Genomic DNA, 57,671 nt, shown 5'->3' on the forward strand with positions numbered 1-57,671 from the left:
TAATTAATATTTTTTTTGTAAAAAACTTCGTCAATAACTAATTTATTCAACAAACTGTTGTATATTGTAATTACTGACAATAAAATTGATATGGCATAAATTGTCACTATATTTTTCTTATATTTTCTTGCTTCTTCATTTATTTCCGATAATAATTTTTTTAATTCTTTCACCCAAATTTTCACCTCTTCAAAATATTACTGTAACCCATAATTCCATTTTCAGTAGCATAATACATCCTAGGCTTGATGGATAACCAAGACTCCCACACCTTATTGCTACACAATTACATATTGTCACCTAGCAAAATTGTGATTCCTAAAGTTTAAAATCACAATTTACAAGAAAAACTATTTGTTTACTTGGTTTATTATCTACTAAATTTTGTGGTATTATTATATATTAGGCCACATCACAATATAATAACAGAATTAACATTCTTGCGTTATTTAATATAGCTTCATAGTTTTCCAAATATTCTGAACATAGTTTCTGAAATTAGTTTGCCGGATTATTATGACTTTGTGACGAATTAATCGTACAAATCCATAACGAAGAATTTGTTGCATAGAGCAATCTACATCTTAAAAATCTCTTTATTTAAAGACACCACATCTATCTCCTATCCGCAAACTAATATTACCGATATTCTTAAGGTAATGAATTCATCGTACTCATTTCTTCTTTCAATTAATAATAGCGAATTATATTATAGAATGTTTCGAGATATATCAAGTGTATGTGAATATGGCTTAACTCTTTTTATACAAGTGCCTAGTGCAATTATTTATTTTGTATTACTAGGAAGTATTTTGATTTATTGGTCGAGAACATTGGCATTAGGGTTGTTTTTGATTGTATGTATTCAAATTGTAATTATAGTATTAGTAAAAGAACCGACACAACGGATTATAAAGAAACAGACAAAGATAGAACAGGAATTAGTCAAGCAAGTAAATACTGATTATAGAGATATAATAGATGTGAAATTATTAAATTTACAAAATTATAAAATGAAATGCATGGAAAAATGCATGGAAAAATTTAAAAATAGTACAATATCAAGTAAATTTTTATTACAATTCTTTGGGACGATAGGTTCTTTTATTAATAATTTATGGGGATTAATGATTTTGATATTCGGAGCAATTATGGTTTATCGGGGCACGATTACAGTTGGGGAATATATGGTGTTCTCTGGTTTGTCTATTAAAGCTATTGAACCGATGGTTACTATAGTACGTATATTCCTGAATTTTCAGGAGATTCGTATTAACTTAAGTAGATACCAAGAGTATTTGGGAAATGAAGATTTATATACCGGAAAGAAGGAATTAGCTTTTCGGGAGAAAATCACCATAAATAAATTACAATTTAAATATTCAAGTGGAAATAGAATTATTTTGAATATAACGTCCTTGGAACTTAGTTCTAGTACAATAGTAGGTTTGGTCGGAATAAATGGGTCGGGTAAAACAACATTGATGTATATTTTAGGAAGAGTTATAAATGAAGGCTATATAGGAGATATTGAAATTGATGGAAATAGTATAGAAGAATATAGCATTGAATCATATCGAAAAAAAATATATGTGTTGACACAAAAACCATTTATATTTGAGGGCTCTTTGAAAGACAACGTTTTATTATTCCATGATAGTAAAGATGAAAATGAAATTATGAGATCGAAATATTTTACATTGATTCATTCGCTGGTTGAAAGATTGCCTAATGGTATAGAAACGGAAATTAATGATACGGGAAATAATTTATCTGTTGGAGAGAAGCAAAAAATTGCTTTAGTAAGAATGTTTTTGCAAAAGCCTAAAATACTATTATTGGATGAACCGTTTACAGGATTGGATATGGATTCGCAGAGGGATTTAGTTGAACTGCTAGAAAATTATAGAGATGAAAATAACGCTCTAATTATTATTGCATCTCATCAAGGAGTGGATTTAGATATATTTGACAAAAAAATTGTTTTATCACCAGGTGGAGGTTATAAAGTATTCTAAGAAATAAGAAAATGCTACATTCTTGTTTTAACGTATATAGTTTTGCTATTTGGCATACTATAACATAAATTCCTAGAATAGATATGTTACTGAGCGTAGATAAGCGTAAATAGATGAAGTTATTTTTGGCGAACTAAAATATCGTTGGTCACTTGTATATTGCGAAGCTCAATGACCGGTTTTGGTGAATAAAACGTACGTATTTCAAATGTAAACTGATAGAAAGCTTTGGCTATGATTGTTCTCTCCCATAACGGTAGAGATGCAGTTTCGGTAATGAGGATAATGTATGTTGGATTACAAGGATATCATTATCAAGTATTGTGCAAAGAAGATGTTTGGGAGCATAATAACAAACTAGTGTACTGTATCACTGACATTTCGCCAAATAACTTGTATAAGTTTTCATCTGCTGCGTTGTCGTCAATCGACGTAGCCACCGCTACGCCTCATTCCTCCGCCTTGCAGACTGAAAATTTATCCTGCGTTATTTAGCTGAAAGTCAATGATACAGTACACTAGATTGGGGTGAGTAAACCAGAGAGTCAATGAATTCGCATGAGTTTTTGAAAAACTACAATAGTCACTTTCAATAGGTATCAAAAACGATGGTATTGTAATGCTTGGTTGTGGGAATGTTTAGGAGGGACAGGAAGAAACGAGAATATCGGTTTCTGATTAGACTGAAATAACAAAAGTTTATATTGCTCAGTAAAACGGTGTTGAAAAACAGGATTGTGGATGTTGGGGATGAAAAATATAACTATAATATTAAAGCTTGACGGAAGGTGATATAGAGGTGTTATTTTTAGTAAATTTAGCAGAACGTAAAACATATTTTGCAGCATGCAAAGATAATATGCTTGAATTAAAGCAATCGCATTGATAAGATGAAATTGAAAAATAAAGATAATTCCTTTCTTATTTTGTAGAGTAAGTGCTTGCAATTAATTTGGTATTACAGAGTATAGAATAGGAAACTTTTTTACTATTTGTGTCACTAATTAAGAGGTGCTGAAAGGAGTTAAAATGGAGAAAATCTGTATCGGTAAAAACATAAAAGAACTAAGAATGAAATTAGGGTACACACAGGAACAATTGGCAAACGAATTAGGAGTAACAAGGCAGACTCTTTCTAATTGGGAATGTGAAAAAACGATACCAGATTCTATGCAATTGAATGAAATATCAAAAAGATTAAATATCAGCATAGAGTGTATTATGGGCGAAGAACAAAAAGGAAAGATAATAAAAATGAAAGGTAAGACGAATAAAATATGGATTATATTATTGAGTATAAATATTATATTAACTGTTATAACGATAATTGTAGCAGCTAATCAAAATGACAATATCTTACAAAAAATTTTAATTCCTGTGGGACCACCGGTAATATGTTCAGTTATTATATGGTTTGTACTACAAAATGCGTTGAATAGTGAAGATTACAGCTTGATAGGTGGTTATAATGAGAAATATAATTATAATATAAAAGAACTTAGAAATATCATTAGTTTTATACAGGGATATACTGTAGTTGTTTCGCTTATTGCAAATTTTGTGTTATTTATTTTTTCTTTTTTTCCGGAATATAAAAGTGACTATATTTATATTTTATATATCTACCTTGTGAATCTATTTGTGGGGATTATATATATTAATATAAAAAAGAAAAATGTATTATATGTTTCAAAAAATTAAAGGAATAAGATAAAAAGTAGCTGTTTGATTTTGGAGTATAACGAAATTAAACACTTATGGATTATGATTTAGGGAAAATTTAAAATTGGGTATATATGATATGTGAATAGTTGTGCAAGGGCAGAGCCGTTTGGATGGTTCTGCCCTTGTTTACATTTGTGTACCTTGCGACATGTATTCTTTGTGAAGGAGCCTTAGTGGCTTTGGACGGATATAAGCAAGATAAAAGGCATACGCGTCAGGTGGTGATTTGAGGAATGGTTGCGGTAAATCTTATTATTATTCTTTCACTATGCCAATTTCAAAAAATAAATTTGCTGTATAAGATTCAAAAAAACCACGGAATACAGCGTAATTTGTTTACATTGTATAGTTGTGTTCGTATTCCGCTTGAACGGAACAGCCTGCACGCTTTAGCGGGAAGGCTGTCCGCTCCAAACGGGAAGTTTTAATTGCTAAATCGGACTACGCATGTTCTTTCCATTCAATTCAAGGCGGAATGCCTTATGAATGATACGGTCAAGACATGCATCCGCATAGGTATTATCCGCAAACAGGTCATGCCAGGATTTCACCGGTAACTGTGAAACGATAACGGTGGATTTCTGATTATCCCTGCTGTCGATGACTTCGAAGAAGTCGCGGCATTTATCGAGATCCAAATCCATGAGCCCGAAATCATCAATGACCAGCGTATCAAGTCTGGCCATGTGATTTACGTAATCAAGATAGGTGCCCTTGATTCTGGACTGATCCATTTCGCTCATCATAGTATTAGCCCTGATGTATTTGACGGTTTTGAACTGCCTGATTGCGGCAATACACAATGCATTTGATATATATGATTTACCTGCTCCTGTAGCGCCGGTGATAAGAAGGTTCCTTCCTTCATCCAACCATTTACAGGTAGAAAGCAGTTCAATCGTTTCGGTGTCAAGCATTCTATCAGGTTCATAGATGGTTTCATCAAAGGATGCATGAGGATAACGGAGTGTTGCTTTCTTCAAAAATCGATTGAACTTCTTGTTAAATCGAAGTTCCCATTCGAAGTTTATAATGGCAGAAAATCTGTCTTGAAAGCTTACCAGATCTGAGTTTGGATTGAGCAGTTGTTCCTCATAAGCTTCGGCCATACCTGACATTTTCATCTGCTTGAGACGGTCTGCAATGACCATTTCTTCAGCGGTTAATTTATTAGTTTTCATTCGTATTCACCTTTACTTGTAGAAGTCCTTTCCTCTGATGTTTTCGTGGTTAGGAAGCGATTTCCCTCCACCACTGGGATTGATGTTGTTTACAACGTTTCCTAGGACTCTTTTAAAGTATGAATACTTACAAGCATGCATTTACGAGCTGCTTCCTCAACAATTCCATGAGGAATAGCCTTGCAGGAATGAAGAATGCCAGCACAACTGTTATAAGCCTGCTCCTCGTGCTTTGCGGAACGCAGAACCTGATCAATCAGTTCGGCTGTACACTCGCCGTAAGCGGATGCCCATCTTCGGTAGTAGTCTCCGTCACGGGCATTAACCTCTTTATAGTATAGATGCTCAGGCTTCATATGACTGTCATCTGTAATGTATTTCGGAAAGCCTTTGTATGATCGTTTATGCTTACATATAAAGCGATTGTTACGGTCACAAATCATTATCTCTGTAGGTGTGGCCTTTAAGATTGCAGGCTGGCCACGATATGTGTACAATACAGAGTAATAGTGGCCATCATACTCAAGATGATAATTATCAGGAATCTTAAGAATGTATTTGTAGTCGCAGGTTGAATACTTATCGCCTGGCAGCGTTTTCATTTGCGGCTTGTCGTACCTTAGGTATGCATCCATTCTTGAACCCATCTTTTTCTGAAACTCACGTCTGTTGATGTCCGCTATTATTTTTTGCGTCGCATCATTAAGAGATTCCAAGGAAGTATAAATACCTTCTTTCAGTCTCTCAATCAGATGAGTTCCAAGATACCGTACATGGCTCTCGACAGATGGTTTGCCTTTTGGTTTACGCGCCGGAGGCGGTAGTATTATTACGTTATAGAATTCTTCAAGATCCTGATAGGCGGTGTTTAATACAAACTCATCCTTGGTATGCTTAGTAACCGCCGTTTTGCAGTTGTCGGGTACAAGATACCGAGGGACTGCATCATAAAAAGTAATGGCATTAATGGTTCCCTGAATGAAGCTTGGCAGCTTCTCATCGAGGAAACATTCGGCATAAACAAGACTGCTTACACCAAGTGTGGTAGTGAATACATGAATCTTTCTTATTTCACCTGTGTGAGGGTCCACAAGAAGTTCCGGTTGGTCACCAACCCAGTCGATATACAGCTTCTCACCGGGGATACGTTCCACGGCCATGGCAACTTTGTCACCACCATAATTCTTTTCTATGAATCGATTAAAGTATTCATAGAACTGTGAACTTTGGTATCCATTTGGATGTTCGCTTTTGTAATCAAGCCAGCAGTAAAACATATTTACACGGCTGCCTTTGGTCATCATCCTCTCATAGTAGAGTTCAAAATCCGGCATAGGAATATCATTTTTCCTAATGTTTTTAGGAGGATAGATAAGTTCCTCTATCTGTGAAGGTTCCAGTTTCAGAAAATCCTTCCAGGGCAAACCGGATTCTTTGTACCGGTTCATGATTAGGTCTATGCCACTGTTACCAATACCATAGCGTTGACGTATTACCGGATATGAAACCTTATCGTTTCGAAGGCTGATAACGCCAACAATTGTGTTGTAGTCATGCATAGTCATAGTTCCCTTCGTAATGAATTTTTTAACTACGAAAAAAACTATAACATATATTAAAACCTTTCCTGTTTGGAGCGGAATGACTTCCCGAACGGGCGGAAAAGACCATCCCGTTTCAAGCGGAATTAGATTCCCGATGGAGCGGAATATGCATTCTGATGAAGATTCACTTTTAAATATCATAAGAAGATTGCTGAGAAAAGTGTGAAGAATATTATGTATTGTCTGTGATTATAGGAGATGGAAATAAGGGAAGAATATACGGGAATGGGTAAACTATTTACATTATACAGTTGTGAGCAAATCACCAATAATTATGTAAAATAGTTATTAGAAAGGATGTCACAATTATGACTGAGAACCGTATCCGTGAGCTCCGCAGGAGCCACAGCATGTCACAGGAAGCCCTTGGGACTATAATCAACACCACCCAGCAGGCGGTAAGCAAGATGGAAAAAGACACATGTGCCATCTCCACAGACCTGCTTATCAGCATGGCAAGGTATTTTAATGTTACCACTGACTATATCCTCGGGCTGTCCGATATAAAACGGGATTTGAGCGGGCAGATCCGCATGAATCAGGAGATGGATCAGTGCTATGACATTGTACTCCGCTACAACAACCTGACGGACACGAACAAAAAGACACTCCAGTGTCTTCTCAAACGTTTGGAACAGGCACAGTTGGAAGAAGGGGAATCAGATATAGCAGAAGAGGTACTTAAAAATGCTGAAGATAGCCATATGTGATGATGACCTTGGCTTTACGGGAAGTCTTGAGAATCTTGTATTAGAGGAAAGCCGTAGTATGGGATTGCGGGTTGATACGGATGTGTTTTTCGATGGGAATATACTTTTGAAGAGTATACAGTCAGGAGAGCGCTACGGACTTATTTTTATAGATATTGAAATGGAACAGGTTGATGGCATCTCCGCCGCAAGAAAAATCCGTGAAACAGACCGTTCGGTGTTGCTCATATATATATCAGGATATGATAAATATTTAAAGGAACTATTTGAGGTAGAGCCTTTCCGTTTTCTTTCTAAACCGCTGGATAAGGAGAAATTCCGCCGGTATTTTAAGGAAGCCTGTCATCGGATAGGTGAAACGGAGGTATTTTACCAGTTTAAGTTCAACAAGGAAATTCAGAAGGTATCTTTAAAAGATGTTGTGTACTTTGAAAGCCGTAACCGAGTAGTACATATTTTCTTTCAAGATAGAAGCACTGCATATTTTTATGGAAAACTGAATAACGTAGAGAAGGAACTGGCAAATAGTCGGAAATATTTTCTGCGTATCCATCAGTCTTTCCTTGTGAATTATGATTATATAACGAAGATGAATTTTTTTAACATAACAATCCGTATTAATGAAAAAGAGATTGAACTGAAAATCAGTGAGGATAGACAGAAGGAAGTACGCCGCCAGCTCTGCACAATGGCAGCTGGAAAGGTGGTCATTGAATGAGGGGATATCTTTCAATTATATCGGCTTTTCTGCTTCCGGCATTGCAGCTTCTGATTATACAGAGATGTATAACGATTCTTTTCGGACCGGGAAACAGGAAGCCCGCAGGCATGATAGGCTGGCTTTTATACTATGCCTTCCTTGTTATGGCAGGGTTTGGTATCCTGTTTCCTCCGCAGTTTCTGTTGGTCGGGAATATCCTGATGGTATTTATGATCAATACCGTTACAAGAAAAGAGAGTCTGAAAAGACGTTGTATCAGCACCCTTCTTATCTGTACGGTATGGATGCTGGTAGAAGTCATTGTGTTGCTGGCCTTAGAGGCAGTTGGCACAGACAAATGCGTCATTGATGTTGCTGGAAGCTTCATATCCAAGATGTGTATGCTTCTGTTTTCAGTACTACTTGGCCGTTATGCAAAGAAAAAACAGTATACGGAAATCCCGCTGCGTTATTTCATCATAACCCTTTTGGTACCGGCAAGTAGCATTTACATGATGCACCATATCTTTCTTATGACGGCGCTATATGCGGAATATTCTTTTTTCTCGGTGGCTGCTGGCATACTTCTCCTGCTTGTCAATTACGTGATTTTTATGGTGTATGACCGGATGGGACAGGCAGCGGAACTTCAGTCCCGGAACAGGCTGTATGAACAACAGTTAGATTTATGCAGCCGTCAGGCAGAGGAACGGGAAGGTTATTATCTGGAACTGCGGCGGATGCGGCATGATATGAAGAATCACTTATCGGGAATTCTTGGCATGGTAAATGCCGGACAGACAAAAGAAGCCGGTGATTACATACAGAAGATGCTGGATGACGGTATCGGAACCGATGCAGACGAAATCTCCCACACTGGAAACATCGTGGTGGATTCCCTTGTGAACCATAAGTATGCTCTTGCACAAAAGGACGGCATCCAGTTTGAGGCAAGGGTATTTATTCCGTCTGTACTACCGTTCCAGAGCGGACACCTTGCCATTATCTTTGGAAACCTGCTGGAAAATGCACTTGAGGCCTGTAGGAAGCTGCCGCAGGAGCAGCGATATATCATACTGGAAGCTACTTATATAAAAGAAATGCTCCAGATTTGTATAAAAAATGGTAGTCCAGGGAAATTAAAAAAAGACAGCAGCGGACGATACCTTACCACAAAGAAGGATACCGGCTGTCACGGAATTGGTCTGGCCTCGGTAGAACAGGCACTGGCTGATTATGATGGAGAACTGTTCACCCAGTATGAAAATGGAGAATTTCAGGCATCTGCGGTGTTGTATAGTAATTCCATAGAGGAAAAATGACGTATTATGTCGGAAATTCAACTTATAAGGTACAGAATTAGGTAAGAAATGCTATACTCCTGTTTAATAAAAATAGGAGGTGTTCATTATGTCAAAGAAACAGGCTAATATCACAGCAACAATTTTAGAGAAGGTAGCTCGTAATTCTGTGAAAATGGCGGCAGACAGCAGATGTATGTATGTTCTTCATCAGCCGAAGCAGCCGGCAGGAATGAAAGAATTTCGTAAATAAATCGTTGCTGCAAGAGGTAAATACTGCAATATCTGTCGAGTAGAGATTACTCATGGATATGGCAGTATTTTTTTGTGAAAAATACCGTTAGCTGGAAGAAGTAGTACTTCTAGTATAGCGTAAATTAATTGACTAGACCAACCATATTGGGGAGAAGGCAATGCTTTTGTGACTTATCTGAGACACATTGGAACCATTAATTACTTTAAATCCTACTAGACAAGCGAATTAGGTTAATTATAAAACATAGGAATAAAAAGCCAAGAAGAACTTTTATATACTGTTTACAAAGAAATACAATAATTAATTGGGTGCAGTTTTGCATGCTTTATTTTGCATGGGAACAGCACCTTTTTTTATTGTCTTTTTCCAGTAAAGCAGAACCCAGAGGTCCGCCAGATGTCCTTCATTTCAAAAAAATTACGAAATGGAGGACATTTGAATGTCAGAATGGATCAGGATCAGAGTAAAGGATTTTTATAAAGATGCAGTTGGAGAGCTGGAATACACCTATGTGACCAGAGAAGTCTACGAGGCACTTGCCGATACGTTCCGCAAAGAAGCCCACGCACAGGAAATGCGGGATATCAGACATACGACCAAGGACGGATATACAGAAGGAGAAACGGAAGATCTGGTGGAGCTGACCGGGGAATCGGTAGAGGATACGGTCATCCGGCAGATGGAAATAGAAACCCTGCAGAAAGCAATGCAGTCACTCACCCCAGTGCAGAGAGAGCGGCTGCATTTTTATTTTTTTGAGGGCATGACATACCGGCAGATCGCAGCGAAAGAAGGGGTTGGAGAGAAGAACATCCGGGAGAGCATAAACGGTGCGGTAAAGAAAATAAAAAAATATTTTGACTAATACCCCCTCAAAACGTGTTTTTCTGTGAGTACCTTATGAGAGGAACTTTTTCTGGACAGATGGTCTCTTCCGGGAATCCTCTCATGTCTCGTGTGTGGATACGACACAGGCAGACAAAACGTACATTGAAAAATGCCGGAGAGGAATGCAGGGCTCCGAGCGCAGGATGGAATCACGCCATATCCTGCCAGCCATATCCAGCAGTTCAGATACGTTAGCCGTTTCATGAGCCGTAACCGGGGCGCAGTGACACTCCTGCAGCAATCGGGCAGATGTTCTTTCTGCCAGCCATGCTGTGAAAAAGACCGCATCTAAGGAGCCGAGCGGGAAAGCCGGGGTACAGCCTGTCTGTGGTGGACAGGCGCGAAGAGGGGAATGGCCTATAATGATACACCTTGAGATTAGCCAGCACGCAGTGGTGGAGGTGAGATACCTGTGATGTCTGCCTGTCCGAGTGGCAGGGACCAAAGACAGTCTGGACTGACTGCCCATGAAATGCCGGCTTTGGGATTTTTTCTTCTCTGTTTTGGCGGCGTTTCGGTTCCGGGGAGTAGTGACGAATAGGAACAGACACTTTTTATTTATGAAGTGAAGGATTATGGCAGTAAGACTTAATTACAGAAACCATGCGGCGGAGGGTGACTTCCGCCGTATTCTTGTGGAGTTAAGAAAAGCTGAAAAATGCAGAATGGAGGAAAACAGGAGATGAAGAAAGAAGATACGGAAATGATGTTAAAAATTTTTGAAACGGAGAGGGCAGGATATGCCTATCTTTATCCGAGTGATGGAGGGGAGCGGAAAGAGGACTATATCTCGACCACGGCAGAAAATATCGCAAATTATATCGGCAGCCACATGTTTGAGGCTGAAAGGATCGTCATCACAGATATGTGTGACAGGCTGATATTAGATACCTGCGGCTATTTTATCAATAGCTGTCCAAATCAGGAATTCTGCAAGGAAATCCATCCGTTCTTAATCCCGATCCAGATGGGAGAAAAGGACGCAGGAGAGGTGCTTTCAGTCAGCAGGGATGTAGCGGAACAGTATTTCCGGGAAGAGGATGAGGCAGCAACCATGGCTGAAATCGGGATGATGTAAAGGTGTTTCTTCTGGGCGGAAGTGTTTTTCTTGGGAGAATGAATTTAACTTACTTAAATTGCGGGAGGAAAAAGGGGGAGAGATGATGGAAGGCGGAGCGAATGAGGTGCGGTATAAGATTGCCGAAATTCTCTTGAAAAGGATGCATGAAGATAAGCTGTTAACCGAGGAAGAATGGGAAAAAATCCGGGTTTTGAATGTCAAGACCTTTTCCCCAGAACTGGCAAAAGTATATCTGTAATAACACTGGATATATCAAGGACTATGTGGTAGTGTATGTTGCTGACAGGGAGTGCAAACCCTTGAAAATACTGGGAAAGGAGAAAATAGCATGGCAAAAAAAGTGACTGTCATAAAGGCAGCAAAAGAGCAGAAACATACACAGGAAGAACGCAGACTGAAAGTGTGCGGGTATGCCAGAGTCAGTACCGGCAGTCAGGCACAGGCAACTTCCTATACTGCACAGGTCGAGTACTATACGGAAAAGATCGAGAGCAACCCTCTGTGGGAGTTTGCCGGGGTGTATGCGGATGAAGGAATCAGCGGAACAAACGTAAAACACAGGGATGAGTTCCAGATGATGATTTCAGACTGTGAGGATGGGAACATCGACCTGATTCTTACGAAATCCATCACAAGATTTGCAAGAAATACGGTGGAATGCATCCAGACCATCCGAAAACTGAAGGAGATAGGTGTTGGAATCTACTTTGAGAAAGAGAACATCAACACACTGTCAGAAAAAAGCGAACTGTTCATTACCATTCTGGCATCGGTGGCGCAGGGGGAATCAGAAAACATCTCAAGCAACAACCGCTGGGCGATACAGAAACGCTTTCAGGATGGAACCTATATCATATCCACACCAGCGTATGGCTATGAAAAAGATGAGGATGGAAATTTAGTCATCATAGAATCCGAAGCAGAAACCGTAAGGTGGATTTATGAGTCTTACTTAAACGGCATGGGAGTGTATGTGATAGCAAAAGCACTGAACCAGAAAGGCATTCCGACAATCCGGGGTGCAGAAAAGTGGCAGGACGGGGTGATACAGGACATTCTGAAAAATCCGATTTATGAGGGAGATATGCTACAGCAGAGAACCTATACAGAAACAAGGTTCCCATTTGTCCGCAGGGTAAACAACGGACAGAGAAACCAGTATCTCATCAAAGACAGCCATCCGCCAATCGTCACACATGAGGAGGCAGAAGCGGTGCGGAACCTGATGGCATACCGGGTGGATGTACTGCACATGAACAAGAGTGACTACACCAAAAGATACCTGTTTTCCGGCAGAATCATCTGCGGGGAGTGCGGAAAAACCTTCCGGCGGCAGAAAATCTACATCGGGAAACCATATGAAAAAATCATCTGGACGTGCAGCGGACATGTGGAGGATAAAGAGACTTGCTGCATGAAAGCCATCCGGGAGGATGTACTGCACCGGGCTTTTACAGACATGTGGAACAAGCTGTACACCAATCAGGGAACGATATTAGAGCCGCTGTTAAAAGAGCTGACAGAACTTGTGGCAGCAAGGCAGGACAGTGAGGAAATCAGACAACTGGATAGGGAAATCAAAGATATAAGCGAGCAGAGCCAAATCCTAAACCAAGTCATGAGGAAAGGATATATGGACTCTGCTCTTTTTATGGAGAGCAGTAACAAACTTGGCTGGCAACTGACGGAATGCAGGAGAAAAAAGACACTTTTGACCAGAAAGCTGCGGAGGACAAAAGAAATCGTGTGGACCGAACAGCTTATCCAACTGATCGCAGAACAGGACGGATTAAGGGAGGAGTTTGACGAGCAACTGTTTAAAATGACAGCGGAGAAGATTGTGGTCTCCAAGGAACACGATATCACCTTCTGCCTGCACAACGGACTGAAACTGACGGAGAGGGGAGGCGGACAGGATGCAGTGGCACATGCCAATCGGCTATAAGGTTGTGGATGGAAAAATCACCATCTGTGAAGAGCAGAGAAAGATTGTGGAACAGATATTTACAGATTATGACAGCGGAGTGGCGGCAGGCAGGATCGCCCAGAACCTGAAAGGGAGAAACATATGCAATGCAAAAGGGAAAGTGTCCTGGACCCATGCATCCATCGGCAGGATACTGGAAAACCCAAGCTACCTTGGCACAGAATACTATCCGCAGCTCATAGGAGAAGAACTGTTTGAGAGAGTCCAGCGCAGGCGGGAAAAGGTGAGGGCAGAGCTTGGAAGGGCAGACCACAGGCCCGGCAGGGATGAGAGAATCCTCTTCGGAGGAGTCATCTGGTGTGCAGAATGCGGGGCAGTATGCAGCCATATCCAGCCGAGTCACAAAAAAGAGCGTGGCGGCACTGCCAAGTGGAAGTGCAGGAACTATGTGACTGGCAGAGCAAAAAACTGCAGGAACAGTTTTATTACAGACGGGCAGGCAAAGCAGGTGTGTGTGGAAGCCATCAATGCAGTGATACGGAACAAAGGCCTGCTCCGGGTACAAAGGCAGGAGGAAAAGGTCAGCCCGCAGTACCGGATTCTGGAGCGGAACCTGCAGCACATGAAAGAAGAGCAGGAAAGCACAGAAGCAGACCGGATGAAACTGCTCTATGAAAGGGCAGAGGAACGCTACCTGACACTGGAGGTCAGGGATGGGGAGTTCCGGACAGGGGAGATCAAAAGCATCCTTGCAGGAAAAAAGGAACTGGAAACATTTGATAAAAACTTATATAGAAAAATAATCGCACGCATCTGGGTGCATGGTGGAAACATGGCAGAAGTAGAGTTTATCAATGGGAGCCGTGTCACAGCCGGATACAAGGATTAGGAGGGAGAGCAGATGGCAGAAACAGCAAAAAAGATCAGCATGATACCTGCCAAGGTGCAGTATGACCGGAATGTGAAACTGTCAGAGAAGAAAATGAAGGTCGCTGCCTACTGCCGTGTCAGTACGGAACTGGAAGAGCAGGACAGCAGCTACGAGGCACAGGTGGAGTATTATACCAGCAAGATATCCGAAAACGAAAACTGGAAAAATGCAGGCATCTATGCGGATGATGGAAAGAGTGGAACAAACACCAAAAAGAGGGCAGATTTTAATGCCATGATACAGGATGCCCTTGCCGGGAGAATCGATATGATCCTTACAAAGTCGGTCAGTAGGTTTGCAAGGAACACGGTAGACTCACTGGTGACCATCCGAAAGCTGAAGGAAAAGAACGTGGCGGTGGTGTTCGAGAAAGAGGGGATCAATACACTGGAGGGAACCGGTGAAATCCTTATCACCATCTTGAGCAGTCTGGCGCAGGAGGAGAGCCGCAACATCAGTGAGAACATCCGCTGGGGAGTCGTGAGGAAATTTGAAAAAGGCAAGGTCATCGTGAACTGCACAAAGTTCATGGGATACACCAAAAACGAGGACGGGGACCTGGTCATCGTACCCGAAGAGGCAGAGGTCGTAAAGCTGATCTTCCGCCTTTATCTGGAAGGCTACAGTACCGGAAAGATTGCAAAGCATTTGGAAGAGCAGGGAATCAAGACCGCCACAGGGCAGGGCAAATGGCATTCCACGGTAATAGACAAAATGCTCCGCAATGAAAAATACATGGGAGATGCATTACTGCAGAAAACCTATACGGTGGATTTCATGACAAAAAAGAAAGTCAAGAACACTGGAATCGTACCGCAGTATTATGTGGAAGATGACCATGAGGCAATCATCCCGAAAGAGCTGTTCTACAGGGTACAGGAAGAGATGATGCGGAGGGCATCCTTATGCAAGGCGGCTGTCACCCGGAAAAAGAACCAGAGGAGCAGGTATTCCTCCACCTATGCACTGACCGGCATGCTGATCTGCGGGAAATGCGGGCAGGAGTACCGGAGAGTCACCTGGGCGAGAAACGGGAAAAAGAAAGTGGTCTGGAGATGCAGCAACCGGCTGACCAACGGAGTGAAGAAATGCGGGGAATCCGAAACACTCGAAGAGAACGCATTAAACAGGGCGGTGATGGAAGCCATCCACAGGATCACCAGTGATGATATGGAATTTATGGAACACTTCCGGCAGAACATCATCCATGTCATCGGGAACTACAACACCGCAAAAGAGTCCGGGGAATATGAAGAAAAGATAAAAGAAAAGCAGGAAGAGATGGTGGCACTGATTGCGGAGAATGCAAAGACCGGCTCCTACACACCGGAGTTTGATGAACGCTACCGCACCATAGCAGAGGAAATCAATGCCCTAAAAGAGGCACAGAAAACAGCCAGAAACGAGAAACGGATGGCTGACAGCTATGAACAGAGAATCCAAGATATCGACCATTACTTAAGCACAAGCACCTGCCAGATACCGGAGTTCGACAATGACCTTGTCAGACGGCTGATCTCGACCATCAAGGTGGAATCCAGCGAGAAACTGCTGATACAGTTCCAGTCAGGCATTGTCATGGAACAGGAGATTCGATATGAGTAAGGCTGCGGCAGGAATGGCAGCAAGTAAATAGGAAACGTTGTTCCTGCCAGTTTATGGTAAGAATAAAATGCCCGATAATCCGGGCGTTTTATTGTTGGCATAAAAAATAGGAAACAAGTGCAGAACAATAGGAACAGAAAAGTGTGTAATAGGGAAATAAGCGGAAGAAAGATTATATAGAAGAAAGAAACACAAGATTGTGTGACGGGAGGAGAAAAGCGTATGAATTATGAGCAACTGATAGAAGAACTGAGGGAGGAAATGTTACAGCTTGTAAACACGAAATGTGATGCACTGCTCCAGATGTACCGGAGTGGAGAAATGTGGACAGACATGAAAGATACAATCCGGGAAAGCAGCCTTATTACGGTGTCCCCGGCGGAACTGAAAGGAAAAAGACCGCTGGCAGTCCAGTTCGCACCGGGAGAATGGATAGAGACACCTACATGGAGAAAGGTGGCACAAAGGATTTTGCAGACCTGTAATGAACAGCCGGATATCCATGAGCGGTTTATGGAAATGTGTGGAAAAGTAGCCGGACGCTGGAGGACGATCCTTGGCAGTTCACCGGAAGAAATGGATGTACCGATAAAGGTGGATGAGGAACTTTATTTTGAGGGAAAATTTGACACCGAGGCGATGTTAAACATGTTAGAGAAAAAAGTGCTGGAACCGGCAGGGGTTGATTACAGCAGCATTAAAATCCGGTATATGGCAAAAGTGCAGGAAGCAGCGAAAAATATAGAGCATGTATCAGAGCAGGATGCTTTGGAGCATGAGGAGCAGGAACAACATGCACCGGTGCAGACAATGTAAAAAATGGATGGAATCAAGACTCCGAGTCTATGACAGGTTTGGAGTTTTTCTTATGTTCCTTTTTCAAATGTAAAAATTGATTGTATAAAAGAAATGGGTAAGTTATAATATAGGTGTGGTCAGATGCCTTTTTGGGGATGACTATATCTGTTACAAAAAGGAGGAAGACCAGTGAATACAGAATTAAAAAATGCAGTGAAAGCAACAGACAAGGATGCACAGTATGATACGAGTGCAAAGCGTCTGTTAGGGCAGAAGAGCATACTGGCACATATACTGGTAAAAACAGTTGATGAGTTTAAGGGCATGAATCCCAAGGATGTGGTCAACTGCATCGAGGGAACACCACATATCAGTACGGTACCGGTAGAGCCTGGACTCACAAATGCAGCCGGCGAAAAAAATGGTGAAAGACTGGTCGGTTTCAACACAGAAAATGAAGAGATCAATGAAGGTCTGGTAAGATTTGATATCGTTTTTTATGTGCGCATGAAAGACGGATTGTCACAGATTATCATCAATGTAGAAGCACAGAAAGACGAGCCGACGGGATATGAAATCTTAAACCGGGCAATCTTTTATGTGAGCAGACTGATTTCATCACAAAAAGAACGTGATTTTGAGAACTCCAGCTACGATGACATTAAGCGTGTATATTCCATCTGGGTATGTATGAACATGGACGAGAGCAGCATGAGCCATGTGCATCTCACAAAGGAAGATTTGATTGGTTCCTATGAATGGAAGGGAAATCTTGACCTGCTGAATATCATCATGCTTGGACTGGCAAAGAATCTGCCGGAACATGATGAGACGTATGAACTGCACCGTCTGCTGGGAGCATTGTTATCCAAGGAACTTACAATAGATGAAAAACTAAACATAATTGGAAATGAATACGATATTCCTATTGAGGAGAACTTCAGGAAGGATGTGAGCGTTATGTGTAACTTGAGTCAGGGAATAAAAGAAGATGGTATTGCGATTGGAGCAGCAAGGGAAAAAGCCAAAATTATTCTTAATATGTACAAGAATGGTTTTACAGCAGAGCAGATAGCCTCAGCTACAGATAAGGATATAGAAGAAGTGAAAGCGATTATTGCAGGGAAAGAACCTGCACTTGCATAGTTCTTTTACAGTAGCAGGAAAACAGTTTTCTGTGAATAAAATGGTTGGAATCAAGCCTCCAAGTCTATAATAGATTTGGAGGTTTTCTTCTGCCCATTTGAGAGGAAAGTAATCTCCAAAACAAAATGATCTGTGATACAATATATGAAAGAAATTTTTGAAGTATTGGATTATAGAGAAAAAGCAGAGTCAATTGTAAGTTAATTTGGCTTACATCTAAAATACAATGAAATTCCATGATATTGGTTCAATTAACATATATACTTTAGAACAAAAAATAGAAGTGGTACATTTAAATCAGGCAATTAAATTTTGGAACTTGTAGTTGACATAGTTGAGAAAAAATGATAAATGGCATTAACGAAAGAAAGTTGCAATAAAGAATTGGAAAGATAAGTAGAAAGAATTCAGATAGTATTCTTGAAGTAATTTTATAGAAACTACGCAGAAAAAAAGAATGTGAGGTATAAAAGAGAAGATATGTCAGTTGAAATAGTTGGAGCGCAGGGATTTGATTATCAGTATACTGTAACATTATATATGATTTTGAAATATTTAGAAATGGATCATTTTGAAGTTTTGGTAGAAAATGAGAGTTTTGAGGATGCAAAATTATCGTATCAATTGGAAGATAAAACTTACCATATAGAATTGCAGGTAAAAAAGAAGGCATCCGAAATAGCGTATGACGAATTTGCCACATGGTTAGCGCATTTTCAAAAAAGCAAATCAGATTGTTTTATTTTGGATAGAATACAACAATCTGATACAAATTACTTAGTATTTGTGACAAATAATCGATGCACAGATAATGTTAGTAAGTTTGTAGGTAAAGAAAATGAAATAAAAGAAAATAAAATATGTTTTTCGGCAGAAATGTTAAAAGATTTAAAACTGCGGATGCTAAAGGGAATTGATAACAAAAATGAATTGGGAAGGAAAAGAAAAGAACATATTGAACAGTATTTTAATCAGAAAAAAAATGAGCTGAACAAGGTATTGGGTCGTGTGTATATAATTGAAAGAAAAGATCAGATAGAAAGAGAAATTTACATCATCCTTAAAGAACAGTATCAAATCCCAAAAATGATATGCAGAGATGTAATGAACCAAATGCTTGATGTTGTTCGTCAGGGGAGGGACAGTGGAGAAGATATTACTGCTTTGATCAGAGAAATTTTAAAAAATAAAAGGTTTAGTCGTGTTTTACCAGAAGATAAGAGTTTTTATAAAAGAGATAGCATAGATATACTAAAGAGTGAGTTGTTACAAAAAAATTTATTACTTTTAACAGGAGTACCATTTTCCGGAAAGACATATATTGCAAAGACGATTGCTCAGGAGTTGCAAGATAATGGATATTATGTGAAACTGACTGACAATATAATAGAGGATCAAGAGGCATATTATTTTTTAATGTCTCCAGAAAATGATTCAAGATTGTTACTGATTGAAGATCCGTTTGGGCATATTGGGAAAAGTGAGAATTATATACAAATAAGGGATAAAATTGAAGGTTTAATACGCGATAGGCTATCCATTAATAGAAAAGTAATCATAACCAGCCGGTTAGATATACTACTTGACGTTTTTCAGAAAAAGCAGATTGAAGAGTGCAAAATTCAGGGTAATGGGTGGATTAATACATCAATTTCAAGTAAGGAAGAGGCTGAGAAAATATGGTTACGATTCTATGGAGAATCAGATGAGAGTCTGCAAGTTTTTGAAAGATTAAAAAGATCTTTTGACCACCATGATGAAACTGTTTTTTTGGAAATTGGCGAGATGCGGCATCTCTTATTAAGTGTGCAGAATATAAATGTATTAACACATATGTCAACGGATGAAATTATTAAACAGGCTAGAATTAGTTCAGAAGAAGTTTGTAGGAAAATAAAGTCATATGGAGAAACATATAAAGATATTTTTATTTTGCTAGGATGCTTTTGCAATACAGTTAGGTCGGTTAGTGTAAAGGATTTGGCGTATATTCTTTGCAGCAATGAAGAATCAGTTTCTATACGCCAAAAAATGGAAGAAGAAGTAACTGTATCTATAGGAGATAGACAAAAAAACTCACATATACATCAAGAATTTCCGGTATATGCTCAAATGCCAAAACTGGATGAAGATATAATAAGTATTCTGCGGGTATTATGTGAAAAAGGATATATTTACAAAGAGCGCATTACGAATGAGATTTACTTTCTTCATCCAATTTACACATATGCAAGTAAATTACTGCTACAAGAAGAGATTGAAGATGATTGGGATATAGAAAAATATATTAAATATATGCGCAGGGCAATCGGTTCGCTTTCATCAAATGCGGCTTTTTGCAGTTTGTGCCAGTTAGGTCAGGAATTTGATAGAGAACAAATGATAATAGATTGTATTGTAGAAGGTAGCAGATCTATATTTCCAGCAATCAGAGATGTTTCTATTTTGTATTTGGATCAAAATTTTGATAACTTGAATGAACAGGTGCAGAAAGATTTTATGAAAAATATTAGAAACGGTCGCACAGCAGACAAGTATATGCAATGGAATGGTAATGAATGCTGGTATCAAATGGATGGAAAGCACTATTTTGATTTCTTTAATATGGATGATTTCTGGGGTAAAGACATTAATTTTACATTAGAAGAGATTGAAGAACGAGTACGAAAGAAAGAAAATTTTAGCAAAAAAGAAATTTATGATATTTTATCCAGCAGTTTAGCTGACAATTTGTCCCGAGAATTTTTAGAGTATACACTGTTAAGTGATGAAGCAGTCATTCGGAGTAGGGCAATATTTTATTTGTTTAAAAATTATGCAGCTAAATTAGACTTTGAAAAAACAGAGTATTTACAACGTTTTGAAAATTACAATGTTGTTTACGGAATGTTGAAAGGCATGTTTAGTAGCGTAAACGATTTCAGTGAAGAGAATGTAAAGAAATTGATAATATACTTTCAAAAGCAATTTGAAAGAAAGTCAGTATCCATGTATGTCGAAGATTTATTTGATAAATTTGGAGACGAATATGATAGCAAAGCAATTGACTGGGGCAAATACGCTGAAGCGGAAAGATTGAGGATATGGAAAATATGGGCAGCTTTATTTTCTAAGTGGTTAGTGTGTTTCCCTGCAAAATTTATGGGAATGAATGAACCACATATGAGTCTTAATATAGATCGGTCCTTGAAGTATTTAAATAATCAAAAGGAGGTAGTTGATGTAGCAAATGCTTGGATACAATGGATTCATAATTACTCAAAATATCATTCTGTTAATGATTATGGAATGAGTGTTTTAGATTATCTTATTACAGGAACTAAAAATTCTGCTTGCTTACGAAAAGGTATGATAAAAAAAGAATTAAAAGTAAACAGTACAAGTTTGGTAACGGCACACATTTCACATATAGTAGACCTTTGGGACATGTTAACGGATGAAGAAAGGAAAACTTCTAACTTTTAACGAAAGGAGAGTGAGAGCCATGAGCGTATTTGGATGTAATCAAGAAGGTTATCCTGATCCGACTGCAGCTGAAGCAATCGCGAAGGCAAGTAAGAAGAAGTATCTGCCGCTTGTCTACATCTGCTCTAAGTATTCCGGTGATGTTGTTACCAATACAGAAGCAGCAAAACGGTACAGCCGATTCGCAGTGGGCCAGGATGCCATACCACTCGCGCCGCATTTACTGCTTCCTCTTTATATGAAAGAAGAGTCAGAACGAGAGTTGGCCATGTTTATGGATATGGTGCTGCTTGGAAAGTGTGACGAGCTGTGGGTATTTGGTGGAGAAGCTAGTGCAGGCATGTGCGCTGAGATAGCAAAAGCCAAGAGATACGGGAAGAAAATCAGATATTTCGATAGTTTGTGTAACGAAACAAACAGAGCTCTGGAGATTGGGCCAGAGAGATTGCAGGAGGAACGTTAAATATGAATTTTGTTATTTACACAGCCGACTGCACCGGGAATAAAGCTAACTGCGACTACCCACACAGGGTGGAAGTAGATAGTGCTGATGTTCTCCAGGAAGCAGTCAAAAAAGATCATGTTTGCGCTGAGTATAAAGGTAACTACAGAAGCAAGGACAATTTCGTGACTTCGAATGCCATCGTCATGGATGTGGATAACGATCACACGGATGAACTATTGGAGTTCATTATAGAAGCCAAGATGGATGAGATGTTTCCAGACATCGATTATTGTCTGGTACCGAGTCGACATCACATGTTGCCAAAGGGATCACATCCAGCAGCACCTAGATTCCATGTGATTTTTCCAGTGGAAGCAATTAATAACGCAGATGAGTATGCAAAGGTAAAGGAAGTTCTTTATAAGAAGTACCCGTTCTTCGATGGAAATGCACTGGACGCTGCAAAATTCTTATTTGGTTGCGATGTATCGGAAGTTACGTGGCATGAAGGTTGGATGAGCATTATGGACGATTTGTCTGACGGAGACTTGGTAATGGGTGCTCCGGAGGAGGACGAGGAGTTTGATGCTCCGGCACATTCGGGTCCAATTTTAGAAGGAAGTCGTAATAAGACACTGAGCCATTACGCATATAGAAACTTGAGTTTTATTGTCCAAACTAGGATAAAAGCTGGCAGATTGGTAAATGGTATTCGTAATATTGCAGAAGAGATTGTGTTAAAAGAATTGGTGTATATCTAAAGCGTGGAAAGCTCCTTCAGGAGTTTTTGGCTGTTTATAAGATAAATTCTGTCGGAGATTTATTATAAAACATTACTTTACAAGAAGAATAAAAAAGCATATAATTCTTTTATAATATATTTAATAAAAGAGGGTAAGAAAACGGAAAATAAAGATAAAAAAAATATAACAAGAAAAAAAATAATTAATTATGTGCTAAACAATCATGTTACATCCAAGGCGGGAATCGCAAAAGAGTTAAACTTGAGTATGCCGACTGTATTAGCAAATGTGAATGACTTGTTAGAAAAAAGGGTGTTGGAAGAAACCGGGGAATATGCTTCAACCGGTGGAAGGAAGGCAAAAAGTATAGGGATTAATAAGTCATACTGTCATGCAATGGGAATTTTGATTACAGCGAATCATATAGAAATGGTATTAGTAAATCTTGGAGATGAGATTATAAAAAAAGATCGCATCCGTTTAAAATTTACGGCTGAATTATCTTATTGTACAGAGGTGGCGCAAAAGGTCAAAACTTTTCTTGAAGGCGAAGTAGCGAAGGACACGCTACTTGGGATTGGAGTGGCGATTCCAGGAATTATTGATCAGAAAGAACGGATTGTTTTAAAATCCCATGCTTTAGGTATAGAGAATTATAGTCTGCGCTTTTTAGAGCAGGCGCTGGAAATTCCAGTATATTTTGAAAACGATGCTAATGCTGCAATGCTTGCAGAAAAAAAGCAAAAGTATCCAAATGCGATATATCTGTCTTTGAACCACACCTTAGGAGGTGCATTCTGCATAGATGGAAAGCTGTTTCGAGGGCAAAACCAGAAAGCAGGGGAGTTTGGTCACATGATACTCGTTCCCGGTGGAAGAAAGTGTTATTGTGGTAAATCAGGATGTGCAGATGCATATTGTGCTGCAAGTGTACTGACACAAGATAACAGGCAGTCACTGGATGCATTTATGGAAAAAATTGAAAGTGGTGATGAAAAAAATTTGCAGACATGGAATGAGTATCTGGATCATCTTGCTGTTTTGATATCAAATCTGCGGATGGCATATGATATGGATATCATACTAGGAGGTGATGTGGGAGGTGTATTGTCAGATTATATGATACCACTGGGAGAAAAAGTGATGGCATATAATGGCTTTGAGCATGATGTTTCATACTTGAAAAATTGTTCGTATAAGAAAGAAGCGTCGGCTGTTGGAGCCGCGAAATACTTTTTTACAAAACATATGGTAGAATTGTAAATTTTTTGAACGAAGATAAGCAGTACACCGCATCTGGTGTGTAGGGTAAGGGGATGTTTAGTCTGTTGGAGTTAAAAGCTCCCACTGACAGGTTGCAAAGCGAATCCGGATGTCCGCTTTATATGTGTGAAAAACGAGAAGTTGTGTAAAATTAAAAAAAGATATTATAGTAAAAAACGGAAAGAAAACAGTAACTACGGTTTCCTTTCCGTTTTTTTGCGTGTTAATTGTGAAAAATATACAAAAAATATATTTTGAAATTATGAAATATATAAAAATATGAAAAAACATATTGACAAATTGTGTTTACATGGTGATAATATAATTACTTTGATAAAACATTTTATAAAACAAAAAATAAAACAACATAAAAAGGAGGAAACAATTATGTTACAGCAGGTAATGACAAATCCAGGAGAAATTATTTTCAGAGAGGTTCCGGTTCCGGAGGTAAAGGAAAATCAGGTGTTGGTAAAGATTATGAATATTGGTGTTTGTGGATCAGATATTCATGTTTATCATGGAAAACATCCATTTACAAAATATCCGGTAACACAGGGACATGAGGTTTCCGGTGAGATTACAGAACTTGGAAAAAATGTCACAGAGTTTCATGTTGGACAGAAGGTAACGATAGAGCCTCAGGTATATTGTGGACATTGCTATCCATGTCGTCATGGAAAGTATAATCTCTGTGAGGAATTAAAAGTAATGGGATTTCAGACGACAGGAACAGCATCTGAGTATTTTGCAGTGGATGCATCTAAAGTAACACCTATTCCAGAAGATATGTCCTATGAAGAAGGCGCTATGATCGAACCTCTTGCAGTGGCAGTTCATGGTGTAAAACAGATGGGAGATGTGGCTGGCATGAATATTGCAGTCCTTGGAGCAGGACCGATTGGAAATCTCGTGGCACAGGCAGCAAAAGGAATGGGGGCAGCGAAAGTGATGATCACAGATATCAGTGATCTTAGACTGGCAAAGGCAAAAGAATGTGGAATTGATGTGTGTGTGAATACCCAAAATAAAGACTTCGGTGCGGCAATGCTCGAAGCATTTGGACCGGACAAGGCGGATGTGATCTACGACTGTGCCGGAAACAATATCACAATGGGACAGGCAATTAAATATGCAAGAAAAGGAAGCACGATTGTACTGGTGGCTGTTTTTGCAGGAATGGCAGAAGTAGATCTTGCAGTGGCAAATGACCACGAACTTGACATTAAGAGCACGATGATGTACCGCCATGATGATTACATAGATGGAATCAGATTGGTAAATGAGGGCAAAGTTCATTTGAAACCGCTCATCTCAAAGACATTTGCTTTTAAAGATTATCTGAAAGCATACCAGTATATTGATGATAACCGCGAGACAACGATGAAAGTAATTATCAACGTCAGTGAAAAGTAAGGAGTTCGTATGGAAAATAAATATGGAATTGTCGGAGTTGCCCATGTCGGGCTTCCGACAAACGATTTACAGAAAACAGTTGAGTTTTATAAGAGTCTTGGATTTGAAGTGATTATGCAGTCTTATAATGAAAAAGCAGGGGAAAAAGTGGCATTTTTACAGATAAAAAATTACTGTATAGAGACTTTTGAAAATGGGCAGGCGGCAATGTCAGACGGTGCATACCAACATGTTGCACTTGATGTGGAAGACATTGAAAGTATGTATCAGAAAATCTGCAATGAAAAATATACAATTATTACAGACGGAATCGAAGAACTACCATTTTGGGAAAATGGTGTGAAGTTTTTTATGATTAAGGGACCAAATGAGGAAAGAATAGAATTCTGTCAGAAACTCTGATAAAAATAGGAGGGACATATGGGAAGCGAAAACAAAAATGGAAAAGTACCGCTGATCAGTAAGATTGCATATGGGTTTGGTGATGTTGGATGTAATTTCAGCTGGATGTTCGTCAGTAATTTTCTGATGATATTTTATACAGACGTGTTCGGAATCAGTATGGCGGCTGTTTCAGCACTTATGCTTTTTTCAAGATTCTGGGATGCAATCAATGATCCAATCGTCGGGGGACTTACGGATAAAACAAAATCGAGATGGGGACGGTACCGTCCATGGCTGTTAGTAGCGGCACCAATTACAGCGATTCTTCTTGTTATGACATTCTGGGCAAGACCCGACTGGCCGCAGAATGGAAAGATCATTTATATGGTAATTACATATTGTCTGCTGGTTTTGGGGTATACCTGTGTGAATATTCCATATGGAACCTTGTGTGGTGCTATGACACAGGATATTGATGAACGTGCAAAAATAAATACATCCCGTTCGGTTGCAGCGATGATTGCAATTGGTGTGTTAAATATTATTACAGTTCCACTGCTCAGCAAATTCGGCAGTCATAGTGCAAAGACAGGATATCTGACGGTTGCGGTCATATATGGATGTATTTTTACAGCCTGTCATTTCTTCTGCTTTGCGAAGACGAAAGAGGCAGTGATCACTCCGGAAAAAGAAAAAATTTCTGTAAAGGTTCAGTTGAAAGCAGTCATGCAGAATAGACCATATCTTCTTGCATTGGTAGGACAGATATTATTTGGATTTACATTATATGGTAGAAACGCAGATATTCTGTATTATTTTACATATGTGGAAGGGAATGCCTCCTACTACACAACTTATTCGATGTGCATCATTATTCCTTCTATCATCGGGGCAGCCTGTTTTCAACCAGTATTCCGCAAGTTGAATAACAAAGGAAGAACAGCATCTCTCTTTGCTTTATTTACAGGAATTTCAATGTTGTCTATGTTTTTCTTCAATGCCAAAGAATCACCAGCTATTTTTTATGCATTATCTGGTCTCACACAGTTTTTTTTCTCTGGATTTAATACCGCAATCTATGCAATTATTCCAGACTGTGTGGAATATGGGGAGTGGAAAACCGGACTTAGAAATGATGGTTTTCAGTATGCATTTATTTCACTTGGAAATAAAATCGGAATGGCAGTTGGAACAGCACTTTTAGCAGGATTACTTGGAAAATATGGTTATATTGCAAATCAGACACAAAATGCAATTGTACTTTCAATTATGAAACATGCATTTACGACGATTCCAGGTGCACTTTGGATTGTGACTGCGGTTGTATTATTTTTCTACCGGTTAAATAAAAAACGTTATAACGAGATTGTGGAGGAACTGAAAAATGGAAGAAAAAGTTGATATCGTGGCATTGGGTGAATTGTTGATTGATTTTACGGAAGCAGGACACAGTCAGGATGGGAGAAAATTGTTCGAACAGAATCCCGGCGGTGCTCCGGCAAATCTTCTAACCGTTGCAAGCCACTTTGGGTATCGCACATCTTTTATTGGAAAAGTTGGAAACGATATGCATGGTAAATTTTTAAAGAAGACATTGCAAGAGGAAGGAATCAATACAGATGCTATTGTTGAAGACCCGGGTTATTTTACAACGTTGGCATTTGTGGAAATCGGTGAAAATGGAGAACGGAATTTTTCTTTTGCAAGAAAACCGGGTGCAGATACACAGTTAAAAAAAGAAGAACTGGATCAGACATTAATTTCAGGTTGTAGAATTTTTCATTTTGGATCATTATCGTTGACAGATGAACCGGCAGAAAGTACAACGATTGAAGCAGTAAAAATGGCAAAAGCAGCGGGTGCACTTATTTCCTATGATCCAAATTATCGCCCGTCTCTTTGGAAGAGCAAAGAGTATGCAGTGAAAAAAATGAGATCTGTTATAGAAATGGTAGATGTCATGAAGGTATCGGATGAAGAGAGTACTCTGTTGACAGAGGCGAAAAGTTATGAGCAGGCTGCAGATCAACTCCTTGCCATGGGACCAAAGCTGGTTGCCATTACATTGGGAGAACAGGGCGTTCTTATGGCAACAAAAAGCAGAAAAGAAATCATCAAAGCATTTCAGATACATGTGGTCGACACGACTGGGGCAGGTGATTCATTTTGGGGAGGCGTATTATGCAGTCTCCTTTCTATGAATAAGAATGTTGAAAAAATGGAATGGGAAGAAATCAAAAAGTGTGCTGTTTTGGGAAATGCAGTTGCTGGATTGTGTGTGCAAAAGAGAGGTGGAATCCCTGCGATTCCGACGAAAGAAGCAGTGTTTGAATTTATGTTCAAAAAGCTTATCAGATGTTTGTAGACAATCTGAAGAAAAGTGCAACAACAAGAGCGTGCATATTTGCAAGCTTTTTTGAAAACTGTCGTTTGGTAAAATCTATTCTATTTTTAAAAGCTTTGCGATAAAATATGTTCTGTGAATCATTCACAGTATTGTATTTTGAGGAGACTTCATTCATGGTGAGTGAAGTCTCTTTTATTTTGCACTGTATAATGGAAAAAGTTTTGGTTGAACAGCAGTTGGAATAGTGAACGCATGCGTTCACATTTTATAACTAAGAAGTAATGGATTGGAAAGAAAATAATCAAGAACTTATTGTAGTATTATTAACCTTTGATACAGACGAAAAAGGTGGAGATGGTGGGTTCAATCCTAATGCTACATATACCAACTGGCAGTGGCATTTAGTGAAAACAAAAGATAAAAAGAATTGGGAAATAATCAGTTGGGGTTATTAATCGATTCCGGTTTGATGAATTCATGTGGCTTTTGAAATGGTAAAGTGATTTTATTTTACTTATTCCGGAGCGTGGTATATACTAATAGGTAGAGTAAGTAACGCACAGATGTGACAAAATTGTCTTTTTAAATATAGACAGCCTTGTGAGGGGAACGCTGTACGGTTAGGATACTGCATAAAAAGCAGGAAAGAATAACGAAAAACGGAGGAATTAAAATGAAATTTCAAAAGCTTGGCAACACGGACATCGATGTTTCTGTGGTTGCATTAGGTACTTGGGGGCTTGGCGGCGGAAGTGTCTGGACAGACGGAGATTCTACAGTTGAGGACGCGAAGCATCTGCTTGATATTTGTCATGAACATGGCGTGAATTACATCGATACCGCACCGGTGTATGGCACAGGAGTAAGTGAGGAACTGCTTGGTAAGGCACTGAAAGGCAGAAGAAATGATTTTGTTTTGCAGACCAAATGCTCTCTGAACTGGAGAAATGAGGGCGGTAATTTTCATTATGAACGAGACGGTTATACCGTTAACAATGACACCCGCGCATCAGCAGTGAAAAAGGACGTGGAAGACTCTCTGCGCAGAATGGGAACCGATTATCTGGATTCTGTTATCGTACATTATGTATGCGGCAGCTTTCCGGTGGAGGAAACGGTTGGAGCTTTGGAGAATCTGGTTCGTGAAGGAAAGATCCGCACCTATGGACTTTCTAACAGTCAGCCGGCAGATCTGTCTGCATATCAGGAAGCCGGCGGAAACGTATCTGTTGTACAGGAATTTTTCAGTATTCTCTCTCCTTTCCATGGCAGAGAATATTTTGATCTGTGTAAAAAGTATAACACGGTATTTCAGACCTATGGTGTGTTGGAAGAAGGATTTTTAACTTCTCCTGCCTTTATGGAACGGGAATTTGCAAAAACCGATATCCGATCCAGAATACCTTGGACAGATCCGGAGAAAAAAGAAGGACTTCGCAGGGCTTTTGAAATCTGGAAACCACTTTGTGAGGAATATCATTGCAGTTTTGCAACTCTGGTAGAAGCCTGGGCATTATCTCAGTACGACCGGATGAGTCTTCTGGTTGGAATGCGAAAAGCTTCCAGTGTAGAAGATACTGTAAAGTGCTTGGATATTAGGTTGCGTGCCGAGGACATCAAATGTATGGAGGAAGCAGTAAAGACAATTCAGGTTGCGGTTTTGGACAAATAGAAAACTGAAAAGGTGGAAAGGATCGGGAGCGTGTATCCGATCCTTTCTTTATCCGAGAATAGATAGCATGAAAGGAAAATAAGTATGAAAGAACCTATGATGGCAGACAGCCATGAAATCACAGTTAGAAACTATAAGCAACCGATGCGAAATCGTCTGATCATGATGCTGATCTGCATTGGGATTGCTCTTGCATCATTTTTTGTTGTTTCCAAATGGGCAACTTCTGTCGAATCGTACCGTTGGGTTATCAAAACGCTGAATGGATTGCAGAAAAAAGCACTTGGGCTTTCCGGAACAGCAACCGCTCTTGCAACAGGTGCTGCAGCAATACCGGGAGAAGCCGCAACTCCGATCGCGAATAAGCTGGCAGATGTCGCAGGCTATATGGTGATCGTTTATGCAGTGATCATTGTTGAAAAATACTTACTGACTATCACCGGGTATATTGCATTTAAAATCTTATTTCCTATCGGATGCGTGCTTCTGGCAGCAGGCAACTTTTTGAAAAACGGATGGAAAGAATTTATCTACAGAATCGGAATCAAGAGTATCATTCTGGGTGTTCTTTTGTGGGGACTGGTTCCTACCAGTGCATGGGTGACGAATATGGTAAATGAAACCTATGCAAAGTCCTATGAAGCTGATTTTACACTGGAAGATACGGAAGAATTATTAGATGAGGGAGATACCTCTGTAAACGCAGACAAGAAGGATGAAGCACAAAAAACGAAAGATAAAAAGTTTTCTTTCAGTGAATTTCTTAATGATGCGAAGGATAAGGTTGATGATGCGATTGATGCGGCAGGTGAAGTCGCTACAGAAAAACTCTCTGCTTTTGAGGATGGATTAAACAGAATTATAGAGGGCGTGGCAGTGCTTCTTGTGACAACCTGTGCCATTCCGGTTCTGGTCATGTTATCATTTACCTGGATTCTGAAGGGAATAATGGGTTTAAAAATTCCATCTATTACTCTTCAGTCAGTGCCAAGGGTTTCTGAAAGGAAAAGAAAGAAAACGGAAGAGAATTAATTTTAAATTTTACCGAAGGAGAGGAATGAGATGACAAAAGATCTGACAACTGGAAAAATCATGCCGATTCTTGTGAATTTCACTGTGCCGCTTGTTTTGGGAAATCTGTTTCAGCTGACTTATAATGCGGTGGACAGCATCATCGTAGGGCATTTTGTGGGGAAAGAAGCGCTGGCGGCAGTTGGTATCTGTAATCCGATCAGTACGCTTATGATACTGTTTTTAAATGGATTATGTATGGGGGCAAGTATCCTCATGGGAATTCAGTATGGGGCAAAGGATTATAAGACTTTGCACAGGCAGATCAGTACAACCATGTTGTCGGGAGTAGTTTTTTCATTTTTTCTGACTTTATTTTGCGTGGTATTTGCTGTACCGATTCTGCATCTGCTGCAGGTAGATGCATCGATTATAGAGATGACGCGGCAGTATTTACGGATTATTTTTCTGGGACTAATGTTCACCTTTTTGTATAACTTTTTTTCCAGTACCTTAAGAGCTTTGGGAGACAGTGCATCGCCTTTGTATTTCTTAATTATCAGTGCAGTCCTGAATATATTCGGAGATCTGTTTTTTGTCATTGTACTAAAGGCAGGAAGCAATGGATGCGCCATTTCCACAGTGCTTAGTGAGGCACTGTGCTGCCTGTTCTGTATTATTTATATACAGAAAAAAGTACCGATTCTTCGTCTGGGTAAGAAATGGCTGGTATTCGATTCACGTTTGCTGAAGAAAACAATTGCTTACGGATGGGCATCCGCCATGCAGCAGGCCACCGTGCAAATGGGAAAAATTGCGATCCAGGCGCTGGTTAATACGATGGGAGTTTCCGTGGCTGCAGCTTTTGCGGTGGTCAATCGGATTGATGACTTTGCAATTACACCGGAACAGAATATTGCCCATGCCATGACGGCACTTATGGCGCAGAATAAGGGAGCCGGAAAAAATGACCGCATGCGGGAGGGATTTCGTTGTGGGATGATTCTGGAAATTGTTTATGGAGCAGCTGTTATGGTGATCTGCCAGGTATTTGCCGGAGAACTAATGGCACTTTTCGTAAAAGATGAGGAAGTAATAGGACATGGTGTCATTTATCTGCATCTGATTGCTGTGATGTATATTCTTCCGGCCGTTACGAATGCAATTCAAGGGTTCTTCCGTGGAATCGGAGACCTGAAGGTGACACTGATGAGCAGTTTTACCAATATGGCAGTCCGAGTCATTGCAGCAGCACCTATGATTTTGTTGTGGAACTTTGGAATTGAAGCGTTGCCATATTCCTATCTGGCAGGCTGGGTTGCCATGCTTTTGGTAGAAACGCCTTTGATGATTCGGATTTATCGTAAAAAATAACAGGATTTAAAGAAAATATAAAATCGCTCAGGGAATGAGCTTATACAGAATCCAGTTCTAATCTTTTTATAAAAGCCAGCGGTGTCATATGGTATTTTGCTTTGAATGCTCTGTAAAAATAAGAAAGATTATGAAAGCCAACAGATAAAGACACCTCTAATATGGAGGTGTTACCGTGTTCAAATAACTCTACCGCTTTTTCCAGTCTGATATTGTTAATATACTGAATGCAGGTCATATTCATGTGTTTTTTGAAAAAGCGCATAAAATGATACTCACTGAAATAACATAGCTTTGCAAGTTCAGAAACCGACAGAGCTTCTGCATAATGCAGATCAATATGATCAAGTACAATTTTTAATTTGTCGGAAGAGTCTGATTCCGTGGAGAATCTTGTGCTACTGTACTGGAGCAGAAGAAAAAGTGTCTGCAGCAGATAAGATTTTATGGCGAGTTCATATCCAAACATCCGGGTATCGTAAAGGGAGGCAAGCTGTGCAAAAGACTTGCAAAGAGAATCATATGCAGGATGATCCGCGGTAATGAGACAGGGTAAAGATAATTCGTGGTTTACCATGGGCGTAAGGTAGCGGGTAGAACAGATGTCTGCAGTATTTCCTCCCAAAAGATTCATATGGAATACATAGGTTTCCGAACAGAAGTCCTGACTGCTTTTCAGGATAATGGAATGCAGCAGCAGGGGAGGAATAAACAGGATATCCCCGGTACTTGCCTCATATTCAATTAAATCGATCTGGTAGACACAGGAACCTTTTGTTATAAGGGTAAGCTCTGCTTCCTCGTGCCAGTGCATTGTTATGACAGGTGCTTCTTTTGTCAGCTTTGTAATATATTTCTGGATTGGAAAATAAACTTCTCCATGTTTGATATTTTCTTTTTGCTCCGGTATAAGTGAATGTGGCGTTTTCATTTTTTGTCCTCTCTATAATAGCAGTATTGTGTTATATAATGAAAAAATAATGCAAGATTTGTCAAGAATAAGATTTTATAATAGCAGTATAATACAACTAAAGCAATAACGCAATGGCGAACAAATACTAAGATTATAGATGAAAGAGGTTGATAATAATGGAAAAAAAGTGGTGGCATGACAAAGTAGCGTATCAGATTTACCCAAAGAGTTTTCTGGATACAAATGGAGACGGAATCGGAGATCTGAGAGGAATTATTTCTAAACTGGATTATCTGAAAAAATTAGGAATCGATATTATTTGGTTATCACCTATTTATAAATCACCATTTGTAGACCAGGGATATGATATTGCGGATTACTATGCAATTGCAGAAGAATTCGGAACAATGGAAGAATTTGATGAACTGCTGGCAGAAGCAAAAAAACGAGACATGCATATCATTATGGATCTGGTTATTAATCATTGCTCCGATAAACATGAGTGGTTTCAGAAAGCACTTGCTGATCCAGATGGAGCGTTTGCGGATTATTTTTATTTCCGCAAGGGAAAAAACGGCAATCCACCGAGCAATTACCGTTCCTATTTTGGAGGAAGCTGTTGGGAAAAGGTACCGGGAACGGACAAATATTATTTTCACATGTTTGCAAAGGAACAGCCGGATCTGAATTGGGAAAATCCGAAGTTACGGCAGGAACTGTACAAAATGATCAACTGGTGGCTGGAAAAAGGTCTCTCCGGTTTTCGAATCGATGCGATCATAAACATTAAGAAGGATCTGAACTTTCCTGATTTTGCACCGGATGGGAAAGATGGTCTGGCAAGCTGCTGGAAGATGGTTGAAAGTGTAGACGGAGTAGGGGAGCTGTTGGAGGATCTGAAAAAATCAACTTTTGAAAAGTATGATGCCTTTACAGTCGGAGAAGTATTTAACATGAAACCGGATGAATTACCGGAATTTATTGGAGAAACCGGTCATTTTTCAACGATATTTGATTTTAGCGCCCATACGCTCACTGATGGAGAACATGGATGGTATGATGCTCCGAAGCTGGAATTTGCGAAATGGAGAGCTGCGATCATTCAGGCACAATTAGAAACACAGAAGTATGGCTTTAAGGCGAATATCATTGAAAATCACGATGAGCCAAGAGGGGCATCCAGATTTTTGCCATCTTATGCTCAGACACCGGACGGAATCAAGATGCTTGGTACCATAAGCCTTCTCCTCAGAGGAATTCCTTTCATTTACCAGGGGCAGGAAATCGGTATGAGAAATGCCAAATGGAACAGCATGGAGGAATTTGATGATATCAGTACAAAAGACCAGTATCATACTGCCCGTGAAGCGGGATTATCGGATCAGGAAGCCTTGGAAGTATGCAGCCGTATGAGCCGTGACAATGCAAGAACACCGATGCAATGGACGAGCGGGGAAAATGGCGGTTTTACAAAAGGAACTCCATGGTTAAAGGTAAATCCTTTATTTAAAGACGTGAATGTGGAAGCTCAGGAACAGGATCCGGATTCAGTTTTGAATTATTACCGCAAACTGGTTGCACTGCGTAAATCGGATGAACTGAAAGAAGTATTTACCTATGGAAAATTTCTTCCGGAATATGAAAATGTGGACGGAGTCATGGCATTTTACCGTAAAGATGAATCCAAGTGTATTCTTGTGGCTGCTAATTTCGGAAAGGATGCTGCAACAATCAAACTGAAGAGCGAAATCGAAAAAGTATGGTTATCGAACCGTATAGATGGAACGGTAGATTGTGAAAAGGATTCATTGAATTTACGGAGCTGTGAAGTGGTTGTTCTGGAGCTGGAAAACCACAAGTAACTAACTATATAACTCCCGGGTCTCTTTTTGAATCAGACGTCCAGCTGCTTTTGAAAGCTGATCAATCTGGCGGATCCTGGTAAATTCTTTTCCGTAAATCTGTTTAGCATTTGTCACTTCGCCATCGTTTCCCATAAAGACGGCGGATACATGAATTCCGTTTTTGCGAAGCGCTCTTACCTCTGCTGCAGTATCCTTGATGGCAGCATGTTCTTCGTAAGCAGATCCGAAAGGAGCATTTGATGTCGGATATTTGATTTTTGATTTGATTGCCGCTATCATTATCTCCTTTGGATGTTACACTCCGGTAACACTATTCAGTAAAACAAAACCAAAAGTAGATTACTGATGATTCTGAAGACATGTGCGTATATGTGGATCATTGCTATGGGGCTTCAGCTTTTATTTTAGAAATATGATAAATCAGGGATTGACCTTGCTGGATTATATGCAGCAGATCAATCCCTGCTTCTATTTAACAAAACGGTATCCAATCTAGCCAGATTCTGCTATACTGTATAAGAAAATCAAATAGAAAGGGTGGAACGTATGATCACATTAAATGACTATTTATATTCAGGTGATACGATTTTTCGGATTTTAAGAAATTATACAGTGGATCTGAAGAAAGAAGCAAAGAAGAATCACAATGAAATAGATCTCATCCATTCCAATTTCCTGATCCAGTTCAGGGAACTGCTTGAACACAATGATTTCCTTACTGCACAGTCGCAGAAAATCAGGGATTTTTATAAATACATGGTACAGGAATATCCTCTGCTTGCTTTTACTTTTAAAGGAAGGATCAAGTCCCTGATCCGCGCAGAGGAAAAATTCAACGGGTATATTGTAGAATATATTTATGATTATTATGAAAAACATCATACCTATCCGCCGGTGCCTGACCTAAGGGAAAAACTGAGCTGCTTTCGGGATATTATCGCATACCGTCTGGTAATTTCTCTTCCAAAATGCCATATCAGGGATGACAAACTGCGAGAAGAAGAGGAAATCAAGTATTTATACAGGATCGCGAATGTTCTTCCGGGGTTTCTGGAGGAAAGAGGATTTACGGCAGAATCTGCAAAAGGGGTGCTTGAAAGTACATCTCCTTTTATGGATGAGGCGGTGAAACCTTATTATCGGGATTATATTTCCAATGGAAGCGGAGGCAGCTATCAATCACTCCACATCACGTTTTATGATAACTGTTCGAGAAGTTACATGGAAGTACAACTGCGGACAAAGAAGATGGATGATATAGCGGAGATTGGAGCGGCAAATCACCAGGCCTACGAGAAGGAACAGGAAAGAGTCAGGGCAAGAAGAGAAGCTATTCCGGAAGGAGAATGCATTTATTTTGATGAGGCATACGAAAGAGGAATGCGGCTTCTGGGGTTGGAACTGAAGGATCTGGAAGTCAATATGTTTGCTGCGGCAAATAATAGTCTCATCAATGACGGATGCGGATTATACAGGGGGAGACTGATCCTGCCGTATGAACATTTATCAAGATTCCAGACGGATCTGAATGATTAAAAGGATTATAATAAGAATGAATACATCAGATACAAAAAAAGCATATTACCATCTCCAGGTCAGAGAAGAGTTGTATCTGGATAATATGCCGGATCTCTTTTGAGAAAAGAATAAAAAAAGAAGAGAGGTAAAAAATGGAAGAAAAGAAAAAACAGACAGAACCGGAAGCCTGTAAAGTGGCAAAAAAATGCGGAGGATGCCAGTATCAGGGAGTGCCATATAAGGAGCAACTGAAAAAGAAGCAGAAAATAGTGAACGCTCTGTTGTCAAAATACGGAAAAGTAGAACCGATCATCGGAATGGAGAATCCGTATTATTACAGAAATAAAGTACACGCCGTATTCGACAGAGACCGAAAGGGAAATATCGTATCCGGAACCTATGAAGCGAAGACACACCGGGTCGTTCCTGTTGAAAACTGTCTGATCGAAGACAAAAAGAGTCAGGAGATCATCCGGACGATCCGGGGACTTTTGAAATCTTTTAAGATCAAAACCTACGATGAAGATACAGGATATGGCCTGTTCCGTCATGTGCTGATCAGAAGAGGGTTTAAAAGCGGAGAGATTATGGTGGTTCTGGTGCTTGGATCACCAATCCTTCCATCGTCTAATAATTTCGTAAAAGCACTCAGAAAAGAGCATCCGGAGATTACAACGGTTGTCCTTAATATTAACGACAGAAAGACCAGTATGATCCTTGGGGAGAGAGAAAAAGTGTTATATGGGAAAGGATTTATCCGGGATGAACTCTGCGGGTGTACTTTCCGGATTTCACCAAAGTCCTTCTATCAAGTAAATCCGGTGCAGACGGAGATCCTTTATCAGAAAGCGATTGAATTTGCACATCTGACAGGGAAAGAAAGCGTGATCGATGCATATTGCGGAATCGGAACGATCGGTCTGATCGCATCGGGACATGCAAAAGAAGTAGTCGGTGTGGAACTTAATAAGGATGCCGTGAAGGATGCAATATTAAATGCAAAAGAGAATCAGATCCGGAATGTGAGATTTTTCCAGGGAGATGCCGGGGAGTTTATGGAGGCGATGGCAGCAGAGGGAAATAGTATGGATGTGCTGTTTATGGATCCGCCGAGAGCCGGAAGTGATGAAAAATTTATGGCATCTGCAGTGAAGATGGGACCGGAGAAGATCGTGTACATTTCCTGCAATCCGGAGACACTGGCAAGAGATCTGAAGTATCTGACAAAAAAAGGATATCAGGTAAAAAAGATACAGCCGGTGGAAATGTTTGCGTTTACGGAGCACGTTGAAACCGTCGTACTCTTATCGCGATAACAAAAAGATTGATGAAAAAAGCGGAACAAACGTTCTGCTTTTTTGTTTTTGGTCAAATGTCAACATTTAACAATTTGTTAAAAATGCACAAATTGTAGACTGTTAACAATCTGAATGTGTGTGAATGAAAAACAGATATCGTCCATATATGTAGTAAAATCCGTCCATGAAAGACTTGTTTTTTTGTATACAATAAAAATACGTCGTATTTCACAAAAATGCACAAAAACGAAAACGATAATAGATGTTTAATTGGTAAAATGTTATAATTGTCTTAACACAAAGTTTACATTTATGGAGGAATGCAAAATGAAAAAGAGAATGATAGCCCTCATGCTGGCTGGTATCATGGTATTCTCGGTCACAGCCTGTGGCGGTGGAGGAGCTTCCAGCAAGAACCAGAATAATCAGGATGATGGTGAAAGCAAACAGGTTGGAGTTGAGGTAACCGAAGATATGCAGAGTGCACCGCCGGAAGATGCACCTGTAGGAGGACAGGTTGTAGTTGCAATTTCACCAGGTACCTTATCACCGGATATGTACGACGGATGGACAAATAGTGCAACGAACTCTGGATTTATCGAACTGATGAGTGGTTACGCCCTCGCTGATTACAATCGTGATTATGTTCTTGATTGGGACCCGGTTGTTGTTAAAGATCACGAAGTAATCGAAAACGATGACGGAAGCAAGACATACCGTTTTGAAATCAATGATAACCTGAAATGGAGTGACGGTTCTCCGATCACAGCAAAAGATTATGTATTCAGTCTTCTGCTTCATTCTTCTCCGGAATTTGCAGCCTGTGAAGGTGATGCAACATACGGATGGGCTTTAGTTGGATACAACGATCATGTACAGGGAACAACAAAAGAATTTGCAGGTGTTAACCTTCTTGGGGATTACGAATTTTCTATGACAATCAGTGCAGATCAGCTTCCGAACTACTATGAGATGGCAAATGTTGCCTATGGACCGGAACCGCTTGCAGCAATCGCTCCTGGATGCGACGTGAAAGATGATGGAAACGGAGCATACCTTACAGACGGATTTACAGAAGATCTCATCAGAGAAACCTTGCTGGATCCGGATAAAGGATTCCGTTACAAAGCACCGGTTGTATGCGGACCTTACAAATTAAAGAGTGTTGACCTTACAACTGAAACTGTTGAACTTGAAATCAACGAAGAATACCTTGGAACATATGATGGAACAAAACCACATATCCAGACAATTATTTCCAAACCGGTTGCAGATGAAACAATCCGTGACGAATTTGAAAAAGGAACAATTGATTTCTACTCAGCAGGTACAGGAGAAAAGATCGAAGCTGCTTTAACAAAAGTAGAAGAAGGAAAATTAGATGCAAACTATGGTCTTGTACCGGGAACACGTATCAACGAGATGCGTTATATGTGTGACTTTGGACCGACACAGTTTGAAGAAGTAAGACGTGCAATCGCTTATATCGTAGACCGTGATGAAATCAACAAACAGTTAACAGGCGGATACGGTACAGTGGTAGACTGTTATGCAACAGATGCTACAACAGATTTTGCAGCAATCAAAGATGATATTGAATCTGAACTGATTCACTACTCATATGACCTTGATAAAGCAAAACAGGAACTCATCGATGGTGGTTGGACACTGAACGAAAAAGGTGAAGAGTACAAAGAAGGTACAGACAAATACCGTTATAAAGAAGTAGATGGTGAATTGATGAAATTAAAAGTTGAAGTAGCATGCTGCGAAGATGACTACTCAAAACTTTACAACACAGTAATCCCACCGGAAGCAGAAAAGATCGGTATGGAATACAAATACACATCTATGGACTTTGCTCTTATGATCAACCATTTGAATCGCCAGGGTATCGATGAACCAGAATATAACATTTTCTACAGTAGTATCGGAATTCCGGAAATTCTCTTCTACTGGAACTGCTTCGATGACGATCCGAGTTTAATGGGAAGCTGGAATGTTAACTACATTTCCGATCCGGAATTAAAAGCAATCGGTAAAGAGATGCAGAAAGTTGATTCTGAAGACATTGACGGATTCAGAAAATTATATGGAGAATTCCAGCTGGCATACAACAAAAAACTTCCAAGTCTTCCAATGGGATCAGGAGTTTCTTATATGTTCTTCAATCCGAAGCTTAAGAATTTCGTTCCTAGAGCTCATGTGGGATGGGGAGCAATGGTATTAGATGCATACTTTGAAGAATAAGCATAAAGGATTCATCAGAATAGATCAATTCTATTAACTTTTGATATGCATGACAAAACAGGGAGGACAGAACAAAGGGAAATGTTCTGTCTTCCCGTATCTTTTCTTTATACGAAAACAAAATTATGGTAATGGTTCGGACAGAATCACATGTCATGAATAATTCAGGAATAACTATTTCATCCAGAAGGAGAAAACTACATTATGGCAAAATACATATTGAAAAGACTTGGTTATATTATTATAGTATTCTTCCTGCTTTCCATCTTACTGTTTGGTATTTTTAAAATGGTACCTGGTGACCCTGCCAGACTTATGGTCGAGGGACAAAAGCAGAGTGTTTCACCGGAACAGTATGAGATGCTTTATCAACAGGCAAGAGTACGTCTCGGACTTGATAAACCGATTCCGGTTCAGTATTTAAGCTGGATGGGAAATATCTTACAGGGAGATTTCGGTTACTCTACCGTATATCGTATTCCGGTTAAAGAACTGATCGGACCTCCGATGAAAAATACAATCGCCCTGAACGTTGTATATTATATTTTCCTTTTCGCAATCGGAATTCCGCTGGGAATCAAATGTGCGGTAAAAAAAGACACGGTGTTTGATACATCACTCCAGGTAGCAACTATGATCGGTATCAGTATTCCTTCATTTATTTCGGCGCTGATCTTTATCTACCTGTTTGCAATTAAAATTCCGATCTTTCCAATCAGTGGAATGGTCACAACGGGTGCAAATTTTACAGGCTTCCGTGCATTCTTAGATTATTTATATCATATGGCACTTCCTATTATTGTATGTCTGACAGGTATCGGTGGTCTGATCCGTTATGTCAGAGGAGCTCTTCTTGATGCATTATCTATGGATTATGTAAGAACAGCCCGTGCCAAAGGTCTGAAAGAAAAAACTGTTATTTACAAACATGCGTTCCGTAACGCGATGATCCCGATCACAGGCTGGATCGTAGGCTCTATCGTAGGTATCTTTGGTGGAGCGGTTATCATTGAGACTCTGTTCTCATGGAAAGGTGTCGGAAAACTTCTGATCGATTCCTTGAACCAGCATGACTATACAGTCGCACTGTCCATGCAGATGTTTTACATTTTGTTAGGACTTGCTGCAAACCTGATCACAGACTTATGTTACTGTATCGTTGATCCAAGAATTAAACTCGATTAGGAGGAAGACAAATGTTATTTGGAAAGAAGAAAGAAAAAGAGCAGCGTTCCGTTCTTGAAGAAGAACAGATGCAAAGTCCTTTTCGTACGATTATAAAAAATCTGCTGGAAAACAAACTGGCTATGGGAGGATTGATCGTATTTGTATCAATTTTTGCAATGTGCTTCATCCTTCCGATCTGGTTTCACCAGGATTTAAACTATCAGGATCCAACACAGAAAAATATCGCACCGGGATTTTCATTCCTTTCGGTTCCGTCAGATTTAAAAGATAATGCCGAAGTGATTGAATTTGGTCCGACATATGGTGTAGGAGTAGACAAAGACGGTTACGTTTATGAGTGGGGACAGTTAACGAAAAACCTGAAAAAAATTCCGGCTGATATGGGAAAAGTTGTTGATATCGCAGTTGGTCAGGACCACGTGCTAGCAATCAACGATAAAGGTAACTTATACACCTGGGGCTTCAACCGAATGGGTCTTAATGTGATTCCGACGGAACTGAAAGGCAAAAAGATTGCTGATATTGAAGCAGGATATCAGGTATCCGTTGTTGTAACAGAAGACGGAAAAGTTGTTTCATGGGGAAATACAAGTGCAGTTGATATTTCTACAGCTAATGTAAAGGACGAAAAAGTCAAAGAAGTAAAAGCAAATATTCAGACAGCCATTGCCCTTACAAAGGATGGAAAAGTCATCTCGCTTGCAAAGAAAGAAACTGCTTTAGATAATGTACCGGAAGAGATTCAGGGAAAAGTAGAAAAAATCGCTTTAACAGATAAAGCAGCAGCAGCTGTATTAAAAGATGGTACTGTAAAAGTCTGGGGAAACAACCACGACCATATTTTCTCCGTACCGGAAGAAGTGCAGGGCAAAGCAGTGGATATTTCAGGTGGACGTAACCATCTTGTTGTTGTGACAGAAGATGGAAACGCAGTAGCCTGGGGCGGAAATGAAAACAATCAGGCAAAGGTTCCTGCTAAGGCAACCAATATTGCAAAATTAGCTTCCGGCTATTATCAGAACTGTATTATCAAAGAAGACGGCTCTGTTGTGACATGGGGACTGAAAGGTTACTTACTTGGAACAGATAATCTTGGAAGAAACGTATTTTACCGTATCTTAAAGGGTGGACAGATGACTATGACAGTCGGATTCATCGCTGTTATCATCCAGTTCGCGATCGGTATCTTAGTAGGGGGTATTTCCGGATACTACGGTGGAACTGTGGATATCCTTCTTATGCGTCTGGCAGAGGTTGTCGGATCCCTTCCGTTTATCCCGCTGGCACTGATTCTTTCAGCTTTGATCGGAAATAAAGTATCTGATGTCGGAAGAATCATCATGATCATGTTGATCCTCGGTTTCCTCGGATGGACCGGTATCGCAGGTCTTGTCCGTGCACAGGTGCTTGCAGAACGTAACAAAGAATTCGTTGTCGCTGCAAAAGCACTGGGTGTAAGAGAAAAGAATATTATTTTCCGTCATATCGTACCGAACGTAATGACGATCATTATCGTACAGGCAACAATCTCATTTGCAACCTGTATGCTGACAGAATCCGGATTATCATTCTTAGGATTCGGTGTTGCAGAGCCAATTCCTTCATGGGGAAATATGCTGAACAACTGTCGTTCTTCAGAAGTTATCTCACAGTACTGGTGGAGATGGGTATTTCCGTCAGTTGTATTAGGACTTTGTACTGTAAGTATCAACTTGTTTGGTGACGGACTTCGTAGAGCAGTTGACCCGAAAGCAAATGAAAGGTAGGAATAACGATGGCATATTTATTGGAAGTAGATGATCTACATACATTTTTTAAGACAAAAAAAGGAATTGTAAAAGCGGTCAACGGTGTTTCCTATCGAGTAGAGTCTGGGAAAACATTAGGTATCGTAGGAGAATCCGGAAGTGGAAAGAGTGTATCGGCAATGAGTATCTTAAAACTTTTGGATGGAAACGGATATATCGACAGCGGTACAATTACTTTCAAGGGAAGAAATCTTGCGGAGTGTACAATCAATGATATGTACCAGATTCGTGGAAATGAGATTTCCGTTATTTTCCAGGAACCGATGACAAGTTTGAACCCGGTATATACGATCGAAAAACAGTTAAATGAAGTTTATTTAACCCATCAGAAAATCACAAAAAAAGAAGCAAGTGAGAAATCACTTGAAATGTTAAAAGCTGTTAAGATCCCGAATCCGGAATCTGTTATGAAACAGTTCCCGCATCAGCTGTCAGGTGGAATGCGTCAGAGAGTTATGATCGCCATGGCTCTTGCCTGCGAACCAAGTCTTCTGATCGCTGACGAACCGACTACTGCTTTGGACGTTACCATTCAGGCACAGATCTTAAAGCTGATGAATGAACTGAAAAAGGAAAAAGGGACCTCTATTCTGTTCATTACACATGACCTTGGAGTTATCAACCAGATGGCAGATGAAGTGGCAGTTATGTATTGTGGTCAGGTTGTGGAAATGTGTAAAGCAAGAACTATCTTTGCAAAAGAGACAACCTGTTCACATCCATATACGGAAGGACTTATGACTTCAATTCCACGTCTGGATACACCGGTCGGAGCAAGACTTGAGGCAATTCCGGGAGCAGTACCTCATCCGCTCAATCTTCCGAAGGGATGTAAATTTGCTCCGCGTTGTAAATATGCAACAGAGAAATGTATGAATGAAGAACCAAAATTAGAGTTGGCAGAAGACAATCACTTGATTCGTTGTTTCTACCCGGATAAGGAGGCACGCCATGCCAAATAATGATGAAAAGAAAGTGCTTTTGAAGGTCACGGATCTGAAACAGTGGTTTCCACTTAAGAAAACAAAGTTATTCCAGAAAGAGCAGGAGTATGTAAGAGCCAATGACGGAATTACTTTGAATATTTACGAAGGAGAAACAGTTGGTCTTGTTGGAGAATCCGGATGTGGAAAATCAACATTTGGAAGAACTTTACTTCAGATCTACAAACAGACAGAAGGTAAGACAATGTATTACGGCAGAACTCTTACCGATATGGCACCGCTTTATGTAGACGAAACAATCAAAAATATTTCTTCTGGTAAAAAGAAAATTGCCGAATTAGAAGCGAAGGCAGAAGCATTAAAAGCGGAATATGAAAAAATGGAAGATTCTGCGGAAAAATTCCAGAAACAGGCTGAATGTGAAAATATCCAGAAGAAATGTAATATGGAATTCCTGAATCTTGTTCAGATCATTGGTGGATTCTATAGCTTAGATGACACAAAAGAAGCAGAACAGTTACTGCTTGAAAAATTCAAAGTTGCCAGAGTGATCAGTGGTTTAAATGAAGAAAACCAGATGGAAGGTGTCGATAAGACAAAAGAAATCGCAGAGAAGAAAGTGGAACTTGAAAAAGCGGAGAAGAAGTTAGAAGAACTCCGCAGTAAATATAAAAACGATGAAGCTTTTACAAAATACGAAGCATACCGTGATAATGGAGTAGATCTTGCGAGACTGAAAACACAAGAAATGCGTTTCCTACGTAAAGATATGCAGATGATCTTCCAGGATCCATACTCATCACTGAATCCGCGTATGACAGTTGGACAGATCATCGGAGAAGGTCTTCTTGCACATGGCATTTTTAAGAAAAATGATGAAAAAATGCAGGCGTATGTTATGGAAGTCATGGAAAAATGTGGACTTGCACCATATATGATCCATCGTTATCCACATCAGTTCTCCGGTGGACAGAGACAGAGAATCGGTATTGCACGTGCACTTGCATTGAAACCAAGATTTGTAGTCTGCGATGAGGCGGTTTCCGCACTTGACGTTTCCATTCAGTCGCAGATCGTCAACCTTCTGAAAGATCTCGGAAGCGAAGACAATCTTGCATACTTATTTATTTCACATGGTTTGAGTGTTGTAAAATATATCAGTGACCGAATTGGTGTTATGTACCTTGGAAACATCGTAGAGCTTGCAGAGTCACAGGAAATGTTTGATCACCCTACACATCCATATACAGAAGCGCTGTTATCAGCAATTCCGACGACAGACGTAGATTCTAACAGAGAGATGATCCCGCTTGAAGGAGATATCCCAAGTCCGGTTCATCCGCCGAAAGGATGTAAGTTCCATACAAGATGTAAATACTGTACAGAAATCTGTAAGCATATTACACCGGAACTTGTGGAAATGAGACCTGGACATTTTGTAGCCTGTCATAATCCACTCGGAGTAGAAAAGGATTCATAAAATCAGAAAGGAATTAGCATGAGCTTTTTTGGAGGATACAGCAAACGAGGAAGACAGTTGGAAGAACAGGATAAAAAGTTCCTGGAATTTAAAAAGCAGATGAGTGACCAGAACATTGTTTTTGAAAAGGGAGATTATCTGGCAATGGTTTTGGGGGCATTCTGGGCACTCTGGCCGGCTCTGGCCATTACACTGGCAGTAATTGTGGGGATCAGCCTGTTCTTTTTATAAAAAAACTGCAAAAATCTGAAAGGAAGAATGAATGGATTATACCAGGAAGGCATCAATACAAAGAAAAACTCTTTGGCAGCAAATCGCTGATGTGTTAAGAGAAGACATCATTCGGGGGAAGATCAAACCGGGGGAACGAATTGTAGAAGAAGATATTGCGGAGAAGTTTCATGTAAGCCGGGGACCGGTCAGAGAAGCCCTGCGTCATATCGGGGAGGAAGGATTTGTTGTTTATGAGTCTCATAAAGGCAGTACAGTAAAGACGATTTCCTATGAAGAAATGCAGGAAAAATATCTTGTCCGCTCTACCCTGGAAGTTCTGGCAATCAGGATCATTGCCGGAAAACTTCCGGAAGAAATCGAACGGGAAATGGATGAGTGTCTGGACCAGATGGAAAAAGCTGCGAAAGAAAAAGATGTGTACCACATTATGTGTTATGATGAACAGTTTCATTCATGCATTGTTCGGGCAGCAAAGTGCGAAACCTTATATAAAATATGGGCAATGCTCCGGGAAAGCAATTTGTGCGGATATTATACAATGGGTGTTGAATCCATCATCCCCTTTGATGTACTTCGCTACAATCATGAGATCCTTTTAAAAGGAATAAAAGAATTGCCTGTTGAAAAGACAGCAAAATTGATTGAGGAGCATTATATGATCGTTCCGGAAGTTCTGCATGAAAAACAGTGTAAGAAATCCGAATAGAACGAAGGATAATGTGATTTCAGTTGTTTTAGATCAGGTGGCTAAAAAGACCACCTGACAGTGGCGTTCTACTTCAAAGCTTCGTCACAAAACAGTCTGTGTAAATACTTGCAATTACAAGAAAAAACGAATACAATATAGAAAAAGAGGCAGGTATCAAGCGGAAATGAGACAGATGGAATTTAAAATGGAGCGTCCGGGACTGGTTGAACCCGGACAGATTGTTGATGTGACAGAGGGCGTTGTAGCTGCGTATTTTTATTATACGATTGAGCCGGCTGTGGCAATGAGCGCCAATTATCGTTCATGGCAGAGACTTAAGTCAGGACAGGGAAAGGTGATTGACGTAAAGCAGACACCGCAGGGGTATTATGTGGTGTGTGAATTTGATGAAGAGGATGTGGAATAAAGAAAAGGAAAAATCCACTGGAAAGAATTCAATATAAAAAGATCAGAGAATGATAAAAAATGTGGTTATCAGACTCTGATCTTTTTATATTGTCATGTGTATGGAAGGAAACTACCGGTGGCAGACTCTGCTGATGCTGAATGATGGAAAAAACTGCTATATAATCCTGAACCAGGAACATAAACAGAGAAAATCTACAGTCCAAGAAGAGCAGGAAGTTCCCTGATTGCGCCAATCTGTCTTGGTGGATCCGGAATATCACCAAATCCATACGAAGCATAAATAAAAGGAACGTCTGCTTTCTGGCAGGCATCAAAATCACCTGAAGTATCTCCGACATAAACCACATCCTGCAGATGATTGCGCTCCATCAGAAGACGGATGGATTCATTTTTTGGAACCTGTGTCTGACCAAAGCATAAAAAATCTTTGATATATTTTCCGAGTCCCATCGTTTTTAGAAAAACTTCGATATATCCACACTGGCAGTTGCTGACGATATAAAGGTCGGTTTTCTGAGAAAGGCTTTCCAGTGTCCGCGCAACATCCGGGTAAAGAACACCGTGATCGGTTTCAAGCAGCCGATTTTCATAGTTAAAGCAAAGATAGCCGATCCGGTCACGTTCTTCTTTTGGGCAGGAAGGAAAGAGTGCAAGCGTGATCTCATCCATTGTTTTTCCAAAAAGTGACTTAAGCCAATCTGCTGTAAGTGAGAGGGAAAAATCTGTATTCTCCTCTATCGCCTGATTCCAGGATCTGGCAACTGCTTCGGTTGAGTCCCAGAGTGTGCCGTCTACGTCAAATATAATACCATCCATGATTCAATCTCCTGTATCTGAAAAATTATTTAACAGATTAAGGATAGCACAAGGTGGATATCCGGGCAATGATCTGTAAAATATTTTATCGAAAAGTTACAGGTGATGTCGAAAAAATGCGAATTAGTAAGAAAGAAGAAAAGAAGTGTAAGATAGTAGAAACAGAAAAAACAAAAGAAATAAGTGGGGGAAAGAAATGGCTGAGGGGAAAATCAGGATCAAAGATATTGCAAAAATAGCCGGAGTGAGTGCAACAACTGTATCGAATGTGATCCATGGAAGAACGGAAAAAGTATCAAGAAAGACAAGAAAAAGGATAGAGGAGATCCTGGATGAACAGAAATATGCTCCAAGCATGGGAGCACGTATCCTTTCCGGAAAATCTTCCGGGATGATTGCTGTAGTTGTTGGAAAAAAGCAGGAATGGGAGCAGGAGAGTGAAAAATTAGAAGAAATACTGCGTGAGATCGAGAAGAGTCTGGATGAGAGGGAATACTATATGCTGCTGCATTTTGTAAAAACAGCAGAAGAATTTGTACGATATGCGGCGGTATGGAAACTGGATGGGGTTATCTGTATCTGGCTCAATGAAGAGGAGTGTACAAGAATCCGGCAGATGTGTGCAGTTCCGGTGGCTGCGATATACAGAACAGACCGGATTTACGGAAAAGCCGGTGAGGAAGTCGCAAGATTTCTGTTTAAAAGAGAGAAACAGAGAATCTGGTTTCTGGATGGAACGGAAGAGTACGGAAAAGTGGTATGGCAGGGAATGCAGAAAATATTTTCAAAAAAAGGCTGCTGTCTTGAAGAAGAACAATATCTGGAAATTCCAAAAGACAGGGATCTGCGGAGAATGTTCTATAAAATCCGGCTGGCAGGGCTTGCTTTATCCGCAGATATGCTCGTATTTGCATCTGCCGTACAGGGAGCAGAGGCTGTCGGTTATCTGCATGATCTGGAAATCAAGGTGCCGGAGGAAATTGAAGTGATGGCAGTCGGAAAAGAAGAAACAGCACTCATTTGCCGCCCGCAGCTGACAACAGTCGAATTTGACAAAAAACGATTTGTCCGGCAGGTAATTGAAGAATTATATGTCCAGATGATAAAAGGATATATTTTGACAAAATCTGGAAAAATCAGTGTGAAAACGATAATTAGAGGTTCCTGTAATTGATAAAATCGAATTAAAGTGATAAAATTTTAGAAAGCTACTTGACAAAGGTGGTGTCAATTGCTACAATAAAAAAACAGAACGCACTCTGTTTTGTAAAGTAAAGGAGTATGTTATGAGAAAACAAGCTTATTCAATTTTGGTTTATAACAATCCGGGACTATTAAGCCGTATGGCAGGATTGTTCAGCAGACGGGGGTACAATATTGAAAGTATTACCGCAGGTACAACTGCAGATCCGAGATTTACAAGGATCACGATCGTAGCAAGTGGAGATGAACAGATTCTTTCACAGATCGAGAAGCAGGTTCGCAAGATGGAAGATGTGATCGAGATTAAGCCGTTAAATGACAGCAATTCAGTATGCAGAGAACTGGTTATGATCAAGGTTCGTGCAAATGCATCTGAAAGAGCAGAACTTATTTCACTGGCAGATATTTTCCGTGCGAAGATCGTTGATGTTGAAAAAGACTGTCTGATGATTGAACTGACGGGAACCGAATCAAAGCTGAAAGCGTTTATGGAGCTTCTGGACGGATATGAGATCCTGGAGCTGGCAAGAACCGGTATTACCGGACTGAAGCGCGGAAGCGATGATGTGATCATGTTTGATTAAAGCAGAGAGACGTTTTGAAAAGAGCGACGAGCTCGAAAGCGGCACCTTCAGGGATGCAGCAGTAGTTACATAAGAAAGCTAGGGGCATGGAGCCTTTAACTCTATAGAATTCAATAAGTCATAGGAGGAAATTAAAAATGGCAGCAAGAATTTTTTATCAGGAAGACTGTAATTTATCAGTATTAGAAGGACAGACAATCGCTATCATCGGATATGGTAGCCAGGGACATGCACATGCACTGAACCTGAAAGATTCAGGATGCAATGTCATTATCGGTCTTTACGAAGGAAGCAAATCATGGGCAAAAGCAGAAGCTCAGGGATTTGAAGTATATACAGCAGCAGAAGCTGCAAAGAAAGCTGATATCATCATGGTCCTTATCAACGATGAACTTCAGGCTGATATGTATAAGAAAGACATCGAACCAAACCTTGAGGAAGGTAACATGCTGATGTTCGCACACGGATTCAACATCCACTTCGGATGCATCACACCTCCGGCATATGTAGATGTAACAATGATCGCTCCAAAAGCACCAGGACATACAGTAAGAAGCGAATATCAGGCAGGAAAAGGAACACCATGTCTGATCGCAGTAGAACAGGATTACACAGGAAAAGCATGGGACAGAGCACTTGCTTACGGTCTTGCAATCGGTGGAGCAAGAGCAGGACTTCTTGAAACAACATACAGAGTAGAGACAGAAACAGACCTCTTCGGAGAACAGGCTGTACTTTGCGGTGGTGTATGTGCCCTTATGCAGACAGGTTTCGAAACACTTTGCGAAGCAGGATACGATCCAAGAAACGCATACTTCGAATGCATCCATGAAATGAAACTCATCGTAGACCTGATCTACCAGAGCGGATTCGCCGGAATGAGATACTCAATCTCCAACACAGCAGAATACGGTGATTACATCACAGGACCAAAGATCATCACAGAAGATACAAAGAAAGCAATGAAGAAGATCCTCTCAGACATCCAGGACGGAACATTCGCAAAAGAATTCCTTCTCGACATGTCACCGGCAGGACGTCAGGTACACTTCAAAGCAATGAGAAAGAAAGCCGCAGAACATCCATCAGAAGTAGTAGGAGAAGAAATCAGAAAACTCTACAGCTGGAATGGTGAAGATAAACTGATCAATAACTAAGCGATAGGCAACAAGCCGGTCAGCTAAGCGGAAATAGAAGGAGTCCCGGAAAAACATGCTTGCATGCTTTTCCGGGACTCCTTCTATTTCTGATTAGTTAGTTGGCGCCGCCAACGGTCGAACAAGCTTTGCTTGTGAGACTCTGACCGGCTTGTATGTAAATCATTCGACCCACAAACTCACAAACACATCCAGCGGAATCGCGCTATGCGCCAATTCCGCGTCCCCCCAAAACAAAAGTCCCGTCCTTCCACAAACACATCCAGCCAAACCGCGCTATGCGCCAGTTTGGCGTCCCCTCTAAACACCCATCCCGTCTCATTCCATCCCATCCCTCCACCATACTCCCCCACAATATACATATTGCACAACCTATCCCTCTGTGCTATACTAAAACCAGTCAAAACCACCAAAACAACTTAAAGGAGGAACTAGAAATGGATGAAAGACTGGAAGACCTTCGCTCCGCTAAAAACCCAAAGGCGCGAATTAAAATTTTAAAAGGACACTTTGCAACAAGTCATTCCCACATCAACACCTACATCGACATGTCAACGGTCAAATCCCGTCACAACAATGCCCGTGAAACTGCAAAAGTTCTTGCAGCAGCTTACCTTTCTAACACAACGGTAGATACCATCGTTTGCATGGAAGAGACAGAAGTGATCGGAACCTTCCTTGCCGAGCAGCTTGCCGATGAGAACCAGTACTCACTCAGCAAAGGAAACAACATTTCCATTATTACCCCGGAGATGTATCAGGACGGACAGATCCTGTTCCGTGACAACAAACAGAGAATGGTTGAGAACAAACAGGTTCTGATCCTTGCAGCGTCCATCACAACCGGTAAATCTGTCAAACAAGCAATCGAGTCTGTTCTCTACTACGGTGGAAGAGTCTGCGGAATCAGCGCAATTTTCAGTTCAGTCAACAAGATTGCAGGAATGGAAGTCAATACGATCTTCACAAGCAGTGATCTTCCGCATTACAGAGCATATTCTCCGGAAGATTGCCCGAAGTGCAGAGAAGGACAGCGGATCGAAGCTATCGTGAACAGCTACGGTTATTCTAAATTATAAGAGAAAATCAGAAGACAAAAAAAGTCTGTACCGAATACAAGCAGCATTTCAGTACAGACTCTTTTTTGAAAGATTTATGAAAACAAAAAAGACAGCCACTGACGGGATGGCTGCCTTTTTATCATTCATTATTTATCTCGAAACCGGAATTAAGCAATTTCGTTAACAGCTTTTGTTAAACGAGAGATCTTTCTTGCGCAAGTATTTTTGTGGTAAACACCCTTGCTTCCTGCTTTGTTGATTACAGAGATTGCTTCTTTTAATGCAGCCTTTGCAGCTTCAACGTCTTTCTTTTCAACAGCAGTTTCAACTTTCTTTACATAAGTTTTCACTTTAGATTTGATTGCTTTATTTCTAGCTGTCTTTGTCTCAGTTACTAAAATTCTCTTTTTTGCGGATTTAATATTAGCCATTTCCGACACCTCCAAATTATCATTTCATAAATTATATAATCATAATATTGAATTCGACGAAAAGTGACACGGAACATCCGTCGAACACACTTATTTATTTTAGGCGAAGAAAGATTGCTTGTCAATACATAATTCCAATTTTTTGCGAAAAACTAAGTGAATAAGACAGAAAATACAGAAATGGGAGAGGACTATGGTTGAAAAGTATAATATCAGGACGGATCTGGCGCTGGAAGAGAAGGAACGGTTTGAATCTGATCATGTTGAGGTCCAGGGTGTGATCTTGACGGAAGAGTATGATGAGGAAAATGAGATCCGCATCACGACCGTGAGGATTGAGACCGAAAACGGAGCAAAAGTGATGGGGAAACCGGTTGGCAGCTATATCACGATCGAGGCACCGGAAATGGCAGTTCCCGATGAAGGATATCATGAGGAGATTTCACAGCAGCTCCGGAAATTCATTGGAGAACTGCTTCCTAAAAGAAAGATGGAAAAGATCCTGGTGGTCGGTCTTGGCAACCGCCAGGTGACACCGGATGCACTTGGTCCTTATGTGGTAGACAACCTGCATATCACAAGGCATATCATTGAAGAGTACGGAAAGTATGCAACAGGGGAAGATGAGGTCTGGTCGGTCAGCGCGATCGTGCCGGGGGTTATGGGGCAGACCGGAATGGAGACTGTGGAGGTGATCCGGGGGGTGGTGGCAGAGACAAAACCGGATATCCTTCTGGTGATCGATGCGTTGGCAGCGAGAAATTCAAAAAGGCTGAACCGGACGATCCAGATTGCGGATACGGGAATCAATCCGGGATCCGGGGTGGGAAATCACCGAAATGCAATCACGGAAAAGACAGTCGGGATCCCGGTGATTGCAATCGGTGTGCCGACTGTAGTGGATGCGGCAACCATTGTAGGCGATACGATGGATAATCTGCTCAGTGCAGTGGAAGTATCTGAATCTTTAAAAGGCATGGCAAGTGTGATCAAAGGATACAGTCCGGCAGAAAAATATGAGCTGATTAAAGAACTGATCGCGCCACATTTAAATGGAATGTTTGTAACACCAAAAGATATTGATGAGACCGTCAGGCGAATCAGTTATACGATTTCGGAGGCACTGAATATGCTTTTTGCGGCTTCAGCGACATAATCAGGCAGTGAGCTGCATATATTATGTCAATATGACACAAAAGGTCCGGGGCAGGATCCAGTCTGGAAAGATATGGTTTTGCTACAGCGATCTTCAGAAACTGGCAGGGAGGCGCGCAGATGAAAAAAGAACAGAGAATTTGTGTGCTTCTTGCCATTATGATTTTGGGAATCTGGGGACTGGAAGCAAAAAGCAGCGGTTCACTGATCCCGAAGTCCTGGAAGATCAGGATGATCCAGAGCGTTCAGGAGAATGCGGAGCGGCTTTATATGCCGGGAGTTACATATACGGAAAAAAAACAAGGGGAAATCCGGGTGACGGAGGCTGTTGTCCACATGGCATCTGCCCTGATTCCTCTTGGCAATTATGTGACTGAACGGGAGGCGGCAGAGCTTCTGACAGAAGATGAGGCTACCTATGCGATTCTTGCAAAAAAGCAGGCAGAAGAAGAAAATTCGGTGGATGAAAATGGACAGCTTATCGGGAAAGACAAAAGTGAAGAGACAAGGCAGGCGTCCGTACCGACGATGGATCTTTCAATGGAGCGGCTAAATGATTTTGAATATCTTGTGAGCAATTTTTATACGGTGGACAGCGTGACTTATATCAATCCTTCGGAGTTGAACGCTTCGGAGCTGCTTGGAAAGGATTTGAGGATCGATCTGAGTACGGGCGGTTCGAAAATCCTGATCTATCACACCCATTCCCAGGAGACATTTGCAGATTCGGACAATGATCCGTCCACCTCAATTGTAGGGATCGGGCGTTATCTGACGGAGATTTTAAATAACAAATACAAGATTCCGACCATGCATCATGAGGGTGTATATGATCTGATCAATGGGAAACTGGACCGGAGCGAGGCCTATGAATTTGCCAAACCTGAGGTGGAACAGATCCTTGCGGAAAATCCGAGTATCGAAGTGGTGATCGATCTGCATAGAGACGGCGTGGCGGATACTACGCATCTGGTGACAGAGATAAATGGGAAACCGACGGCACAGATCATGTTTTTTAACGGACTGAGCCGGACGCGGGTAAACGGAGACCTTGTCGGAATGGCCAATCCATATTTGCAGGATAATCTTGCATTTTCCCTGCAGATGAAGATTGCGGCAGAAACAAAATATCCGGGATTTGCAAGGAGAAACTATCTTCGCGGCTATAAATACAATATGGATCTGATGCCGCGGATGCTTCTTATTGAGGCGGGCGCGCAGACCAACACGGTAGAGGAAATGCGAAATGCCATGGAGGTGCTGGCAGACCTTTTAAATAGTGTGCTGACCGGACGATAGAGGGAGTATTCTTATGACAGAATGGAAACTACAGAAGTTTAACGATATAAAATATGTTATAATGGCAGGGGAGGTCAATTTGGCTTGACAAGAGGATTGAAATTGAGATAGAATTTTTCTTACTGAATTGAAGAAACAGATCAGGGAATCCGGGAAATTGTAAGGAGGCTGCTGCCGCAGGATTTTACCTGGATATTTTAGGATAGATCATAAGAGGAGAGGAAGAAAATGGCAAAAAAGACTACATATGATGCGGAGAGTATTACCATTCTGGAAGGACTGGAAGCCGTCCGGAAAAGACCGGGAATGTATATTGGAAGCGTCAGTACCAAGGGGCTTAACCACCTGGTGTACGAAATTGTAGATAATGCGGTAGATGAGCATCTGGCAGGATTTTGTTCACAGATAGAGGTGACACTGGAAAAGGACGGTTCTGCAACGGTAACAGATAATGGACGCGGTGTGCCGGTAGGTATGCATGCAAAAGGAGTATCGGCGGCCAGAATCGTATATACCACCCTACATGCGGGAGGTAAGTTCGATGATTCGGCATACAAGACAAGTGGCGGTCTGCACGGAGTAGGTTCTTCGGTTGTTAATGCACTATCTACTTATATGGATGTAAAGATCAGTCGTGACGGTGCGGTCCACCACGACCGTTATGAGAGAGGAATTCCGGTGGTAGAACTGGAGGATGGGCTTCTTCCGGTGATCGGAAAGACCAAAAAGACCGGAACCTGTGTCAATTTTCTTCCAGATCCGACAATTTTCGAGAAGACGAGATTTAAAGAGGAAGAGATCAAGAGCCGACTGCATGAGACAGCCTACCTGAATCCGGAACTGACGATTATATTTACAGATAAAAGAAAGACACAGGAAGAGAGGATCGAGTATCATGAACCGGATGGGATCATTGGATTTATCAAGGATCTGAATTCCAAAAAAGAAGTGATCCACGATCCGGTTTACTATAAAGGAGAAGCAGAAGGTATCGAAGTGGAAGTTGCATTCCAGTATGTGAATGAATTTCATGAAAATGTATTAGGTTTCTGCAACAATATTTATAATGCGGAAGGGGGAACCCATCTGACCGGGTTCAAGACGACATTTACGACGATCATGAACCAGTATGCCCGTGAAATTGGTGTGTTAAAGGATAAGGATGCCAACTTTACCGGTGCGGATGTACGGAACGGAATGACGGCGATCGTATCGATCAAGCACCCGGATCCGAGATTTGAGGGACAGACCAAGACAAAGCTGGACAACCAGGATGCGGCAAAAGCGACCGGAAAGGTGACCAGTGATGAGATCCCGCGTTTCTTTGACCGGAATCTGGAGACACTGAAAAAGGTTCTTTCCTGTGCGGAAAAAGCAGCAAAGATCCGTAAGACCGAGGAAAAGGCAAAGACGAATCTTCTGACCAGGCAGAAATATTCTTTTGACAGTAACGGTAAGCTTGCCAACTGTGAGAGCAGGGATGCATCCAAATGTGAAATCTTCATCGTTGAGGGAGATTCTGCGGGAGGAAGCGCAAAGACTGCCCGTGACAGAATGTATCAGGCAATCCTGCCGATCCGTGGAAAGATTCTGAACGTGGAAAAAGCAAGCATCGATAAGGTTCTGGCAAATGCCGAGATCAAGACCATGATCAATGCATTCGGATGTGGATTTTCAGAGGGATACGGTAATGACTTTGATATCACAAAGCTGCGGTATGACAAGATTATCATCATGGCGGATGCGGATGTGGATGGAGCGCATATTTCCACACTGTTGCTGACCTTATTCTACCGGTTTATGCCGGAACTGATATACGAAGGTCATGTCTACGTGGCAATGCCGCCGCTTTATAAGGCAATGCCGAAAAAGGGAGAAGAAGAGTACCTTTACGATGATAAGGCACTGGAGAGATATAGAAAGACACATTCCGACTTTACCCTGCAGCGATACAAAGGTCTGGGTGAAATGGATGCAGAGCAGCTCTGGGAGACAACCCTCAACCCGGAAACTCGAATGATGAAACGGATCGAGATCGAGGATGCACGTATGGCATCCGGTGTAACAGAGATGCTGATGGGAACAGAAGTTCCGCCGCGCCGCGCATTTATTTATGAAAATGCGACAGAGGCAGAACTGGATATTTAAAAACAGATCGGAAAGGCATGGATTTTCAAAAGGGGAAAGTCTGTGCATCAGAAAACATAAACTAGAAGAGGTAAGAGAAAATGGAAGAGTCACAGATCATCCGGACGGAATATTCGGAGCTGATGAAAAAATCATATATTGACTATGCCATGAGTGTTATCATTTCCAGAGCCCTCCCGGATGTCAGGGATGGTTTGAAACCGGTACAGAGAAGAACACTCTATGACATGTATGAGCTGGGAATCCGTTATGACAGACCATATCGTAAATGTGCGCGTATTGTCGGGGATACCATGGGTAAATATCATCCACATGGAGACAGCTCGATCTATGAAGCGCTGGTTGTTATGGCACAGGAATTCAAAAAAGGAATGATCCTGGTAGATGGTCATGGAAACTTCGGCTCCATTGAAGGAGACGGGGCTGCAGCCATGCGTTATACTGAAGCAAGACTGGCGAAAATCACACAGGAGGCATATCTTGCCGATCTGGACAAAGATATCATTGATTTTGTACCGAATTTTGATGAGACAGAAAAAGAGCCGGCAGTTCTTCCGGTAAGAATTCCGAACCTTCTGCTGAACGGTGCGGAAGGAATCGCAGTTGGTATGGCAACCAGTATTCCGACACATAACCTGGGCGAGATTGTGGATGCGGTTAAGGCATACATGAAGAACAATGATATCACGACAAAACAGCTGATGAAGTATATCAAAGGACCGGATTTCCCGACAGGCGGGATCGTCGTCAATAAAGATGATCTGGCAGAAATTTATGAGACTGGAACCGGAAAGATCAAGATTCGTGGAAAAGTAGATGTGGAAGAGATAAAAGGCGGACGGAAGAAGATCGTCATTTCCGAAATCCCGTACACCATGATCGGAGCCGGAATCGGTAAATTTCTGAACGATGTCTGCAATCTGGTGGAGACAAAGAAGACCAGTGACATCGTAGACATTTCCAATCAGTCTTCCAAGGAAGGAATCCGTATTGTAATTGAAGTGAAGCGTGATGCAGATGTGGACAATCTGATCAACATGCTTTATAAAAAGACCAGACTGGAGGATACCTTTGGTGTCAATATGCTTGCGGTAGCCGATGGCAGACCGGAAGTACTGGGACTCAAACGTATCATCGAACATCATGTAGATTTCCAGTTTGAACTTGCAACCAGAAAATACAAGACGCTGCTGAAAAAAGAGCAGGATAAA

52 protein-coding genes (1 of these 52 running past the window's edge) are annotated in these 57,671 nt (G+C 40.7%); 46 read left to right on the forward strand and 6 right to left on the reverse strand.

Annotated elements, in window-relative coordinates:
* The first annotated feature begins 659 nt into the window (after positions 1-659).
* Complete coding sequence (locus tag PGQ33_RS14020) at positions 660-2,018, forward strand: ATP-binding cassette domain-containing protein (protein ID WP_270205954.1); 1,359 nt, start codon at positions 660-662, stop codon at positions 2,016-2,018.
* Positions 2,019-3,047: 1,029 nt separating this feature from the next.
* Complete coding sequence (locus tag PGQ33_RS14025) at positions 3,048-3,719, forward strand: helix-turn-helix domain-containing protein (protein WP_015521370.1); 672 nt, start codon at positions 3,048-3,050, stop codon at positions 3,717-3,719.
* Between the two features lie 455 nt (positions 3,720-4,174).
* Here PGQ33_RS14025 and istB read toward each other — a convergent pair whose 3' ends face one another.
* Positions 4,175-4,924, reverse strand: coding sequence for an IS21-like element helper ATPase IstB (gene istB, locus PGQ33_RS14030; RefSeq protein WP_015521371.1), 750 nt, complete (start codon positions 4,922-4,924; stop codon positions 4,175-4,177).
* 101 nt (positions 4,925-5,025) lie between these two features.
* Positions 5,026-6,483: a Mu transposase domain-containing protein gene (locus tag PGQ33_RS14035; protein ID WP_270205923.1), complete on the reverse strand. Its 1,458-nt coding sequence runs from the start codon at positions 6,481-6,483 to the stop codon at positions 5,026-5,028.
* A gap of 353 nt (positions 6,484-6,836) precedes the next feature.
* Here PGQ33_RS14035 and PGQ33_RS14040 point away from each other — a divergent pair, with 353 nt between their 5' ends.
* From PGQ33_RS14040 to PGQ33_RS14155, 24 genes are all read left to right on the forward strand, one after another.
* Positions 6,837-7,238, forward strand: a complete 402-nt coding sequence (locus PGQ33_RS14040; protein ID WP_270205924.1) for a helix-turn-helix transcriptional regulator — start codon at positions 6,837-6,839, stop codon at positions 7,236-7,238.
* The gene (locus tag PGQ33_RS14045) at positions 7,216-7,956 is read left to right on the forward strand and encodes a LytR/AlgR family response regulator transcription factor (RefSeq protein ID WP_015521373.1); all 741 of its coding nucleotides are present in this window, start codon (positions 7,216-7,218) and stop codon (positions 7,954-7,956) included. Before PGQ33_RS14040 ends, PGQ33_RS14045 begins: the two co-directional genes overlap by 23 nt.
* Complete coding sequence (locus PGQ33_RS14050; RefSeq protein ID WP_270205925.1) at positions 7,953-9,260, forward strand: sensor histidine kinase; 1,308 nt, start codon at positions 7,953-7,955, stop codon at positions 9,258-9,260. The genes PGQ33_RS14045 and PGQ33_RS14050 overlap by 4 nt, the downstream gene beginning before the upstream one ends.
* 88 nt (positions 9,261-9,348) lie before the next feature.
* A complete protein-coding gene (locus PGQ33_RS14055) occupies positions 9,349-9,492 on the forward strand; it encodes a cyclic lactone autoinducer peptide (protein WP_015521376.1) in 144 nt (47 codons plus the stop codon).
* Positions 9,493-9,934: 442 nt separating this feature from the next.
* Entirely contained in the window at positions 9,935-10,360 is a 426-nt protein-coding gene (locus tag PGQ33_RS14060; RefSeq protein ID WP_117947233.1) for an RNA polymerase sigma factor, read from the forward strand.
* A 705-nt stretch (positions 10,361-11,065) separates the two neighbouring features.
* Entirely contained in the window at positions 11,066-11,461 is a 396-nt protein-coding gene (locus PGQ33_RS14065; protein WP_270205926.1) for a hypothetical protein, read from the forward strand.
* A gap of 82 nt (positions 11,462-11,543) precedes the next feature.
* The gene (locus PGQ33_RS14070; protein ID WP_270205927.1) at positions 11,544-11,702 is read left to right on the forward strand and encodes an SHOCT domain-containing protein; all 159 of its coding nucleotides are present in this window, start codon (positions 11,544-11,546) and stop codon (positions 11,700-11,702) included.
* Positions 11,703-11,792: 90 nt separating this feature from the next.
* On the forward strand, positions 11,793-13,409 hold the full coding sequence (locus PGQ33_RS14075) for a recombinase family protein (protein ID WP_270205928.1): 1,617 nt from the start codon (positions 11,793-11,795) through the stop codon (positions 13,407-13,409).
* On the forward strand, positions 13,381-14,280 hold the full coding sequence (locus PGQ33_RS14080; RefSeq protein WP_270205929.1) for a recombinase family protein: 900 nt from the start codon (positions 13,381-13,383) through the stop codon (positions 14,278-14,280). Before PGQ33_RS14075 ends, PGQ33_RS14080 begins: the two co-directional genes overlap by 29 nt.
* A gap of 12 nt (positions 14,281-14,292) precedes the next feature.
* Entirely contained in the window at positions 14,293-15,927 is a 1,635-nt protein-coding gene (locus PGQ33_RS14085) for a recombinase family protein (RefSeq protein WP_270205930.1), read from the forward strand.
* A gap of 222 nt (positions 15,928-16,149) precedes the next feature.
* Positions 16,150-16,743 carry a hypothetical protein gene (locus PGQ33_RS14090; RefSeq protein ID WP_270205931.1) on the forward strand — a complete coding sequence of 198 codons (594 nt, stop codon included), beginning with the start codon at positions 16,150-16,152 and terminating at the stop codon, positions 16,741-16,743.
* A 171-nt stretch (positions 16,744-16,914) separates the two neighbouring features.
* On the forward strand, positions 16,915-17,871 hold the full coding sequence (locus PGQ33_RS14095; RefSeq protein ID WP_270205932.1) for a hypothetical protein: 957 nt from the start codon (positions 16,915-16,917) through the stop codon (positions 17,869-17,871).
* A 480-nt stretch (positions 17,872-18,351) separates the two neighbouring features.
* Positions 18,352-21,336, forward strand: a complete 2,985-nt coding sequence (locus tag PGQ33_RS14100) for a hypothetical protein (protein ID WP_270205933.1) — start codon at positions 18,352-18,354, stop codon at positions 21,334-21,336.
* Positions 21,337-21,355: 19 nt separating this feature from the next.
* Positions 21,356-21,799: a DUF7768 domain-containing protein gene (locus PGQ33_RS14105; RefSeq protein WP_270205934.1), complete on the forward strand. Its 444-nt coding sequence runs from the start codon at positions 21,356-21,358 to the stop codon at positions 21,797-21,799.
* 2 nt (positions 21,800-21,801) lie between these two features.
* On the forward strand, positions 21,802-22,542 hold the full coding sequence (locus tag PGQ33_RS14110) for a hypothetical protein (RefSeq protein WP_270205935.1): 741 nt from the start codon (positions 21,802-21,804) through the stop codon (positions 22,540-22,542).
* 249 nt (positions 22,543-22,791) lie between these two features.
* Positions 22,792-23,787, forward strand: coding sequence for an ROK family protein (locus tag PGQ33_RS14115; protein ID WP_195479822.1), 996 nt, complete (start codon positions 22,792-22,794; stop codon positions 23,785-23,787).
* Between the two features lie 387 nt (positions 23,788-24,174).
* On the forward strand, positions 24,175-25,203 hold the full coding sequence (locus tag PGQ33_RS14120; protein ID WP_055158634.1) for a zinc-dependent alcohol dehydrogenase: 1,029 nt from the start codon (positions 24,175-24,177) through the stop codon (positions 25,201-25,203).
* 9 nt (positions 25,204-25,212) lie between these two features.
* Positions 25,213-25,605: a VOC family protein gene (locus tag PGQ33_RS14125; RefSeq protein WP_008369413.1), complete on the forward strand. Its 393-nt coding sequence runs from the start codon at positions 25,213-25,215 to the stop codon at positions 25,603-25,605.
* A gap of 18 nt (positions 25,606-25,623) precedes the next feature.
* A complete protein-coding gene (locus PGQ33_RS14130; RefSeq protein WP_270205936.1) occupies positions 25,624-26,988 on the forward strand; it encodes an MFS transporter in 1,365 nt (454 codons plus the stop codon).
* Positions 26,972-27,952: a carbohydrate kinase family protein gene (locus PGQ33_RS14135; RefSeq protein WP_117823770.1), complete on the forward strand. Its 981-nt coding sequence runs from the start codon at positions 26,972-26,974 to the stop codon at positions 27,950-27,952. The genes PGQ33_RS14130 and PGQ33_RS14135 overlap by 17 nt, the downstream gene beginning before the upstream one ends.
* A 263-nt stretch (positions 27,953-28,215) precedes the next feature.
* Positions 28,216-28,389 carry a hypothetical protein gene (locus PGQ33_RS14140; protein ID WP_008369404.1) on the forward strand — a complete coding sequence of 58 codons (174 nt, stop codon included), beginning with the start codon at positions 28,216-28,218 and terminating at the stop codon, positions 28,387-28,389.
* Positions 28,390-28,607: 218 nt separating this feature from the next.
* On the forward strand, positions 28,608-29,606 hold the full coding sequence (locus PGQ33_RS14145) for an aldo/keto reductase (protein WP_270205937.1): 999 nt from the start codon (positions 28,608-28,610) through the stop codon (positions 29,604-29,606).
* Positions 29,607-29,690: 84 nt separating this feature from the next.
* Positions 29,691-30,638: a hypothetical protein gene (locus tag PGQ33_RS14150; RefSeq protein WP_270205938.1), complete on the forward strand. Its 948-nt coding sequence runs from the start codon at positions 29,691-29,693 to the stop codon at positions 30,636-30,638.
* A 30-nt stretch (positions 30,639-30,668) separates the two neighbouring features.
* Positions 30,669-31,991: an MATE family efflux transporter gene (locus PGQ33_RS14155; RefSeq protein WP_270205939.1), complete on the forward strand. Its 1,323-nt coding sequence runs from the start codon at positions 30,669-30,671 to the stop codon at positions 31,989-31,991.
* A gap of 40 nt (positions 31,992-32,031) precedes the next feature.
* Here the strand turns inward: PGQ33_RS14155 and PGQ33_RS14160 are convergent, their stop codons facing one another.
* Positions 32,032-32,922 (reverse strand): AraC family transcriptional regulator, encoded by an 891-nt coding sequence (locus PGQ33_RS14160; protein WP_195479815.1) that lies wholly within the window; start codon positions 32,920-32,922, stop codon positions 32,032-32,034.
* A 158-nt stretch (positions 32,923-33,080) separates the two neighbouring features.
* Between PGQ33_RS14160 and PGQ33_RS14165 the strand changes: the two genes are divergently transcribed.
* Positions 33,081-34,766, forward strand: a complete 1,686-nt coding sequence (locus tag PGQ33_RS14165) for an alpha-glucosidase (protein ID WP_270205940.1) — start codon at positions 33,081-33,083, stop codon at positions 34,764-34,766.
* Here PGQ33_RS14165 and PGQ33_RS14170 read toward each other — a convergent pair whose 3' ends face one another.
* Complete coding sequence (locus PGQ33_RS14170; RefSeq protein WP_270205941.1) at positions 34,767-35,048, reverse strand: hypothetical protein; 282 nt, start codon at positions 35,046-35,048, stop codon at positions 34,767-34,769. It abuts the gene before it with no gap.
* A gap of 267 nt (positions 35,049-35,315) precedes the next feature.
* Here PGQ33_RS14170 and PGQ33_RS14175 point away from each other — a divergent pair, with 267 nt between their 5' ends.
* From PGQ33_RS14175 to PGQ33_RS14225, 10 genes are all read left to right on the forward strand, one after another.
* Positions 35,316-36,305, forward strand: a complete 990-nt coding sequence (locus PGQ33_RS14175; protein WP_118199213.1) for a guanosine polyphosphate pyrophosphohydrolase — start codon at positions 35,316-35,318, stop codon at positions 36,303-36,305.
* Positions 36,306-36,439: 134 nt separating this feature from the next.
* Positions 36,440-37,603 (forward strand): 23S rRNA (uracil(1939)-C(5))-methyltransferase RlmD, encoded by a 1,164-nt coding sequence (rlmD, locus tag PGQ33_RS14180; protein ID WP_270205942.1) that lies wholly within the window; start codon positions 36,440-36,442, stop codon positions 37,601-37,603.
* Between the two features lie 309 nt (positions 37,604-37,912).
* A complete protein-coding gene (locus tag PGQ33_RS14185; protein ID WP_270205943.1) occupies positions 37,913-39,835 on the forward strand; it encodes an ABC transporter substrate-binding protein in 1,923 nt (640 codons plus the stop codon).
* Between the two features lie 204 nt (positions 39,836-40,039).
* Entirely contained in the window at positions 40,040-41,020 is a 981-nt protein-coding gene (locus tag PGQ33_RS14190) for an ABC transporter permease (RefSeq protein WP_008369366.1), read from the forward strand.
* 11 nt (positions 41,021-41,031) lie between these two features.
* Positions 41,032-42,789, forward strand: coding sequence for an ABC transporter permease subunit (locus tag PGQ33_RS14195; RefSeq protein ID WP_270205944.1), 1,758 nt, complete (start codon positions 41,032-41,034; stop codon positions 42,787-42,789).
* A gap of 8 nt (positions 42,790-42,797) precedes the next feature.
* Complete coding sequence (locus tag PGQ33_RS14200) at positions 42,798-43,793, forward strand: ABC transporter ATP-binding protein (protein WP_117556475.1); 996 nt, start codon at positions 42,798-42,800, stop codon at positions 43,791-43,793.
* Positions 43,783-45,255 (forward strand): ABC transporter ATP-binding protein, encoded by a 1,473-nt coding sequence (locus tag PGQ33_RS16880; protein ID WP_117823777.1) that lies wholly within the window; start codon positions 43,783-43,785, stop codon positions 45,253-45,255. Before PGQ33_RS14200 ends, PGQ33_RS16880 begins: the two co-directional genes overlap by 11 nt.
* Positions 45,256-45,273: 18 nt before the next feature.
* A complete protein-coding gene (locus PGQ33_RS14215) occupies positions 45,274-45,486 on the forward strand; it encodes a hypothetical protein (protein ID WP_008369357.1) in 213 nt (70 codons plus the stop codon).
* A gap of 31 nt (positions 45,487-45,517) precedes the next feature.
* Positions 45,518-46,195, forward strand: a complete 678-nt coding sequence (locus PGQ33_RS14220) for a GntR family transcriptional regulator (protein WP_117556479.1) — start codon at positions 45,518-45,520, stop codon at positions 46,193-46,195.
* A 166-nt stretch (positions 46,196-46,361) separates the two neighbouring features.
* Complete coding sequence (locus PGQ33_RS14225) at positions 46,362-46,604, forward strand: hypothetical protein (protein ID WP_008369354.1); 243 nt, start codon at positions 46,362-46,364, stop codon at positions 46,602-46,604.
* Between the two features lie 194 nt (positions 46,605-46,798).
* On the opposite strand, the gene PGQ33_RS14230 is transcribed toward PGQ33_RS14225, so the two are convergent.
* Positions 46,799-47,422: an HAD family hydrolase gene (locus PGQ33_RS14230; RefSeq protein WP_270205945.1), complete on the reverse strand. Its 624-nt coding sequence runs from the start codon at positions 47,420-47,422 to the stop codon at positions 46,799-46,801.
* A gap of 53 nt (positions 47,423-47,475) precedes the next feature.
* Here PGQ33_RS14230 and PGQ33_RS14235 point away from each other — a divergent pair, with 53 nt between their 5' ends.
* The 5 genes from PGQ33_RS14235 to PGQ33_RS14255 all read left to right on the forward strand — a co-directional run bounded on the left by PGQ33_RS14235 (position 47,476) and on the right by PGQ33_RS14255 (position 51,445).
* Entirely contained in the window at positions 47,476-47,661 is a 186-nt protein-coding gene (locus PGQ33_RS14235; protein ID WP_147339256.1) for a hypothetical protein, read from the forward strand.
* Positions 47,619-48,596, forward strand: coding sequence for a LacI family DNA-binding transcriptional regulator (locus tag PGQ33_RS14240; RefSeq protein ID WP_270205946.1), 978 nt, complete (start codon positions 47,619-47,621; stop codon positions 48,594-48,596). Before PGQ33_RS14235 ends, PGQ33_RS14240 begins: the two co-directional genes overlap by 43 nt.
* A 112-nt stretch (positions 48,597-48,708) precedes the next feature.
* Positions 48,709-49,209, forward strand: coding sequence for an acetolactate synthase small subunit (gene ilvN / locus PGQ33_RS14245; RefSeq protein WP_008369341.1), 501 nt, complete (start codon positions 48,709-48,711; stop codon positions 49,207-49,209).
* Between the two features lie 137 nt (positions 49,210-49,346).
* Complete coding sequence (gene ilvC, locus PGQ33_RS14250) at positions 49,347-50,366, forward strand: ketol-acid reductoisomerase (protein WP_118199207.1); 1,020 nt, start codon at positions 49,347-49,349, stop codon at positions 50,364-50,366.
* A gap of 437 nt (positions 50,367-50,803) precedes the next feature.
* Complete coding sequence (locus tag PGQ33_RS14255; protein ID WP_008369334.1) at positions 50,804-51,445, forward strand: orotate phosphoribosyltransferase; 642 nt, start codon at positions 50,804-50,806, stop codon at positions 51,443-51,445.
* 149 nt (positions 51,446-51,594) lie between these two features.
* On the opposite strand, the gene rpsT is transcribed toward PGQ33_RS14255, so the two are convergent.
* Positions 51,595-51,858: a 30S ribosomal protein S20 gene (gene rpsT, locus PGQ33_RS14260; protein WP_173688486.1), complete on the reverse strand. Its 264-nt coding sequence runs from the start codon at positions 51,856-51,858 to the stop codon at positions 51,595-51,597.
* Positions 51,859-52,051: 193 nt separating this feature from the next.
* On the opposite strand from rpsT, the gene gpr reads away from it, so the two are divergent.
* The 4 genes from gpr to PGQ33_RS14280 form a co-directional block, all read left to right on the forward strand.
* On the forward strand, positions 52,052-53,014 hold the full coding sequence (gene gpr / locus PGQ33_RS14265) for a GPR endopeptidase (protein WP_117823782.1): 963 nt from the start codon (positions 52,052-52,054) through the stop codon (positions 53,012-53,014).
* Between the two features lie 119 nt (positions 53,015-53,133).
* Positions 53,134-54,312, forward strand: coding sequence for a stage II sporulation protein P (locus PGQ33_RS14270; protein WP_270205947.1), 1,179 nt, complete (start codon positions 53,134-53,136; stop codon positions 54,310-54,312).
* A 228-nt stretch (positions 54,313-54,540) separates the two neighbouring features.
* The gene (locus PGQ33_RS14275) at positions 54,541-56,460 is read left to right on the forward strand and encodes a DNA gyrase/topoisomerase IV subunit B (protein ID WP_022220261.1); all 1,920 of its coding nucleotides are present in this window, start codon (positions 54,541-54,543) and stop codon (positions 56,458-56,460) included.
* An 80-nt stretch (positions 56,461-56,540) separates the two neighbouring features.
* Positions 56,541-57,671, forward strand: the 5' portion of a protein-coding gene (locus tag PGQ33_RS14280; protein WP_270205948.1) for a DNA gyrase/topoisomerase IV subunit A. It continues 1,110 nt past the right edge of the window; the window shows 1,131 of its 2,241 coding nt (coding positions 1-1,131); it begins with the start codon at positions 56,541-56,543; the stop codon falls past the right edge of the window.

Origin of the sequence: Coprococcus sp. AM100_B19A (assembly GCF_027662015.1) — a bacterium.
Classification (GTDB): Bacteria; Bacillota; Clostridia; order Lachnospirales; family Lachnospiraceae; genus Allocoprococcus; species Allocoprococcus comes.

Excerpts from the sequence above, each read along its gene's own strand:
- gpr (WP_117823782.1), top strand. The coding sequence starts at position 52,052 with ATGGTTGAAAAGTATAATATCAGGACGGATCTGGCGCTGGAAGAGAAG.
- ilvC (WP_118199207.1), top strand. The coding sequence starts at position 49,347 with ATGGCAGCAAGAATTTTTTATCAGGAAGACTGTAATTTATCAGTATTA.
- rlmD (WP_270205942.1), top strand. The coding sequence starts at position 36,440 with ATGGAAGAAAAGAAAAAACAGACAGAACCGGAAGCCTGTAAAGTGGCA.
- PGQ33_RS14035 (WP_270205923.1), bottom strand. The coding sequence starts at position 6,483 with ATGCATGACTACAACACAATTGTTGGCGTTATCAGCCTTCGAAACGAT.
- PGQ33_RS14100 (WP_270205933.1), top strand. The coding sequence starts at position 18,352 with ATGTCAGTTGAAATAGTTGGAGCGCAGGGATTTGATTATCAGTATACT.
- PGQ33_RS14170 (WP_270205941.1), bottom strand. The coding sequence starts at position 35,048 with ATGATAGCGGCAATCAAATCAAAAATCAAATATCCGACATCAAATGCT.
- PGQ33_RS14105 (WP_270205934.1), top strand. The coding sequence starts at position 21,356 with ATGAGCGTATTTGGATGTAATCAAGAAGGTTATCCTGATCCGACTGCA.
- PGQ33_RS14150 (WP_270205938.1), top strand. The coding sequence starts at position 29,691 with ATGAAAGAACCTATGATGGCAGACAGCCATGAAATCACAGTTAGAAAC.
- PGQ33_RS14090 (WP_270205931.1), top strand. The coding sequence starts at position 16,150 with ATGAATTATGAGCAACTGATAGAAGAACTGAGGGAGGAAATGTTACAG.
- PGQ33_RS14175 (WP_118199213.1), top strand. The coding sequence starts at position 35,316 with ATGATCACATTAAATGACTATTTATATTCAGGTGATACGATTTTTCGG.
- PGQ33_RS14065 (WP_270205926.1), top strand. The coding sequence starts at position 11,066 with ATGAAGAAAGAAGATACGGAAATGATGTTAAAAATTTTTGAAACGGAG.
- PGQ33_RS14130 (WP_270205936.1), top strand. The coding sequence starts at position 25,624 with ATGGGAAGCGAAAACAAAAATGGAAAAGTACCGCTGATCAGTAAGATT.
- PGQ33_RS14220 (WP_117556479.1), top strand. The coding sequence starts at position 45,518 with ATGGATTATACCAGGAAGGCATCAATACAAAGAAAAACTCTTTGGCAG.
- PGQ33_RS14160 (WP_195479815.1), bottom strand. The coding sequence starts at position 32,922 with ATGAAAACGCCACATTCACTTATACCGGAGCAAAAAGAAAATATCAAA.
- ilvN (WP_008369341.1), top strand. The coding sequence starts at position 48,709 with ATGAGAAAACAAGCTTATTCAATTTTGGTTTATAACAATCCGGGACTA.
- PGQ33_RS14190 (WP_008369366.1), top strand. The coding sequence starts at position 40,040 with ATGGCAAAATACATATTGAAAAGACTTGGTTATATTATTATAGTATTC.
- PGQ33_RS14040 (WP_270205924.1), top strand. The coding sequence starts at position 6,837 with ATGACTGAGAACCGTATCCGTGAGCTCCGCAGGAGCCACAGCATGTCA.
- PGQ33_RS14050 (WP_270205925.1), top strand. The coding sequence starts at position 7,953 with ATGAGGGGATATCTTTCAATTATATCGGCTTTTCTGCTTCCGGCATTG.
- PGQ33_RS14230 (WP_270205945.1), bottom strand. The coding sequence starts at position 47,422 with ATGGATGGTATTATATTTGACGTAGACGGCACACTCTGGGACTCAACC.
- istB (WP_015521371.1), bottom strand. The coding sequence starts at position 4,924 with ATGAAAACTAATAAATTAACCGCTGAAGAAATGGTCATTGCAGACCGT.
- PGQ33_RS14085 (WP_270205930.1), top strand. The coding sequence starts at position 14,293 with ATGGCAGAAACAGCAAAAAAGATCAGCATGATACCTGCCAAGGTGCAG.
- PGQ33_RS14225 (WP_008369354.1), top strand. The coding sequence starts at position 46,362 with ATGAGACAGATGGAATTTAAAATGGAGCGTCCGGGACTGGTTGAACCC.
- rpsT (WP_173688486.1), bottom strand. The coding sequence starts at position 51,858 with ATGGCTAATATTAAATCCGCAAAAAAGAGAATTTTAGTAACTGAGACA.
- PGQ33_RS14075 (WP_270205928.1), top strand. The coding sequence starts at position 11,793 with ATGGCAAAAAAAGTGACTGTCATAAAGGCAGCAAAAGAGCAGAAACAT.
- PGQ33_RS14045 (WP_015521373.1), top strand. The coding sequence starts at position 7,216 with ATGCTGAAGATAGCCATATGTGATGATGACCTTGGCTTTACGGGAAGT.
- PGQ33_RS14215 (WP_008369357.1), top strand. The coding sequence starts at position 45,274 with ATGAGCTTTTTTGGAGGATACAGCAAACGAGGAAGACAGTTGGAAGAA.
- PGQ33_RS14125 (WP_008369413.1), top strand. The coding sequence starts at position 25,213 with ATGGAAAATAAATATGGAATTGTCGGAGTTGCCCATGTCGGGCTTCCG.
- PGQ33_RS14145 (WP_270205937.1), top strand. The coding sequence starts at position 28,608 with ATGAAATTTCAAAAGCTTGGCAACACGGACATCGATGTTTCTGTGGTT.
- PGQ33_RS14055 (WP_015521376.1), top strand. The coding sequence starts at position 9,349 with ATGTCAAAGAAACAGGCTAATATCACAGCAACAATTTTAGAGAAGGTA.
- PGQ33_RS14240 (WP_270205946.1), top strand. The coding sequence starts at position 47,619 with ATGGCTGAGGGGAAAATCAGGATCAAAGATATTGCAAAAATAGCCGGA.
- PGQ33_RS14165 (WP_270205940.1), top strand. The coding sequence starts at position 33,081 with ATGGAAAAAAAGTGGTGGCATGACAAAGTAGCGTATCAGATTTACCCA.
- PGQ33_RS14200 (WP_117556475.1), top strand. The coding sequence starts at position 42,798 with ATGGCATATTTATTGGAAGTAGATGATCTACATACATTTTTTAAGACA.
- PGQ33_RS14120 (WP_055158634.1), top strand. The coding sequence starts at position 24,175 with ATGTTACAGCAGGTAATGACAAATCCAGGAGAAATTATTTTCAGAGAG.
- PGQ33_RS14025 (WP_015521370.1), top strand. The coding sequence starts at position 3,048 with ATGGAGAAAATCTGTATCGGTAAAAACATAAAAGAACTAAGAATGAAA.
- PGQ33_RS14020 (WP_270205954.1), top strand. The coding sequence starts at position 660 with ATGAATTCATCGTACTCATTTCTTCTTTCAATTAATAATAGCGAATTA.
- PGQ33_RS14080 (WP_270205929.1), top strand. The coding sequence starts at position 13,381 with ATGCAGTGGCACATGCCAATCGGCTATAAGGTTGTGGATGGAAAAATC.
- PGQ33_RS14155 (WP_270205939.1), top strand. The coding sequence starts at position 30,669 with ATGACAAAAGATCTGACAACTGGAAAAATCATGCCGATTCTTGTGAAT.
- PGQ33_RS14135 (WP_117823770.1), top strand. The coding sequence starts at position 26,972 with ATGGAAGAAAAAGTTGATATCGTGGCATTGGGTGAATTGTTGATTGAT.
- PGQ33_RS16880 (WP_117823777.1), top strand. The coding sequence starts at position 43,783 with ATGCCAAATAATGATGAAAAGAAAGTGCTTTTGAAGGTCACGGATCTG.
- PGQ33_RS14115 (WP_195479822.1), top strand. The coding sequence starts at position 22,792 with ATGCCGACTGTATTAGCAAATGTGAATGACTTGTTAGAAAAAAGGGTG.
- PGQ33_RS14060 (WP_117947233.1), top strand. The coding sequence starts at position 9,935 with ATGTCAGAATGGATCAGGATCAGAGTAAAGGATTTTTATAAAGATGCA.
- PGQ33_RS14275 (WP_022220261.1), top strand. The coding sequence starts at position 54,541 with ATGGCAAAAAAGACTACATATGATGCGGAGAGTATTACCATTCTGGAA.
- PGQ33_RS14195 (WP_270205944.1), top strand. The coding sequence starts at position 41,032 with ATGTTATTTGGAAAGAAGAAAGAAAAAGAGCAGCGTTCCGTTCTTGAA.
- PGQ33_RS14140 (WP_008369404.1), top strand. The coding sequence starts at position 28,216 with ATGGATTGGAAAGAAAATAATCAAGAACTTATTGTAGTATTATTAACC.
- PGQ33_RS14070 (WP_270205927.1), top strand. The coding sequence starts at position 11,544 with ATGATGGAAGGCGGAGCGAATGAGGTGCGGTATAAGATTGCCGAAATT.
- PGQ33_RS14185 (WP_270205943.1), top strand. The coding sequence starts at position 37,913 with ATGAAAAAGAGAATGATAGCCCTCATGCTGGCTGGTATCATGGTATTC.
- PGQ33_RS14270 (WP_270205947.1), top strand. The coding sequence starts at position 53,134 with ATGAAAAAAGAACAGAGAATTTGTGTGCTTCTTGCCATTATGATTTTG.
- PGQ33_RS14255 (WP_008369334.1), top strand. The coding sequence starts at position 50,804 with ATGGATGAAAGACTGGAAGACCTTCGCTCCGCTAAAAACCCAAAGGCG.
- PGQ33_RS14110 (WP_270205935.1), top strand. The coding sequence starts at position 21,802 with ATGAATTTTGTTATTTACACAGCCGACTGCACCGGGAATAAAGCTAAC.